Below are 56949 nucleotides of genomic sequence, written 5' to 3' on the forward strand. Positions count from 1 at the left end.
TTCTACGCCGACAACACGCGCATGCTGTACGGGGACGGCGCTGAGGCGGCAGCGTCGCTGGTCAGCGAGCTGAAGGCGCTCGACGGCGGGCATTGAGCCGTAGCGGCAGGGGGGGGGCGGGGCCCCCCCGCCCCCCCCCCCCCGGCGGCATCGAAGTGACGACCCCATCTTCAGGCGGATAAGCGATAATCGCGCCATGAACGTTCATGTCTCCCCCGATTCGCTGGTGATCGCCGGCAAGACCTACGGCTCGCGGCTGCTCACCGGCACCGGCAAGTTCAAGGATCTGGAAGAAACCCGCCTGGCCACCGAGGCCGCTGGCGCCCAGATCGTCACCGTGGCCATCCGCCGCACCAACATCGGGCAGAACCCCGGCGAGCCGAACCTGCTGGACGTGCTGCCGCCGGAGCGCTTCACCATCCTGCCCAACACCGCCGGCTGCTACACCGCCGAAGACGCGGTGCGCACGTGCCGCCTGGCCCGTGAACTGCTGGACGGCCACAACCTGACCAAGCTGGAAGTGCTGGGCGACCAGAAGACCCTGTACCCGGACGTGATGCAGACCCTCAAGGCCGCCGAACAGCTGGTCAAGGATGGCTTCGAGGTCATGGTCTACACCTCCGACGACCCGATCCTGGCCAAGCGCCTGGAAGAGATCGGCTGCGCTGCGGTGATGCCGCTGGCCGCGCCGATCGGTTCGGGCCTGGGCATCCAGAACAAGTACAACCTGCTGCAGATCATCGAAGACGCCCGGGTGCCGATCATCGTCGATGCCGGCGTCGGTACGGCATCGGATGCGGCGATCGCGATGGAGCTGGGCTGCGATGGCGTGCTCATGAACACGGCCATTGCCGGCGCGCGCAGCCCGGTGCTGATGGCCAGCGCGATGCGCAAGGCGGTCGAAGCCGGCCGTGAGGCGTTCCTGGCCGGGCGCATCCCGCGCAAGCGCTACGCCAGCGCGTCGTCGCCGGTGGATGGGTTGATCGGCTGATGACCAATCCTTTCGACAGCGCTGGGTCCAAGGCCCCGCCCAAGCCGTTCACCGTCAGCGAGGGGCGCCGCGAGGTGCGCAGTTTCGTGCTGCGCCAGGGCCGCTTCACGCCTGCCCAGCAGCGCGCGTTCGACGAACGCTGGCCGCGCTTCGGCCTGGATTACAGCGGCCAGCCGCGCGACCTGGACGCCACCTTCGGTCGCCCGGCGCACAAGGTGCTGGAGATCGGCTTCGGCAACGGCGCTGCACTGCGCTTTGCTGCCCAGCATGACCCGTCGCGCGACTACATCGGCATCGAAGTGCACGCGCCCGGTGTCGGCCGCCTGCTGAACGCCCTGGCCGACGACAACGCCGACCACGTGCGCCTGTACCACCATGACGCGGTGGAAGTACTGCAGAACGAGATCGCCGATGGCGCGCTCGATGAAGTGCGCATCTACTTCCCGGACCCGTGGCACAAGAAGCGCCACAACAAGCGCCGCCTGCTGCAGCCGGCCTTCGCAGAGCTGCTGGTGCGCAAGCTGCGTGCGGGCGGCCGCCTGCACTGCGCCACCGACTGGGAAGACTACGCCGAACAGATGTGGGACGTGCTCGATGCGACCGCCGGCCTGGTCAACCGGGCCGGTCCGCGGGGCAGCGTGCCGCGCCCGGAATGGCGGCCGCAGACCCACTTCGAGACCCGCGGCCAGAAGCTCGGCCATGGCGTCTGGGACCTGTTGTACGACCGCACCTGACGATCGCCCGAGGACGCCGCGCCCCACATGGATACCGCGCTGACGCTGACCAACGACATGAAGCTCGTACTCGGGCTGGTCGGCTTCACGATGGCGATGTTCCTGTTCGAGCGGATCCGCGCCGACGTCGTCGCGCTGGTGGTGCTGGTGGTACTGGGTGTGACCGGCCTGATCGCCCCGGAGGAAATCTTCGGCGGCTTCTCCGGCAACGCGGTGATGAGCATCATCGCCACCACCATCCTCGGTGCGGGCCTTGACCGCACCGGCGCACTGAACCGGCTCGCGGCCTGGCTGCTGCGACGCGGACATGGCATCGAGCAGCGCCTGCTGATGATGACCACGGCCATCGCCGGCCTGAACTCGTCCTTCATGCAGAACCCGTCGGTGATGGCGCTGTACCTGCCGGTCGCCTCGCGGTTGGCGGCACGCACCGGGCTGACCATGCAGCGGCTGCTGCTGCCGATCTCGGCGGCGATCGTGATGGGCGGTGCGCTGACCATGGTCGGCAACTCGCCGCTGATCCTGCTGAACGACCTGCTGGCCTCGGCCAACAACAACCTGCCCTCCGGCCTGGCCAGCATCGAGCCGCTGCGCATGTTCGCGCCGCTGCCGATCGGCGTGGCGCTGCTGATCGCCTCGCTGCTGTACTTCCGCTATTACGGCGACCGCAAGCTGATCGAGGAAGAGACCCTGGTCAACGATGGGGTCACCCCGGCCCGTACCGAGAGCTACTTCGCCAAGACCTACGGCATCGAAGGCGATGTGTTCGAACTGGTGGTCACCGCCGAAAGCCCGCTGGTCGGCATGACCCTGGGCGAGGCCGAGAGCCTGCATGACGCGCCGCTGCTGCTGGCGCTGAAGACCGGCAACGATACGCGGCTGGCGCCACCGGCGGAAATGCGCATCTGGGTGGGCAGTGTGCTGGGCGCGATGGGTCCGCGCGAGCAGATCGGCGATTTCGCCCAGAACCAGTTCCTGCGCATGTCCTCGCGGCTGAAGCACCTGGGCGACCTGTTCAATCCCAGCCGCGCGGGCATTTCCGAGGCGGTGGTGCCGCCGACCTCGAACGTGATCGGCAAGAGTGCGGCCGACCTGCGCCTGCGCAAGGAGCGCGGCATCAGCCTGCTGGCGATCAACCGCGACAAACAGGTGATCCGCGAGGACGTGCGCGACGTGCAGCTGCGCGCTGGCGACATGCTGGTCTTCCACAGCATCTGGACCGACCTGGCGCAGGCCGCCAAGAGCCGTGACTTCGTGGTGGTCACCGACTACCCGACCGGCGAACAGCGCCCGCACAAGTTCAAGATCGCCATGGCGATCTTCGCGCTGACGATCCTGATCGCGCTGACCAGCAAGCTTCCGGTAGCGCTGACCCTGATGACCGGCGTGGCCGGCATGCTGCTGACGGGCGTGCTGCGGATGGACGAGGCCTATGCCTCGATCAACTGGAAAACCGTGTTCATGATGGCCGGACTGATCCCGCTCGGCTGGGCGATGGACTCCAGCGGCGCGGCGGCCTGGGTCGCCGGCCATACCATCGACAAGCTCCCCACCGGCATACCGGTGTGGGTGCTGGAGCTGGCCCTGGCGCTGCTGACAACGGTGTTCTCGCTGGTGATCAGCCATGTCGGCGCAACCATCGTGATGGTGCCCATCGCGGTGAATCTGGCGCTGGCGGCGGGTGGCAACCCCACCGCGTTCGCACTGATCGTGGCGCTGTCGGCCTCCAACAATCTGATGACGGCCTCCAATCCGGTCATCTCGATGATCACCGGCCCGGCCAACTACACCCCGCGCGAGATGTGGCGGGTCGGCGGACCGTTGTCGCTGATCTACACCTGTGTGGTGGTGCTGATGATCAACCTGATGTTCTGAGGGTCGGGTTCATCGGCAGGGCTGCGCCCTGCACCCCAGTAGTGCCGGCCGCTGGCCGGCAACCTCAACGGCAAAAGCGTGCATTTCGTGGGATGGCGGGGTGGGTCCGACAGATTTCTGCGATCTGCCAGAACGGCGTCGTGCACCGCTTTGGTAGGTGTCGACCTTGGTCGACACGGTAGATCCACGCCATGCGTGGATGCCTTTGCAGAGTCGAGCCATGCTCGACTGCTCCTGGCTTGGTGGGTCAGAGCCGTTCTCCTACGGAAAACGGAGCCGCCCCCCAGCCGGCCTCAGGCCAGGTAGACCTGCCCATCACGCACGTCCACCGGCACCGCGCGCAGGCGGTCGCCCTTGCAGGGGCCGGCGATGCAGTCACCGCTGTCCAACGCGAACGAGGCGCCGTGGGCGGCGCAGACCAGATGCCCCTCACGGCTCTTCAGGAACTGCCCCGGCGCCCAGTCCAGGCGACGGCCGGCATGCGGGCAGATGTTCAGGAAGGCGCGCACCTGTGCGCCGTCGCGATACAGCAGCAACGACTCGGCATCGCCCTCGACCACTGCTTCGACCTCGGCAAACGCACCATCGGCAATGGCATCAAGGGCGATCAGGGCAACAGCGGCAGTCATGGCGAAGGCTCGGACAGTAAAGAAGCATTGTCGCACGCCTGCTCAGGTGACTGGCTGCAGGATGAACACAAGTCATTGATTCGTAATAAGCACAGGCTATATTTAACGAGTTTTTCACTCAATGACAGTGCGGGCTCCCGATACTCTGGTTTCGCTGATTTCCCAGCCTATCGAGCCGCCATGTTCAATCGCGATTCCGCCTTCAACCAGTTCCGCACCCTGTTCGCGCCGCGCAAGCCGCGTCACCCGCTGGTGCGCGTTGCCGTGGGCCTGCTCGGCCTGGCGATCCTGGCCGCGATGGTGTTCATCGGCGTGTTCGTCGGTGCGGCGATGATCCTGGTCGGCCTGGCGTGGAAGCTGCTGGCCTCGCGCAAGGCGGGTGCAGCCCGACCGGTCGACCCGACCGTGGTCGAGGGCGAGTACCGGGTGGTGCGCAAGCCGGTGCTGCCGGCCTCGCGCTGAGCCCTGCCGGCCGGCGTGCCCGCTGACGGCGGGCGCCATGCGTTCTAGACTGCGGGCATTCCCTTCCTGGATGCCCGCATGTCCGACGTTTCCGATGTGATCCCTGCACCTGCCACGCCGCGTGTTCCGGTGGTGGGCGGTGGCAGCTTCCCCGTGCACCGCGTCTACTGCGTGGGTCGCAACTTTGCCGACCATGCGCGCGAAATGGGAGCCGCGGTGCCGGCGGCCGACGACCGCGGCCGGCCGATGTTCTTCAGCAAGCCTGCCGATGCGCTGGTGGTCGGCCATGACGATGCCATCCCCTATCCGCCCGCGACGGCCAACCTGCATCACGAAGTGGAGCTGGTGGTGGCGATCGGCCGTGATGCCCCGGCCGGCGAGCTTCCCGTGGCCGATGCCGAAGCGCTGGTGTACGGCTATGCCGTCGGCCTGGACCTGACCCGCCGCGATCTGCAGGCGGCCGCCAAGGAGAAGGGCCATCCCTGGGATGCCGCCAAGGGCTTTGATGCCTCTGCACCGATCAGCGAAATCGTGCATGCCGGCGAAGTGGGCGATCTGGCGGCGCTGAACCTGTCGCTGGAAGTCAACGGCGAAGTGCGCCAGCAGGCCCTGCTGGACCAGATGATCTGGAACGTGCCGGAAATCCTGCACGAGTTGTCCAAGCTGTGGCAGCTGCGCGCCGGTGACCTGGTGTTCATGGGCACGCCGTCCGGAGTGGCCGCACTGAAGCCGGGCGACCGTTTCAGCGCGCGCCTGGAAAACGTGGCCGAGCGCCACGGCGTGATCGCCGGCTGACACCACCTGCGCTACTCTGCGCGCTGTCCACATCCCCCACAGGAGAAAACACATGGGAGTGCTCACCGAATTCAAGGAATTCGCGATGCGCGGCAACGTCATCGACCTCGCCGTCGGCGTGGTGATCGGCGCCGCCTTCGGCAAGATCGTCACTGCACTGGTCGAGAAGATCATCATGCCGCCGCTGGGCCTGCTGATCGGCAAGGTGGACTTCTCGCAGCTGGCGTGGACGCTGTCGCCGGCACGCATCGGGCCGGACGGCAAGGAGATTCCAGCGGTGGTGATCGGCTACGGTGATTTCATCAACACCCTGATCCAGTTCGTGATCGTTGCGTTCGCCATTTTCCTGGTGATCAAGGTCATCAACCGTCTGTCGCGCAAGAAGGAAGCCGCTCCCGCCGCCCCGGCCGAGGAAGTGGTGCTGCTGCGCGAGATCCGCGACAGCCTGAAGAAATAAGGCGTAGCGCCGGGCCGTACCCGGCGAGCCCGCCGCATGTGAAAGCCCCGCTCCGGCGGGGCTTTCGCTTTGCCGGATGTGGCGGAAAACAGCGTTCGCTCCGGACATGACCTCCCGCCCATGCGCGCGTCTGAACGACTGTTAAGCTCCAAGGCTTGGTCCCTTCCCGGAGTTGTCCATGCGTCGCCGCGTCCTTGCCATCGCATCCTCCCTTGCCCTGCTGGCCGCCCCGGCCTTCGCGGCACCGCGCGCCACTACCCTGCCCCCGGCGTCGCTGGCCACGGCCGCGCAGCTGCGCGATCAGGCCCTGGCCGATGACACCGGCTGGAAGGTGGTCGAGTCGCTGACCACCGAAATCGGTCCACGCATCGCCGGCAGCGAAGCCGACGCGCGTGCGGTCGCCTGGGCCGAAGCCAAGTTCAAGGCCCTGGGTTTCGACAAGGTCTGGAAAGAACCGGTGACCTTCCCGAAGTGGGAGCGCCGCAGCGAACACGCCGCCGTGACCGGCAGGAACCCGCAGCCGCTGCAGATCACCGCACTGGGTGGCAGCCCGGGCGGTACCGTTGAAGCAGAGGTCGTGCGCTTCGCCGACCTGGCCGCGCTGCAGGCTGCGCCCGCCGGTTCATTGAAGGGCAAGATCGCCTTCGTCGATTACCAGATGCTGCCGTTCCGCGATGGCCGCGACTACGGCCGTGGTGGCGCGATCCGCAGCAAGGGACCTTCCGAGGCGATCCGCAAGGGCGCCGTCGGTTTCCTGATGCGCTCGGCCGGCACCGATTCGCACCGCGTGCCGCACACCGGCATCACCCGATTCGATGACGGCCTGACCCCGGTACCGTCCGCGGCCCTGTCGGTGCCCGATGCCGACCAGCTGGCACGTCTGCTGGCACGTGGCAGCACTACGGTGAAAGTCGCGCTGGACTGCGGCTGGGACGGTACGGCGACCTCCTACAACGTGATCGGCGAGATCACTGGCCGCACCCTGCCCAAGGAAGTCGTGGTGATCGGTGGCCATCTGGATTCGTGGGATCTGGGCACCGGTGCCGTCGATGACGGCGCAGGTGTCGGCATCACCATGGCCGCGGGGCATCTGATCGGCCAGCTCAAGCAGGCCCCCAAGCGCACGATCCGGGTGATCGCGTTCGCCAACGAAGAGCAGGGGCTGTACGGCGGCAAGGCTTACGCCGAAGCACATGCAAAGGACGTGGCGCTGCACCAGCTGGCTGCCGAGAGCGATTTCGGTGCCGGCCGCATCTATGCGTTCAATACCGGCTCGCCAAACCCGGAAGGCTCGCGCGAAGCGACCCGGCAGATCGCCGAGGTGATGAAGCCGCTGGGCATCGAGTACGCAGCCGACAAGGGCGGCCCGGGGCCGGATATCGGCCCGCTGGCGGCCAAGGGGGGCGCCTGGGCGTGGCTGGCACAGGATGGTTCGGACTACTTCCACCTGCACCACACCGCCGACGACACGCTGGACAAGATCGACCCCAAGGCGCTGGCGCAGAATGTGGCGGCATACACCGTATTTGCCTATCTGGCCGCAGAGGCCGACGGCAACTTCGGCAGTGAAGCCAAAGCGACGACACCGCCGAACGAGTGATGCGGCAGCGCCGGGCCATGCCCGGCGAGCGCAGCGGGAAAGGAGGTGCGGACCAAGGTCCGCACCCACCAGCAAGGATCGCATCCACCAGAGGGGATCGCGCCCACCAGGCTGGGTCACCCCATCTGCCTGGACAATTACCGTTCCCACGCGCAGGTGTTGCGAACACCAAGCCGGTGCGGATCGAACAGGGGATCCGTCCCCAAGCGACGGTGGTGTTCGTAATCGCGCAGCGCGGCCAGCGCCGGCTTCTGCAGCAGCAGGATGGCGAAGATGTTCAACCAGCTCATCAGGCCCACGCCGATATCCCCCAGCGACCAGGCGACCGTGGCACTGTTCAGCGCCGAGTAGCCGGTGGCCAGCAGGAACAGCAGCTGGAACCCGCCTATCACCCACGGCATCGGGCGGTCCCGGCACAGGTAACTGATGTTGGTCTCGGCCATGTAGTACAGCGCCAGGATGGTGGTGAACGCAAAGGGCAGGATGGCCAACGCCACGAATGAACGGCCGAAGCCCGGCAATGCCGATTCCACCGCGTGCTGCACGAAACGCGGTCCGGCCTCGACGCCCGGCAGATTGCCCAACAGCAGACGCGCATCATCCGGAATGCCGTTCACCGCCGGGTCGTAGACGTTGTACAGGCCGGTCGAAAGAATGAGGAAGGCGGTCGCACTGCACACCACCATCGTGTCGATATAGACCGAGAACGACTGCACCAGGCCCTGCTTGACCGGATGGGAGACCTCCGCTGCGGCCGCCGGGTGCGCACCACTGCCCATGCCGGCTTCGTTGGACAGCACGCCGCGGCGCACGCCCCACTGGATCGCCGTGCCGATCATGGCGCCGAACGCTGCGTCCATGCCGAAGGCACTGCGCAGCACCAGCGCTGCGACCTCCGGCACTTTGTCCGCGTTGAGCACCATTACCATCGCGGCCACCAGCAGATAGGCGATCGCCATCAGCGGTACCAGCCACTGGGCGACACCGGCGATGCGGCGTACACCGCCGACAAGGATGGCACCCAGTGCAACCAGCAGTGCGCCGGTGGTGAACACGACCGGTACGTCCCAGGCTTCATTCACCGCGCTGGTGATCGCATTGGACTGCGTACCCGCCAGCATCGCGCCGGCCAGCACGGCGACCAGTGCAAACAGCACCGCATACCAGCGCTGGCCCAGTCCCTTCTCGATGTAGTAGGCCGGGCCACCCCGATACTGGCCACCGGCATCGCGATCCTTGTAGATCTGCGCCAGCGTCGATTCGATGAAGGCGCTGGACGCACCCAGGAAAGCGACAACCCACATCCACAGGATCGCACCGGGACCACCGAAGGCGATGGCCATCGCCACACCGGCGATATTGCCAACCCCCACCCGGCTGGACAGCGACAGGGACAACGCCTGGAACGGGGAGACCCCTGCATCGGACCGCTCATGGCGGAACACCAGGCGCAGCATGTCAGGCAGCGCGCGCAGCTGGATGAAGCGGGTGCGCACGCTGAAGTACAGGCCGGCGAGCAGGCACAGCACCACCAGGTAAGGGCTCCACACCACGCCGAGAAGGGCATTGACGATCGATTCGACGTTCATCGCGCCCCCTCAGAAGGACATGCCCAGGGCGACCTGGGGGCTGATGAGGCGGGCGGCATTGCGGCCGGCCACCGTGACCTCCACGCCGGCGATCAGGCCAAGCGAGGGACTGAAGTGGTACTGCAACGCAGGGGCGAAAGTCAGCGCACGGCTGGCCGGGCGCCATTCGTCGACGCGCGCGATGGCGCCGTCCGCGCCGGGAGCGAAGCCGCTGAGGCGTCGCCGGGTCTCGCGGCTGGCCGCCACTTCCATCACCGCTACCCAGCGGGGGTTGACGCTGTATTCGGCGCCGATCGACAGGCCCAGTACCGAACCGCGCGCGATGTGGCCCTGGAAGCCCGCGGCGGTACCGTACACGCTGGCACCGGTGAGGGCCGTGCGGGAAGGCGCCGGACCCGCACTGAGCTGGGCACGCCAGCGCAGTGGCCGCTCGTTGCCCAGCCACACCACCTGCTGCACGCCCAGCGCGGCAACGGTACGCTGCACGCCGTCACCCTGCGCGTCGAGCGGATTGCCGGTGATGCGGTCATGGCTGCCCGTGCTGAAGCGCTGCACGAGCGCTACTGAAACCGCGGGCCGGGTGCCATCCGCATTGGCCGCCTGCAGCAGATACTGCAGGCGCGCAGTGGTGTCACCCGCGCGGAAACCCCGGCTGTGGGCGGCACCGGATTCGGCGCGCGACGCGCTCAGGTTGACCTGGCCGGTGATCCGCTCACCCAATCCATAGGCGATGGGCACCACCACCGTCCAGCCGCCACTACGTTCACCGCTGCGCTGGCGCTGGCCACGGTCATCGAAGTGATCACGGCTGTCGACACGTACCAGATAGGGTTCGATGTAGCCGTGCCCCTTCGGCATGCCGGCCGGATTCGGGGTGATCAGCGGACCCGTGAAATTGACGCCTTCCAGACTGCGTGCGCTGGCATGCGCATCGACGGGCGCAAGCAGGCTTGACAGCGAGAGGAGCGCGCCGAGGGCGCAACGATGACGACCATGCATGTGGAACACCTTGCCTGACAGGAATGGAACTCCAACCTGCGTCGAGCAAGAGGGCGCAACAATGAGGCAAGTTTCAAAAGCATGCTTGATCGGAAAAATCAGGCTGTACGCAACGCAAGACGACGCAATCCGCCTTAAGCCGCCTTGACGCTGCGCGACGTCCCCGGTGGTCCCGCCGGCACATCGCGCAAAAGAAACCCGGCCACGGGGGCCGGGTCCTGGCAGCCGATGGCGGCGACCGGTCCGTCAGCCGTCGCGACGGCTCGCCCACTGCGCCAGCAGCACTGCGGTGGCCGAGGCCACATTTAGGCTCTCCACCGCGCCACTGCCGGGAATGGAGACCTGCAGGTCACATTCACCGGCCAGGTCGCGGTCCATCCCCTCGCCTTCGGCGCCCATGACGTAGACCAGACGCGCCGGCAGCGACGTGCGGAATACATCGTCACCCCCATCGACGAGTGTGGCCGCCAGACCGAAGCCAGCATCGCGCAGCTGGGCCATCGCCTGCGGGGTCGCAGGCAGCTGCACCAGCGGCACTGCTTCGGCACCGCCTTCGGCCACGCGGGCAGCCGCACCGGACAGCGCCAGCGTGCTGCCGGCCGGCAACAGCAGCGCCTTCGCGCCGAAGTGCGCCGCCGAACGTAGGATCGCGCCGAGGTTGTGCGGATTGCCTACGCCATCCAGCCACAGCGCCAGTGACGGGCCTTCGCCGATCTGCTGCAGCCACTGCGCCAGCGGCACGGTCGGCGCACGCAGCACGTCGGCCACCACGCCTTCGTGGTGGGTGGTTCCGGCCAGCTTGTTCAGATCGCCCTCCTCGACCACGCGGTAACCCACGCGGTTGGCCACGCACCACTTCAACAGCGGCTGCAGTCGCGGAATCCGGGCCTCCAGCAGATACAGCTTGCGCAGTGCCTGCGGCCGCGCTGCGAACGCGGCCAGCACGGCATTCAGGCCGTACAGGCGCAGCTCATCGCTGCCTCCGCGTCCACCGCCGCCCGTTGCCGGCAGGTCCGTGCGCGGCAACGGTGTGGCGCGCGGCGGACGAGCGGACGGGCGGCGGTTGTTCCAGGGGTTGTTCACTTACACGTTCTCCTGCTTGCGCTGGCGCCAGAAATCGGCGTTCCGGATGCCCAGTGCATCGGGATCGAACGTCGGATCCAGGCCCAGCTTCTTCTGTCGTTCGTAATCGCGCAGCGCCAGCATCGCGGGCTTCTGGATGATGAAGATGGCGATGATGTTCAGCCAGGCCATCAGGCCCACGCCGATGTCACCCAGGCCCCAGGCCAGGGTCGCGTTGTGGAACGCACCGAACACCACCATGGCGATGATGCCCAGGCGCAGACACAACACGGTCAGCGGACGGTGCTTGTTGTGGTTCACATAGCTGAGATTGGTCTCGGCCATGTAGTAGTACGCCATGATGGTGGTGAAGGCGAAGAAGAAGATCGCCAGCGAGACGAACGACGCGCCCCAGCCCGGCAGCACGGCTTCAACGCCGGCCTGCGCATAGCCCGCCCCTTCCGGAATGCCGGCCAGGCCCTGGAACACCGGAGCCGCGCCTTCCACCGGCGAGTACACGTTGTAGGTGCCGCTGGCCAGGATCAGGAACGCGGTGGCGGTACACACCATCATGGTGTCGAAGTAGATCGCGAACGCCTGCACGTAGCCCTGCTTGGCCGGATGCGAGACTTCCGAGGCCGCCGCCGCGTGCGGGCCCGAGCCCTGTCCGGCTTCGTTGGCGTAGATGCCGCGCTTGACGCCCCATTCGATCGCCAGGCCCATCATCGCGCCGAACGCCGCATGGGTGCCGAACGCGCTGTTGAAGATGATGCCGAACATCTCCGGCACCTGGTCGGCATTGAGGATCATGATGACGATGGCCATCAGGATGAAGGCCGCCGCCATGAACGGCACCACGATCTCGGCGAAGGTGGCGATGCGCTTGACGCCGCCGAAGATCACCACGCCCAGCAGCAGCGCGACCACGATGCCGATGCCGAGCTTGAGCGCGGCAACCGATTCCATGCCGAAGGCCTGGCCATCCAGCGGCCCGCACAGCGCACCGCCACGGCAGGCATTGATGATGCTGTCGGCGATGGCATTGGCCTGCACGCCCGGCATCAGAAAGCCGGCGGCGATGATCGTGGCGATGGCGAAGGCCATGGCATACCACTTCAGGCCCATCGCCTTTTCAATGTAGTACGCCGGGCCGCCACGGTAGCGGCCTTCGGCATCCTTGGTCTTGTAGATCTGCGCCAGGGTGCATTCCACATACGAGGTGGATGCACCGAGGAAGCCCATCACCCACATCCAGAAGATCGCACCGGGGCCACCGAAGGCGATGGCCGTGGCCACGCCGGCGATGTTGCCGATACCCATGCGCCCGGCCATGGACATGGCCAGCGCCTGGAACGAAGAAACACCGGCGTCGGACTTTTCGCCCTTGACGGTGAGGCGGCACATTTCCACGAAGCCGCGGATCTGCATGAAGCGGGTGCGGACGCTGAAATAAAGGCCGGCCGCCAGGCACACGAAGATCAGTGCCTTGCTCCAGATGATGCTGTTGACGAAATGTACGGTAGCTTCCACGCGCGCTCTCTCCAGTCGGCGGGGTGAATGGACGTCCCGTCGGCTGGAAGGGACCGGTCGATTCTCCCTGATCGAAGGTCGCTGCGATAGCGCCGGAAGGCATCCGCCGGGGGGGGGCCGCGGGGGCCCCGGGGGGCGCGGGGGGCGGGCCCGGGCGCGCCCCCGGCGGGCGGGGGGGACGGGGGGGGGCCCCCCCCCCCCCCCCCCCGGCGGCGGGGCGTCAACCCGCGTTGGCCCCGCGGTGGCGGGCACCTTCCAGGATCGACAACCCGGCCAGCAGGCCGACGATGGTGACGTAGAAGCTGGCCGTCATCTGGTGCGCGAACATCGACTGGGTCAGCCCGCACAGCACGTACGTGGTCACGATCATGATCCCGGCCGCGGCAGGCCCGCGGAACGTACTGCGCCCGCTGCGCCGATGCAGGCGCACGAACACCCACAGCGGAACGCCATACACCGCCAGCAGCAGCAGCAGGCCGGGCATGCCCTGGGTGGCGGCCCATTCGGCCACGTCGTTATGGGCATGGCCAAGGTGGCACCGCTGTTCGTCCGGGTTCTCGCGGCAGACCGGCACACGCTGCATCGCGTCATCGAAGTGGCCGATTCCGACACCGACCAGCGGGTGGTCCAGGAAGGTATCCCAGGCAACCTGCAGACGCTCCACGCGGGCACCGGCGGAAGAGTCGCTGTCGCCCTGCTCCATGCGCTGCATGTCGCTGTGCAGCTCGCTCAGCCGCACCTGGTGACGCAGCTCGGGCACCGACAGCAGCAGGGTGGCGCCAATCGCCAGCATGCCTGCCAGCACCGACAGGCGGGCGGTGCCGGTCCGCCAGCGCAGGCTCAGCGCCAGCACCACCAGCAGAGCCAGCAACGCCGCGAACACGCCACGGCTGCCGGTCAACACGATGGTTCCACAGCCGGCCGCCATGCCGACGATCACCAGCGACCAGCGTCGCGAAGGTCGGCAGAACACCAGCAGCACCATCAGCACCATCACGATGTCGGCCAGCACGATGGCATTGGTGAACAGCTCCGCACGCGGAGCCCCCTGCAGTACCTGCCACAGCGACATCGCGAAGGTGACCAGCAGCCCGGCCAGCGCGCCACGCCAGAGCCAGCGCAGGTCCGGGCGCAACGCGCAGACCCACAGGGCGATCCAGGGGATCACCACGAAGCGCGAGCGGTTGTCGACATCGCGCAGCCCCTGCTCGAACAGCAGCACCGACAGCAGGCCCAGTGCCAGCACCGCGAGCATCAGCCAGGTCAGCACCTTCACCGGCTGCCCGCCCATGTGCCGGGCGCGCCACAGCAGTTCCGGCGCCAGCAGCGTGCTGGCCAGCAGCAACAGGCCATACGGAAGCAGGTTGATCGGCACGGTAAGCACCAGCGCCGGAAGGCAGAACAGACCGATCTGCGCCAGCCAGTGCGCCGTGCGCTGCCGACCGCCGACGGGGGCACCCGGCAGGTCGCCGGCCGCGGGGTTCAGGTTGTCCGGTGGAGCTGGCACGTCGGAAGTTTCGCTGCGGGTGTGCGGGAAGAACGGGGGCGGCCACAACGGCCACTCCCAGTGTGCTGTTTTACTGCCTTTGTCGCCTGTTGGGCAGTCTGGACAAGCGTGGACACAGGTCTTTATCCCCGTTCCTGCAAACGCCGTTCACGTTCGCGCTCGCGATCGCTGGCCTGGCAGGGCGCGACCACCGCCTCCGCCGGCACCAGCCACCAGCGGCGACGATTGGCCACGCCCGCCGGTTCGGCCCGGTCGCGGTCCACGCACGGCAACAGGGCGTCCTCCTGCACCAGCAGCCAGCGCCGCGCCGGCACCAGTCGCTGCCAGCGCGTCGCCGCCTGCAGTTGTTCATCCCAGGGGGTGTTGAAGCCGAACGTGGCCGCCGGTCGATCGGCCATCAGCAGGTTCTGTTCCTTCCAGGCCACCAGGCCCAACTCGGCCTGCGGGCCGATGCGCTCCCCCACATGGCGCATCAGGCCCCGCGCCGAACCCGAATCGTTCAACAGCGGGTAGCCCACCAGGCTGTACAGCACCCACACCGTGGCCAGGGTCGACACCATGGCCAGATGACGCCGGCCACGGCCAGACAGCAACAGGCTGGCCACACCGCAGGCGCCCATCGCCAGCGCCGCCCAGGCCAACGCATCCATCACGCCCGGTGCCAGACCACGTTCGTGCTCCAGCCTCGACTCAAATCCCGGCTCGCCCAGCAATGCCAGTGCGCCTGCCAGCAGCGTGCCGAGCGCCAGGGCCAGCGTGAAGAGCCCCAGCAGTGCCTGCACGTCGCGACGGCGCAGAAGGCCGGGCAGCAGCGGCGCCAGGGCCAGGCAGAACATCGGCAGCGCAGGGAGAATGTACACATCGCGCTTGCCCTCGGGAATCGAGAAGAACAGCACGATCAGCAACCACCACCCCAGCAGAAGCAGGTAGCGCGCGTCGCGTCGCTGCAGCCGGCGGCGCCAGGCCGGAATCGCCCACGGCAGTGCCAGGAACGCGGGAATCCACATCGACGGCATGATTGCCAGGAAGTACCACCACGGCTGGTGATGGTCCCAGGACTGGGCATAACGCCCTGCGGTCTGCTGGAACAGGATGTCGTCCATGTAGGCGCGGTACTCGTCCAGCCCGGTCGCCAGCGCCGCCAGCACCATCGGCAGCAGCCACAGCGCCACGGCCAGCAGGAACGCCAGCGGCGCCAGCCAGAAGCGCAGGTCGCGCGCATGCAGGCGCACACCGTTCCACCGCAGCGCCGAGCCGATCACGGCCGGAACGAGCATCAGCAGGGCGATCACACCCACGCCCTTGGTGATGACGCCGATCCCGGCGAAGAACCAGCCCAGCCACCACCAGCGCCATGCCGGGCCCAGCAGCAGGTGGCGCAGCAGCCCGTAGTTGGCCAGGGTGATGAACAGCACCACCAGCGGATCGATCTGTGCCTTCTTCGCCTGGAAGGTGAACTGCAGTGCGAACAGCAGTGCCCAGCCTGCGTACAGGCCGACGCGTCGCGTCCACAGCCGATCGCCGAGATCGACCACGCACCACAACGTGCCCAGCGCGGCGATCAGCGAGGGCAGCAGGAACGCCAGCCGCCAATCGCCGATCAGGTGATAGAGCGTGGCCTGCCACCACATCAGCATCGGCGGCTTGTCCGAGTACAGCTCCAGGCCGCGATGCGGGAACAACCAGTGACCGCTGTCCACCATCTGCTTGGCGACGAGCGCGAAGCGCGGCTCATCCGACGGCCAGGGATCGCGCAGGCCGAGTCCAGCCCCCAGCACCAGCAGGGCCATCACCACGAACAACCACGTCTCTCGCGACGCGCGGGTTTTCAGCATGAGGACTTGAACGGCAGCGGATTCACACCGCTTTTAGCAGACGCGCGTAGAAGAATCCGTCAGCATCGCTGTCACCGGGCAGTCGTTGGCGTGCAATGCCTTCGCAATCCAGCCCGAACGCCTCGTCCAACGGCTGCGCCACCGCATCCGGGTGCCACTTCAGGAACGCGCGGATCTGCTCGATGTTCTCCGCACGCAGGATCGAGCACGTGGCATACAGCAGGACGCCACCGGGGCGCAGCATCGACCAGCATGCCTCCAGCAGCCGGGCCTGAACGCCGACCAGCGCATCGATGTCCTCGGCGCGGCGGTGGAACATCACATCCGGCTGGCGGCGGATCACGCCCGTGGCCGAACAGGGCGCATCGAGCAGGATCGCATCGAACGGCGTGCCATCCCACCACGCGCCAGGATCGCTGGCGTCTGCCGCCAGGGTCTGTGCGCCCTCACCGACACCCGTGCGCGCGTACGTGTCACGGGCACGCGCCAGGCGACGGGCGTCGATGTCCAGCGCCAGCAGGCGCAGGCTGGGATCACGCTCCAGCAGGTGCGCCGACTTGCCGCCCGGTGCGGCGCAGGCATCCAGTACCCGCGCCCCGGCGGCCGGCGCCAGCGCATCGGCCGCGCACTGCGCGGACAGATCCTGCACCGAGAGCGCGCCCTCGGCGAAGCCGGGCAGCTGGTTGACAGCGACCGGCGTCGCCAGCCGCAACGCGTCCGCACTGAGCGGACTCGGCTCGGCGACGATACCGGCCTCGGCCAGCACGGCCAGGACTTTCTCGCGGCCACCGTGCTGGCGGTTGGCGCGCAGCCACAGCGGCGCAGGCTGCAGGCTGGCGCTGAAGATCGCCTCGGCCTGCGCCGGCCAGTCGCGCTCGATGGCCTCGGCCAGCCAGGACGGAAATGCATCGCGGGCCGGCTGTTCCGGGAATCCCTCACGCTGGGCGCGGCGCAGGATGGCATTGACCAGGCCCGCCTGGCGCTCACGGCCCAGCGCACGCGCTGCGTCGACGGTGGCCGACAGGGCCGCGTGCGCCGGCAGTTCCAGTACGTCCAGCTGGGCGAAGCCGACCATCAGCAGCGTGCGCAGGTCTGCATCGCGCGCCGAGAGCGGCTTCTGCATCCACGCCTGCAATGCCGCGTCATAGGTACTGCGACGGCGCAGCACGGCAAAACACAGCGCTTCCAGCAACGCCCGATCACGGCTGTCGGCCAGCTTCGGCAGGGCCCACGCCAGTTCCGCCTTCAGCGAACGGCCACGGGTGAACACCTGGGCCAGCACGCGCGCGGCCAGCATGCGGGTGGCTGCACCCGGCGCCGCCTTGGCGATGGAGAAGTCATTCTGTTTCGTCACCGCTTACGCTCCCACGCGCAGGTCGCGACGGGCGTTGAGGTAATCGGCGGCAGTGATCGCCTTGCCACCTTCGCGCTGCAGCACGCGCAGGCGCAGCGCGCCCTGGCCGCAGGCAATGTCGATGCCTTCGCGGCCGGCAGCAAGTACCGTTCCCGGTGCCTGGCCGTGCTCCATCGCCTGCGCCACGGCGCCATGGATGCGCACGCGCTCGCCGGCCAGCGTTGCTTCGGCGACAGGCCACGGGTTGAACGCACGCACGGTCCGCGCCAGCACCGCTGCATCCTGCGCCCAGTCCAGCTTCGCCTCGGCCTTGTCCAGCTTGTGCGCATAGGTCACGCCCTGCTCCGGCTGCGGCCGCGCGATCGGCTTGATGCCGGCGCGCAGCAGTCCCAGGCCATCGGACAACACCTGCGCACCCAGCTCGGCCAGCTTGTCGTGCAGCTGGCCACCGGTATCGGTGGCCGCGATCGGCAGCGCCTGGTGCAGCAGCACCGGGCCGGTATCCAGTCCGGCTTCCATCTGCATCAGGCACACGCCCGTGGTCTCGTCACCTGCCTGGATCGCGCGCTGGATCGGCGCCGCACCGCGCCAGCGCGGCAGCAGCGAAGCGTGCACGTTCCAGCACCCGTAGGTCGGGATGGCCAGCACGGCCTTGGGCAGGATCAGGCCGTAAGCCACCACCACCATCAGGTCCGGCTTCAGGTCACGCAGCTGCTGCTGGGCCGCTTCGTCCTTCAGCGATTCGGGCTGGTACACCGGAATGCTGCGGGCCACCGCCTCAAGCTTCACCGGCGAGGGGGCCAGGCCGCGACCACGGCCTGACGGACGGTCAGGCTGGGTGTAGACGGCCACGACCTCGTGGTGGCGCGCCGCTGCGCGCAGCGATGACACCGCGAATTCCGGCGTACCGGCAAAGACAATCCTCATGGCTACCCCACTTGCAGGATGGATTCGTGCAGGAAAGAAAACGGCGCCGTCGGCCGGCGCCGTACAGCCCGCGCGCTGCGCGCGGGCACGGGCCACCCCTGCGGGCGGCCCGGAGCGGCGATCACGCCACGTGCTTGCGCTGCTTGGCCAGCTTCTTGCGGACCATCTCGCGCTTGAGCGGCGACAGGTAATCGATGAACAGCTTGCCGTCCAGGTGATCCATCTCGTGCTGGATGCAGGTGGCCAGCACTTCACCGGCCTCCATCTGCTGTTCCTGGCCATTGCGGTCAAGGAACTTCACGGTGATGGTGTCGGCACGGGTCACGTCGGCGAAGATGCCCGGCACCGACAGGCACCCTTCCTGGTACACCCGGCCCCCGTCCTTGGCGACGATCTCCGGGTTGATGAACACCAGCGGCTGGTTCTTCTCTTCGCTGACATCGATGACCATGAAGCGCTTGTGCACGTCCACCTGGGTAGCGGCCAGGCCGATGCCCGGCGCGTCGTACATGGTCTGGAACATGTTGTCGACCAGTTCCTGGAAGGCCGGCGTGGTCACTTCGGCGGCGTCGATCAACGCGGCCTTGGTACGCAGGCGCGGATCGGGGAACTCAAGAATCGGGAGGAGGGCCATGGCAGTTTCCGGATAGGGGGCCGGCACGCCGGCATACGTCGCAGATTCTAGCTGCAACGCTTGCCTTGCGCCCCGGTTTCTGGACTATAGTGCGCGGACCTGTTGGGGAATCAGGGCTTCACACCTATGTTGCTTCGTTTTCGTACGGTCGTCGCCGCGGCGATGCTGACCGTGGCTGCCTATGCTACCGCCGTGGAAGTGAATGGCGGGCACCCGGATACCTATGTGGTCCGAAAAGGGGACACGCTGTGGGATATCGCCGCGCGTTTCCTGCAGAAGCCCTGGCTGTGGCCGGAGATCTGGCAGGCCAACCCGCAGATCGCCAATCCGCACCTGATCTATCCGGGTGACGTGCTGAGCCTGGCCTACCTGGACCGTGTGACGGCCCAGCCCGGGCCCCGCCAGGAGGCCCCGATCGATGCCATTCCGCTGGCCCAGGTCGAGCCGTTCCTGAAGCAGCTGAGCGTGGTCGACCGCATCGACCACCTGCCCTACGTGGCGGGCCTGGAAGAAGACCGCCTGCGCGCCAGCAGTGGCGAAGCCGTGTACGTGCGCCTGGCCGATGCCCAGGTCGGGCAGCGCTGGGCCGTGGTCCGCCCGACCGTGCGCTATGGCGTGCCCAAGCCCACCGAGGACCTGACCGCCAATGGCGAGGTCACCCCCGGCAGCGGCAACCTGTGGCGGGCCTACAACGCGCCGACGCGACGTGCGCACCAGATGCTGGGCTACGAGCTGATGCAGGTCGGCACGGGCACCATCACCCAGGTTGCCGGCGGCAAGGTCGAGGCGTCCACCCTGGTGCTGGACAAGAACAGCGGCGGGCGTGAAGTCCGCGCCGGCGACCGGCTGGTGCCGGTCGAGGCAAGGCCCTACGACCTGCAGTTCGTGCCGCATGTGCCGGCGGCGGGCGTCGAGGGCGTGGACGTGCGTGTGCTCGCGGTGACCGACATGTTCAGCGTTGGCGGGCCGCGCGATGTGATCGCCATTTCGGCGGGCCGCGCGCAGGGCGTGGACAACGGCACCGTGTTCTCGCTGTGGCGGCCGGGCCGCCACGTCGCGCACCGGATGAAGTACCCGGGGTCCTCGCGCATGGATGATTCGCTCAGTACCGGCGCCGGCCGGGTCTCGCTGCCCGACGAGTACGCCGCGCATGCGATGGTGTTCCGCACCTTCGACAACGTCAGCTATGCGCTGGTGATGCAGGGCGTGAAGCCTGTACGGGTGGGCTACAGCGCGCTGCATCCGGACACGAAGTAGGGTTGCCGGGAACATCCCTGACAGCCGCACGCGAAGGCGCCCTAGGGCGCCTTTGTTGTCTGCGGTCGATAGTGGGGGGATGACCAAGCAGGCAGATGAGGCGCTGGTGCGCCTGGTGATGGCGGGAGGCGCGCTGGCGCCGCGGCGGGCACTGCTGCAGGGCGCGGGCAGCGCCGAAGCGGCCCTTGCGCTGGGCGTGGCCGGCTGGCGCGCCCATGGCTGCACCCCGGAGCAGTGCGCGGCACTGGAACGCCCCGATGCGCAGCGGTCGAAAGCCGCCCTGCACTGGCTGCAGGACGACAATCATCACCTGCTGGCCGTTACCGACCCGGCCTTCCCGCCCCTGCTGCCGGAGGTCCCCAACCCGCCGCTGGCGCTGTTCGTGGCCGGCGACCCCAGCCAGGCCTGGCGCCCGGCGGTGGCGGTGGTCGGCAGCCGCTCACCCACACCGGCCGGTCGTGCGCTGGCGGCGCGTTTTGCCGGCAGCTTCGCCGAAGCCGGACTGGCGGTCGCCAGCGGCCTGGCAGCCGGCATCGATGCGGCCGCCCACCTTGCAGTGCTGGATGCCGGCGGCAGTACCGTTGCCGTCATCGGAACGGGCCCCGACCGTGCCTATCCGGACCACCATGCGCCACTGCAGGCCCGGATCGGCGCCGAGGGCGCCGTGCTCAGCGAGTACCTGCCCGGCACGGCTGCCCGTCCCGGCCACTTCCCGGCGCGCAACCGGCTGGTGGCCGGGCTGGCCCTGGCCACCGTGGTGATCGAGGCGGCGCACCGGTCCGGCGCCCTGATCACCGCGCGCCTGGCCGCCGAGGCCGGTCGCGAGGTATGCGCCGTGCCCGGCTCGGTGCTCAATCCGCGGGCAGCCGGCTGCCACCGCCTGATCCGCGAGGGAGCCGCCCTGGTGGAACGGCCCGAGGACGTGCTGGAGCTGCTGGCCCCGGCCCTGCGCCAGCAGCTGCCGGCCTTGCAATCGCGGCTGGCCACCCCCACTGAACAGGCAGTGCCAGCCGACCTGCCGGCACGCTGGGTCGGCGACCCTGACTACCAGCGGTTGTGGCAGGCCCTGGACCTTGACCCAATCAGTATGGATTCACTGATCACGCGCTGTGGATTGACGGCGCCGCAGGTGTCCTCCATGCTGCTGGCCATGGAACTTGCGGGAATCGTGGTCTGCGTACACGGCCGCTACTGTCGAACTCCCTAGTTTCTTCACCTCCACAGCGTCGCGCGACGCAGGCCGAGGGGCAATGAAAGAGAGCATCCTGGATGTACTGCTGTACCTGTTTGAACACTATTTCAGCGAAGATGCGGACCTGATCCGTGACCGCGATTCGCTCCAGAACGGCCTGATCCAGGCCGGATTCAGCCCTACCGAGATCAACAAGGCATTCGACTGGCTCGATGCCCTGGCGGCACAGCGTCCGAGTGTGGCCCAGGCGCGGGTCGATGGCCCAGTGCGCATCTATCACGGGCCCGAGCTGGACAAGCTGGACGTGGAATGCCGCGGTTTCCTGCTGTACCTGGAGCAGCACGGCATCCTCGATGCCGACCAGCGCGAGCTGGTGCTGGACCGGGCGATGGCGTTGGACCAGGACGAACTGGACCTGGACGATCTGAAATGGGTCGTGCTGATGGTGCTGTTCAACCAGCCCGGCGCCGAGGCGGCTTACGCCTGGATGGAAACGCAGATGTTCATGGACGAGCCAGAACCCCTGCACTGACCGTACACTTGGGGCATAGCGCATTCAGGAGCGTGCCCCGTGAGCGAGTGGTTCCATGCAGAAGGCAATCGGCAGCAAGGCCCGCTGCCGGCAGAACAGCTTGTCGAGCTGTTCCGCAACAATCAGATCAGCCTGGACACCCTGGTGTGGCGCGATGGCCTGCCGCAATGGCAGCCATTGCGCAGCGTGGTGGATGAGCTCGGCCTGATCGTGCCGGCCGTCGATGCCGCCCGCGACGACCCCGGGCTGCAGCCCCCTGCCCCGCAGCCTCCGGTACTGCCGGCGGCAACCCCCTATGCCCACAGTGCGCCCGCGGCCGCGTTGCCGCCACCAAAGAAGGGCCTGTCCGGCTGCGCCCTGACCGCCATCATCGGCGGGGCACTGCTGCTGGTGGTGGTGCCCATCGTGGCGATCCTGGCGGCCATCGCGCTGCCTGCCTACAACGACTACACCCTGCGCTCCAAGGTCGCCGCGTCGCTGACCGCACTGCAGCCGCTGAAGGACCAGGTGCAGCATTTCGCCGATGAGGAAGGCCGGTGCCCGGGTGCCAACGATGCCGGTTTCCCGGCGCCGGGGGACTTCTCCGCCGCAGGCCTGTCAGCGGTCCACATCGGCCGCTTCAACAACGGTCATTGCGGTATCGAAGCCACGCTGGCCGCGCCCGGCAAGACCATCGATGGCGATCTGCTGTGGCTGGAATACGACCGCGACAGCGGCCGCTGGGAATGCAGCGGCGAAAGCAACGACAAGTATCTGCCGCAGCAGTGCCGCGGCTGAGCCATCGGCACTGCACCCCAAGCAAGGACGACCCAGGAGGGACACACAATGACTGAGTGGTATTTCGCCGAAGGACAGCAACGCCAGGGACCGCTGCCGGTCGAGGACATCCGCCAGCGCTTCCAGCGCGGCCAGCTGACACTGGATACGCTGGTCTGGCGCGAGGGCATGGCGCAATGGGCCGCGCTGCGGCAGGTGGTCGACGAGCTCGGCCTGCAGACCCTGGCCAGCGCCACCACGGCCGCTGACAGTGGCGGCTTCGACCTGCGCAGCGACTACCAGGCCATCGACAACGGCACGGCGCCGCTGCCCGGCACCGGCGCGCTCAGCAGTTCGCCCTACAGCGCGCCGGGCACCGCAGCCATGGCCGGCCACGCACAGCCGGTGATGGGCGGCGAAGTGGTGTACGCAGGCTTCTGGAAGCGCGTGGCTGCCTATGTGATCGACTACTTCGTGCTGCTCATCCCCGGCACGATCATCGGCGTCATTTCCGCCCTGGCACTGGGTGCGGGCATGGGGGCCGCCGGCAGCGGCGAGTCGGCCATCGAGATCATGGGCCAGCTGGTCAGCGGCCTGCTCAACCTGGTGATCTCCATGGTGTACTACACCTGGTTCCACGCCTCGCGCGGCGGTGCCACCCTGGGCAAGATGGCCGTCGGCATCAAGGTCGTGCGCAGCAACGGTGACCGGCTGACCGTGGGACGTGCCTTCGGACGCTACTGGGCCGCCGTGCTGAGCGGCCTGATCCTGTGCATCGGCTACCTGATGGCCGCGTTCACCGAGCGCAAGCAGGGCCTGCACGACATGATGTGCGACACCCTGGTGGTGGACCGCTGGGCCTTCACCGACCAGCCGCAGCTGCAACGCCGCGAGCTGGGCGTGGTCACCATCGCCGTCCTGGTCATCACCGCCCTGCTGGCCCTGGCCGGCCTGGTCCTGATGGTGGCGGCCATCGGATTCATCGCCAAGATGGCCTCCTGACCGGCCATCCTCACGCCTGGGCGCTTGACATGGAGCGTCCGGGCGTGATTCCTCTAATAAGGAAACCTGAACGCCCGGCACCCAACCGGGCGTTCAGTTTATGGATTTGCCCGTGGCCGCTTCACTAATGCGGCCGTTTGCTCCACCCTAGCGGCCCCTCCCCTGCGGCTCGCCCCACAGACACTGCTGCCATGCCCAAGCACCTGCTCATCGTCGAATCGCCGGCCAAGGCCAAGACGATCAACAAATACCTCGGCAAGGACTACACCGTCCTGGCCTCGTATGGGCACGTGCGCGATCTGATCCCGAAGGAAGGCGCGGTCGATCCGGACAACGGGTTCGCCATGCACTACGACGTGATCGACAAGAACGAAAAGCACGTCGATGCGATCGCCAAGGCGGCCAAGGGCGCCGATGACATCCTGCTGGCGACCGACCCGGACCGCGAAGGCGAGGCGATCAGCTGGCACATCGCCGAGATCCTGAAGGAGCGCGGGCTGGTCAAGGACAAGCCGATGCAGCGCGTGGTCTTCACCGAGATCACCCCACGCGCCATCAAGGAAGCGATCAACCAGCCGCGGGCCATCGCCAGCGATCTGGTGGACGCCCAGCAGGCACGCCGTGCGCTGGATTACCTGGTCGGTTTCAACCTGTCGCCGGTGCTGTGGCGCAAGGTACAGCGCGGCCTGTCCGCCGGCCGCGTGCAGAGCCCGGCACTGCGCATGATCGTCGAGCGCGAGGAAGAGATCGAAGCCTTCATCGCGCGCGAATACTGGTCCATCGCCGCCGAATGCGCGCACCCGTCGCAACACTTCAATGCCAAGCTGGTGAAGCTGGACGGACAGAAGTTCGAACAGTTCACCATCACCGACGGCGATACCGCCGAGGCTGCGCGCCTGCGCATCCAGCAGGCGGCGCAGGGCTCGCTGCACGTCACCGACGTGGCCAGCAAGGAGCGCAAGCGCCGCCCGGCGCCGCCGTTCACCACCTCCACCCTGCAGCAGGAATCCTCGCGCAAGCTCGGCTTCACCACCCGCAAGACCATGCAGGTGGCGCAGAAGCTGTACGAAGGCGTGGCAATCGGCGATGAGGGCACGGTCGGCCTGATCTCCTACATGCGTACCGACTCGGTCAACCTGTCTCAGGATGCGCTGGCGGAAATCCGCGACGTGATCGCCCGCGATTACGGCATCGGTTCGCTGCCGGACCAGCCCAACACCTACCAGACCAAGTCCAAGAACGCCCAGGAAGCGCACGAAGCGGTGCGACCGACCTCGGCGCTGCGCACGCCGGCGCAGGTGTCGCGGTTCCTGACCGACGACGAGCGCAGGCTGTACGAACTGATCTGGAAGCGCGCGGTAGCGTGCCAGATGATTCCGGCCACGCTCAACACCGTCAGCGTCGACCTGTCGGCCGGCAGCGAACACGTCTTCCGTGCCAGTGGCACCACCGTGGTCGTGCCCGGCTTCCTGGCCGTGTACGAGGAAGGCAAGGACAGCAAGAGCGCCGAAGACGAGGACGAAGGCCGCAAGCTGCCGGCGATGAAGCCTGGCGACCGCGTGCCGCTGGAACGCATCCTGGCCGAGCAGCACTTCACCCAGCCGCCGCCCCGCTTCACCGAGGCGGCACTGGTCAAAGCGCTGGAAGAGTACGGGATCGGTCGTCCCTCGACCTACGCCTCGATCATCCAGACCCTGCTGTTCCGCAAGTACGTGGAGATGGAAGGTCGCAGCTTCCGTCCGTCCGACGTCGGTCGTGCAGTGTCCAAGTTCCTGTCCAGCCACTTCACCCAGTACGTGGACTACGACTTCACCGCCAGGCTTGAAGACGAGCTGGACGCCGTCTCGCGCGGCGAGGAAGAGTGGATCCCGCTGATGTCACGCTTCTGGGAGCCGTTCAAGGAGCTGGTCGAGGACAAGAAGGAATCGGTTGATCGTGCCGAAGCCAGTGGTGCGCGCGAGCTTGGCACCGACCCGAAGACCGGCAAGCCGGTCAGCGTGCGCCTGGGTCGCTTCGGGCCGTACGCCGCCATCGGCAGCACCGCCGAAGATGCCGAGGAGAAGCCGAAGTTCGCTTCGCTGCGCCCGGGCCAGTCGATGCACACCATCACCCTGGAAGACGCGCTGGAGCTGTTCCTGATGCCGCGCGCGCTGGGTGAGGACAAGGGCGAACCGGTCAGCGTCGGCATTGGTCGCTTCGGCCCGTTCGCCAAGCGTGGCAGCACCTATGCCTCGCTGAAGAAGGAAGACGACCCGTACACCATCGACCTGGCCCGCGCCGTCTTCCTGATCGAAGAGAAGGAAGAGATCGCGCGCAACCGGATCATCAAGGAATTCGAAGGCAGTGACATCCAGGTGCTGAATGGCCGCTTCGGCCCGTACATCAGCGACGGCAGGATGAACGGCAAGATTCCCAAGGACCGCGAGCCCGCCTCGCTGACGCTGGCCGAAGTGCAGCAGCTGATGGAAGAAACCGGCAAGCCGGTGCGCAAGGGCTTCGGCGCGAAAAAGGCCGCTGCCAAGAAGGCACCGGCGAAGAAGGCGGCGGTGAAGAAGGAAGCCGCGCCGAAGAAGGCAGTGGCCAAGAAGGCGGCCGCGAAAAAGGCGCCGGCAAAGAAGGCCGCCGCCAAGAAGGCACCGGCGAAGAAAGCGGCAAAGAAGGTCGTCAAGAAGGCCTGATGTGGGACAGCGCCCGGCCACCGGTCGGGCGCGGGCAGTGCAGTGCCCGGTCCGCCGCCGCCTCGATGGCGCCGGTCCACCCCATCTGCACGCGGTGGGAGGATAATGAAGGCCCATGCCGGGCCGGTCGCCACCATGAAAGAACTCACCCTGGATTCTGCCGTCACCCTGCTGCGCTCCGGCGGCGTGATCGCCTATCCCACCGAAGCGGTCTGGGGCCTGGGATGCGACCCGTCGCACGAAGCGGCGGTGCACACGGTGCTGCGGCTGAAGCAGCGGCCGATCGAGAAAGGCATGATCCTGGTGGCCGCCGAGCTGGCGCAGCTGGAAGGCTGGGTACGCCTGCAGGCGTTGCCCGACGAGCGTCAGCGTGCAGTGCTGGCCAGCTGGCCCGGCGCCAACACCTGGATTCTTCCGGCCGGATCACGCGCGCCAGGCTGGATCACCGGCGAACACAGCGGCATCGCGGTGCGCATCAGCGCCCACCCGCTGGTGGCGGCACTGTGCCACGCGTGGGGCGGGCCGCTGGTCTCCACCAGCGCCAACCTGGCCGGCGAGCCGCCCGCACGCAGCCGCGAGGAACTGGATCCGCGCCTGCTGCGCCTGCTGGACGGTATCCTGGACGGCCCGACCGGCGGCCTGGCCCAGCCGACGCCGATCCGCGATGCGCTCAGCGGCAACGTCCTGCGATCCTGAGCCGCCCTGTGGACGCGCGGATTGCGCCGCTCCGCCGGATCCCGCACGCTGCCTCCATGAGCCCGCTGCGCGCCGCCCTCTGCCTGAGCCTGCTGCTGCCATTGACCGCCACCGCCGGCGACGATGTGCGTGTCTACCGCTGTGTCGGCAGCAATGGCGCCGTGGCACTGCAGGACACGCCGTGCAGCAGCGGCCGCCAGGAAGTGCGCGACCTGCAGCGGCCGCGTGACCCGGCGCCGCAGGTGGTGCGCAGCGACGCCGCGCCCGCAACCAGCACGCCGCCGGCCGTGATCGAGCGCGAGGTCCGGCACGTCTACATCCAGCCTCCGCAACCGATGTACGAATGCGTTACCGCTGACGGCGAGCGTTACACCAGCGACAGCAACGAAGGCAATCCACGCTGGGTCCCGCTGTGGACCACGGTCTGGTCGCCGCGCGGCCATTTCGGGCCAGGCCATCCCGGGCCCCGCCCGGCTACGGGCGCATCGGCCGGAGGTCCGCCGATCTACCGGCCACCTGCGGTCGGCGTCGGCGTGCAGGTGCCGGCAGGCAACATCCTGGTCCGCGACACCTGCCATGCGCTGCCGCCGCAGGAAGTCTGTTCGCGCCTGCGCGATCGCCGCTGGGAGCTGGACCGCCGCTACAACAGCGCGCTGCAGAGCGAGCGCACCGCGATCAGCAACGAACAGCGCGGTATCGATGCGCGCCTGTCGCGCGACTGCGAGCGTTGAGCCCCTGCCCGTGTAGGCTGCACGCATGAGAAAAGCACTCTGGCTGGTTCTGGCGCTGCTGCCCGCAAACGCGTTCGCCGAGGACATGGTGATCTACCGCTGCACATTCAGCAGCAGCGACGTTCCTACCCTGCAGCGCACGCCCTGCCCCGAAGGCAGCACGCAGCAGATCCAGCGGGTACCGGCGCCAGCAGCGACGCCGGCACCGCGCGTGGAGCCGCCCGCCGGCCAGGAAATGGAGCTCGCCCCGTCGTCAGCGCCGCCGCCGGCAGCGGCGGACACGCCGCGCCGGCTCGACCAGGCGCGCACCATCATGGAAGCGGGCATGGTTGAACCCGCTGGCGGCGGCGACGCCATTCTGGACAGCGCAGCGCTGCCGCTGCGGACGGACCCGGCAAGCCGCAGCGACACCGCGCCACGGGCACCGCTGCCGCCGATCTTCCAGTGCAGCAGCGAGGAAGGAAGCCGCTACCTGCACGAGTACGAGGCGGCGCCACCGCACTGCGTGCTGCTCGACGTACAGGGTCTTGGCGGTGTCACCCCGGCCAATGCCGCCAGCTGCGAAGTGGTACGCGACCGCTGCGAGGAGGTTCCCGAGATCCAGCGCTGCGGCAGCTGGCAGCAGCGCCTGCGCGACGCCCGGGGGCGTGAGCGCTTCGCCGCGCCGGAGAACCTCGACGCCGCGCGCAGCGAGCGCGAGCGTCTGCAGGCCGTGCTCGAGGCCAGCGACTGCCCGGTACCGGGGTGAGGACCTGCCGGCGTGGCGCGGGCCCAACGCGGTGACGGTCAGAACCCGTAGCGCAGGAAGCCGCCGTCCACGGCGATGCATTCGCCGGTGACATAACTCGCCGCCGGCAGGCACAGGAAGCCCACGGCCGCGGCGACTTCCTCCGGCTCACCGATGCGGCGCATCGGCGTGCGATCGATGACTTCCTCGTAGTAGTCAGGGTCAGACAACGGCCCGGAGGTGCGGCGCGTGCGGATGTACCACGGCGCCACCGCGTTCACGCGGATGCCGTCCTCGGCCCATTCCACGGCCAGGTTGCGGGTCATCTGATGCATCGCCGCCTTGCTCATGCCGTACACCACGCCACTGCGCACATGGGTCAGGCCGGAGACGCTGCCGACGTTGACGATGGCCGACGACGCGTGACGTGCCAGCAGCGGATGCGCATAGCGCGACAGTTCAAACGCCGAGAACAGATTGGTCTCGAAGATGCCGCGCCACTCGTCCTCGGTATAGTCGATGGCGGCGCGGGTGATGTTGCCACCCGCATTGTTGACCAGCACGTGCAGGCCATCGGCATGGTCCTCGACCCAGTCCAGGATCTGCCGGCGATCCTCGTCGTCGGAGACGTCGGCGGCAAGCGCGCGCACCTGCTGGTCGGGATAGGCGTCGGCCAGCTCGTCGCGCGCGGTTTCCAGCGCGTCGATGTCGCGCCCGACAATCATCAGGTCGGCACCGAAGCCGGCCAGTTCACGCGCGATGGCCAGGCCGATGCCGGCGCTGGCGCCGGTGATCAGTGCGGTCTGCCCGTCCAGTCGCCACCGTTGCTGGGTCATGTGTCCTCCCGGGCTGCGCCCGCTGTGTTCCGATGCAGAAAGGATACGCGCTCACGGCACGCCCCTGCCGGCGGTGCCACACTGGCCGCACGCCCGTCGTGGAGAGCCGCCATGCGCATCCTGATCCTGTCCGTACTGCTGTCGACGACTGTATTGCTGGCCGGCTGCCAACGCCCACCGGCACCGGACCCGGAACGGCCGCCGGAACCCCAAGCCTTGGCCCGTGCAGCGCAGCAACCGATCGATCGCGCGCGCGCCGTGCAGAAGACCGTCGATGATGGCGCCGAGCGCGAGCGCAGCGCGGAAGCCGACGCAGCGCGCTGATCGCCGCGATGGCGCCGTCAGCGGAGCGCCGCCAAACGAAAACGCCCGGCCAAGGGCCGGGCGTTTTCCGTCGATCCACGCTACGCGTGGCTGGCTGTGCTCAGAACCCGCAGAAGCAGTACGCCAGGGTCTTTACCGGAGCGCCGTTACCCTTTTCGCGCGCGGCGTTTTCGACGAAGCGCAGCTGGGTATCCACTTCCGGCATCGTGCGCGCCAGCATCATCCGCGCCACGCCCGAATCGGACAGCATCCAGGCACCAGTACGGCTGCCGGCAAACCCACTGACGAACTGCGCGAACGGGGTCGCGGCCTTTTCGATGTAACGCACGCGGAACTTGTCTTCGCCGCCCAGCTTGGCGCGGCTGGCGGCGTCGGCCACGGCGTCTTTCAGGCCACCGAAGGCATCGACCAGACCACGTTCCTTTGCCTGCGCGCCACTCCAGACACGGCCACGGGCCACCTCATCAATGGCCTCGACCGGCTTCTTGCGTGCTTCGGCGACACGTCCGGTGAAGTCGGCGTAGCCCTTGTTGATGACCGTCTGGATGACCTGGCCCACCGCCGGATCCATCGGACGGGTGACGTCGAACGCACCGGCGAAGCGCGTGGTGCCGACACCATCGGTATGCACGCCGATCTTGTCCAGCGCGCGGCTGAAGTTCGGGATCATGCCGAAGATGCCGATCGAACCGGTGATGGTCGAGGGATCGGCGTAGATGCGATCGGCATTCATGCTGATCCAGTAACCACCGGACGCGGCCAGGTCACCCATTGACACCACCACCGGCTTGCCGGCGGCCTGCAGGGCCACCACTTCACGGCGGATCTGCTCGGAGGCGAACACTTCGCCACCCGGCGAATTCACGCGCAGCACCACGGCCTTGACCTGCTCGTCGTCGCGCGCAGCGCGCAGCAGCGCCGACGTGGACTCACCACCGATGCGGCCGGCCGGCAGGTCACCGCCACTGATCTCGCCGGCGGCAACCACCACGGCCACCTGCGGGCGTGCATCCACCGGACTGCGGCGGGCGTCGAGCAGGGCCATGTAGCGACCGAAATCGACATTGCGGAAGCCGCCCTCAGCGTCTTCATCGGCCACGCCGCGTTCGATCATCAGGTCTTCGAACTCCTCGCGGGTCTTCAGCGCGGTCACCAGCTTCTGCTGCAGGGCGAACTTGGCCAGATCGCCACCGGCAGCCGCCACGCCTTCGGGCAGCGTATCGATGCCGGCGGCCAGTTGCGCCGGATCCAGCCGGCGCGCCTTGGCGATGTCGCCCAGATAGCGCTGCCACACGTCGTTCATCCAGTACAGGTCGGCTTCCTTGGCCGCCGGCGAAGCAGCATCAAGCACATAGGGCTCGGCCGCGGACTTGTACTCGCCCACCTTGAACAGGTGCACGTCCACGCCCAGCTTGTCCTGCAGGCCGGAGCGGAAGTACTGGCGGTAGCGGCCCAGACCCTCGAGCACCACCGATCCCATCGGATCCAGGTAGACCTCGTCGGCCTGCGCAGCCAGCAGGTACTGCGACTGGCCCATGCTTTCGCTGTAGGCCACCAGCTGCTTGCCGGACGCGCGCAGGCTCTGCAGCGCGGCGGCGACTTCACGCAGCGAGGCGAAGCCGGAGGGCTGCAGCTTGTCCAGTTCCAGCACCACGCGTTCGATCTTCTTGTCCTCGCGCGCCGACTCGATCACCCGGACCAGGTCACGCAGCTGGACCTCTTCGGCGCTGTTGTCGCCCACGGCCTTGGCCAGCGCGCGGCTGACCGGATCGGCGCTGAACTGCTCGACCAGGCGTCCTTCCGGTGCGATCACCAGGGTCGTGCGGTCCTGCAGCGATTTGCTGGCACCGGCGCCCATGCCGGCGGCGATGACGAACACCACCAGCAGCAGGAACAGCAGGCCGAAGAACACCAGGTTGAGGATCAACCGGCGGGTGAAATTCATGACGTCCCACAGCCCGATGAAGAAACTGGCGACGGGATTGCGACGCGCCTGGGGCAGCGGGGGCACGGGTTGATTCATGGAGCGCTCCGGATGGCTTCTTGCCGTGGTAACAGCATAGCCGGTGCCGTGTGAGGCGGCATCGGACACAAGTCAGGGGATCGCCCGTCACGGGGTGACGGGCGGAGGGTCAGGACAGCGCGGACTGGCCGATGCGCTGGCTGCTGCGACGCAGGCGCCAGCCCATCAGGATGGCGGCGGCAGTGAGGCCGACGATCAGGCCGATCCACATGCCCTGCGGGCCCATGCCCAGCCCCAGGCCGAGCCCGGCGCCGAGCGGCATGCCCAGGCCCCAGTAGGCGAACATGGCGATGAACATCGGCACGCGGGTGTCCTTCAGGCCACGCAGAGCTCCGGCCGACAGCACCTGGATGCCGTCCGGGAACTGGAAGGTGGCCGCGTACAGCAGCAGCGTGGAGGCCAGGCCGGCCACCGCCAGATCGTTGGTGTACACCCCGACGATGGCATCGTGGCCGAACAGCAGCACCAGCGCGGACAACGTCTGTGTACCCATGATGATCGCGTAGCCGGCCCAGGCTGCACGACGCACACCGAAGCCATCACCCCGCCCCACTGCATGACCCACGCGCACCGTGGTGGCCTCGGCCACGCCCATCGGGATCATGAAGCACAGCTGCGCCACGTTGATCGCGATCTGGTGGGCTGCCGCCTCGTTGGCGCCGAGGCGGCCGATCAGCAGCGCGGTGACGATGAACAACCCACCTTCCATCAGCACGGTGATGCCGATCGGCAGACCGGTGCGCAGCAGGTCCCAGATCGCCTTCCAGCGCGGCCACTCGAAGTGCGAGAACAGCTGCAGATGGGCGAATCGCCGGGTACGCCACAGATAGAGGGCAAATGCGCTTGCCTGCAACCACATCATCACCGCCGAGGCGATGCCCAGGCCCTCGGCACCCAGCTCCGGGAAGCCCAGCTTGCCGTTGGCCAGCACGTAGCCCATCGGCGCCAGCACCACCAGGCCGCCGAAGCCGATCAACATGGTCGGCAGCGTCCAGTGCATGCCCTCGCTGAGATAGCGCATGCAGAAGTACAGCGTCAGCGCCGGCCCGCCCCAGCGCACCGCATGCAGGAACGCTGTTGCGCCGGGCACGATGTCCGGCGCGATGCCGAAGGCGGGCAGCAGCGGCGGCACCACCGTGAGGAAGGTGAACATGATCAGGCCCAGGCCCAGCGCCAGCCACAACGCCTGCCGGAACAGCGGACCGATCTCGCGCTCGCGGCCGGCGCCGTGCAGCTGTGATACCGAGGCGGTCAGCGAGATCAGCGTGCCGATCGGAATCAGCATCGGCAGCCAGAGCAGGGCCGTGCCGATGGTCACGGCCGCCAGGGTTGAGGTGGCGTGATGACCGGCAATCACGTTGTCGACGAAGGAGATCAGGCCGGTGGAGACATGCCCGAGCACGAGCGGCAGGGCGAGCAGACCGGTGGCGCCGACTTCCTTGCTGAAGCGCGGCGTGGAGGTTGCGTTGGACATGGGATGCGGAACGCGAACTGCGGTTGCGCGCGAAGGGCACAGGCACCGGGTTGCGGGCCGTCATCTTACGCGCGCGGTGCGTTCATTCCCATGACATGGCGTGAACGCTGGGTTTGACCGCGCGCTTACTGGCCGGCCTGGCGCTTGAGCCAGGCGTCTCGTTCCGCAGCAGGTACGGCGAGGAACGCGCTGCGCACCGCATCGCGTTCCTGCGGCGGCGTGCGCTGGGCCACCAGCGCCAACTGCGCCAGCTGTGCCGGGCTGAGCTGGTGCAGCACGGCCAGTGCACTGTCGCGCTGCTGCGGTGGCAGGAAGCCGAACAGCCCATGCAGCTTGGGAAACTCCACGCCCAGTTGCGGCCCCAACCGCCAGCCATCGCGGAACGCCTGGTCCTGTGCCTGGAATTGCGAGCGCAGGCGCTCCTGCTGTGCGGCCGGCAGTGCGGCGAACCGCGTGGCCGCCTGACGGATGCGTTCGCGCTCGCTTTCCGGCAGCGCGCGCCAAGCGGCGTAGTCGGCGCGGCGCTGCCGCTGCTGCTGCGCGTCGAGCTGGACGAACGCGGTGGGTGCCGCCGATGGCGGGACCGCGGGCGTGGCCGCCGGCGCGGGTGGCAGTGGAACATTCAGGGTCTGGGGCGTTGCGGACAGCGACAACGGGATGGCCAGCAGCAGGCTGGTGATCACGGACTTATTCATCGGCGGCGGCGGTTTCCAGCACTGCGCTGGCCGGCTCTGGCCGGCTCGGCTTGGTCTGCGATTCGTCCACCGGCAGCGGACCACCGGCGGCCGTCCAGGCATACAGATCGGCCTCGGCCAGCAACGGATAATCGCGGTCGGCCAGCATTGCTGCGTCATCGTTGGCCGGGGCGCTGTCCGCCTGCGGCGTGGCAGCGACCGTGCTCGGCGGCAGCGCCTCGACCGTGACCGGGCCGGCCTCGGCAACCACCCCCTCCGGCAGCGGCGCATCGCTCACCAGCGACCGACCGCTCCAATGGCGCCAGCCCAGAGCGGCTGCCAGCAGTACTGCCACCGTCAGCAGCAGGATCGCCGGCCCGCGCCAGCGCGGTCGGGCATCGGGGCGCCGGCGCCGGGGGCTGGCAGCGCTCCGTTCATCGCGCTGCGGTGCCCTCCAGCTGGACGTCGGCGCCTGCGGATTGCTGCTGGTGGCAGCTGCCGGCTGCTGCAGCTGCTGCAGGCGCTGCGCCGGCAGGTCGCGGATGCGCTGCTGCACCTGTTCGGCCAGGCCGCGCCAGGCAACGGCATCCGGCTGACCCTGGGCATCACGCGGGCAGGCATCGGCCAGCAGCTGCTGGTAGCCGGCCTCATCACGATCGAGTACCCGCGTGGCGATGTTCTCATCCAGGCTGCCGCCCACCCGCAGCAGCAGGGCCAGCCGTGGCAGCGGTGCCATGCCGCCCAGTGCGGCGAGTGCCGGCGGCCACTGGCCCGGGGCCGGCTCGCGCAGTGCCTGCCGCTGCCCCAGCAGGGTCCAGAAGCGGGTCGGCCACTGTGCCATCGGCAGATCGCTGGCAACGGCCGAGAAGGCGCGCATCACCGCCACCAGGGTCTGCTCGGCCCGGGCCGGGTCGCCGCATTGCAGCTCCGCCACTACCAGGGCACGGCGCTCTACGCCACGCAGAAACGCCGACAGCGCACCGGCCGCGGTCGAGGAAACAGGGGCGGGCACAGCGGTCATCGGTCACTCCAGAGGTCTGCCGGCATGATAGCGGCAGGCCATCGGCGCCCGGCAGGACTTGCGTCCGTGGGCACTTCATGCTGCAGGTTGTGCACAGCACCACGCTGGCGCCCGGCAAAACCGCGACATCTCGCTGAATTCACTCGGTTTCAGCAATGTTTCACACATAACATATTGATTTTAATACATTTTAAAGTATGGCGATTTTTTGACCAACCCAAGGGCGAGGCCGTCGCCATCGGCGTCCTGCGCAGCCGTTGACCGGTAACGCACAGTGTTATCCACAGAACGTGTGGATAAGACTGAATCTCCAATGGACACCGATATTTAGGTGACATTTATGATTCGGCGACGTCCCCCGTGTGGGCCTTCCGGGCGGCATGCGGGTGCACACGGCCCGTTACACTGCCCCGATGCTCGACCCGATTTCGACCCTGCAGGTCGCCCTGCCCGTCCCCCTGCCCCGCCTGTTCGACTATCTGTCGCCGCAGGGCGATGCCCCGGACGTGGCGGTCGGCTGCCGGGTTAAGGTGCCGTTCGGCAACCGCGAACTCATCGGCGTGGTGGCCGGCCACGGCCAGGCCGACGACGGCCAGGGCCTGCGTCAGGCGCTCGCGTGGTGCGACCCCGCGCCCCTGCTGCAGGGCGAACTGTGGCAGAGCCTGCAATGGCTGGCCCGATACACCCACGCGCCGCTGGGCGAAGTGCTGAGCACGGCCCTGCCGGGGCCGCTGCGGCACGGCGAAGCCCTGCCCGACACCCATCATTGGGGCTGGCAGCTGACCGCCGCAGGCCACGCGCAGCGCGGCACGCTGCGCGCAGGCAGCCGCCCGCGGCAGTTGGCGGAACTGCTGGCCGACGCCGTCGTGGACGAGGACGTGCTGGGGGCGCGCATGGAGGACTGGCGCAGCGCGGCGCGCAGTCTCGGCAAGCGCGCACTGGCCGAGCGCGTTGCACTGAGCGTGGCGCCACAGCACGCGCAACCGCTGCCCGGCCCGACCCTCAATCCGGACCAGGCCGAAGCCGTTGCCGCGATCAACGCCGCGGAGGGGTTCCAGCCCTTCCTGCTCGATGGGGTGACCGGCAGCGGCAAGACCGAGGTCTACCTGCAGGCGATCATCCACTGCCTGGCCCAAGGCCGGCAGGCGCTGGTGCTGGTGCCCGAAATCGGACTGACGCCGCAGACCCTGGCGCGTTTCCGCGGCCGCCTGGGCATCGCCGTGCATGCGCTGCATTCGGGATTGAACGACAACGAGCGCGCGCGCGTCTGGGCAGCCGCCTCGCGCGGCGAAGCGCGGGTGATCGTCGGCACCCGCTCGGCGGTGTTCACGCCGCTGCCGCAGGCCGGCCTGCTGATCGTGGACGAGGAACATGACGGCAGCTACAAGCAGCAGGACGGCATCCGCTACCACGCGCGCGATTTCGCCCTGGTGCGTGCCAAGGCGCTGGGGGTTCCGGTGCTGCTGGGCAGCGCGACACCGTCGCTGGAAACCCTGCACAACGCCTATGCCGGTCGTTACCTGCACCTGCGCCTGAAGCAGCGCGCCGGCGACGCTCGGCCGCCACGCGTGCGCATCCTGGATGTGCGCAAGCGTCCCCTGCAGGACGGTCTCTCGGCCGAAGTGCTGGCCGGCATCGGCGAGCACCTGCAGCGCGGCCAGCAGGTGCTGGTGTTCAAGAACCGGCGTGGTTACGCACCGGTACTGCTGTGCCATGACTGCGGCTGGACGGCGCCGTGCCAGCGCTGTGATGCGCCGATGACCGTGCATGGCGGCGGCCGTCGCCTGCAGTGCCATCACTGCGGTGCGCGGCAACCGGCGCCACTGGCCTGCCCCGCCTGCGGCAGCCTGGCCCTGCAGCCACAGGGAATCGGCACCGAGCGGCTGGAGGAGCACCTCACCGCCGCCTTCGCCGAGTACCCGGTGGTGCGCATCGACCGTGGCACCACCGCCCGCCGCGATGCGCTGGAACAGCAGCTGGCCAAGCTGGGGGACCAGGCCGGCATCCTGGTCGGCACGCAGATCCTGGCCAAGGGCCACGATCTGCCCAGACTCACGCTGGTGGTGGTGGTCGGCATCGACGAGGGCCTGTTCTCGGCCGATTTCCGCGCCAGCGAGAAACTCGCGCAGCAGTTGATCCAGGTCGCCGGCCGCGCCGGGCGCGCCCGCGATCCGGGCGAGGTGTGGCTGCAGACCCACCATCCGGGTCATCCCCTGCTGGAGACGCTGGTCAACGGCGGCTACCACCCGTTCGCGCAGGCCGAACTGAACCAGCGGCAGGCCGCCGGCTTCCCGCCATTCGCGCATCTGGCACTGATGCGTGCCGAAGCGCAGCAGGTGGAGCACGCCAACGCGTTCCTGCTGGCTGCACGGCGACTGCTGGGCGAACAGGCGCTGGTGGAGGCGTACGGACCGATGCCGGCACCGATGCCGCGCCGGGCCGGCTACCAGCGCACGCAGCTGCTGCTCTCATCGGCACAGCGCCCGCCTCTGCACGGCGTGCTGGCGCAGCTGGTACCGCAGCTGTATGCCTTGCCGGAAGCCCGCAAGGTGCGCTGGTCGCTGGATGTGGATCCGACGGATCTGTATTGAATGCAAGCGGAATCCGCCGGGCATGGCCCGGCGCTACCGTTACCGCGCGCGATTCCCGCTTACGTCAGCGGTGACATCACGCCGCGCTGGTAAGCGGGTCGCTCACGCAGCCGGGCGTACCACTCGGCCAGGTGGGGCAGGTCCGGACGCTGGATCGGCAGTTCATACCAGGCGTACACCAGTGAACCCAACGGGATGTCGCCCATCGCGAATGTCGCGCCCGACAGCCACGGCTGCGTGGCCAGCGTCGCATCGGCCATCGCCAGGTAATCGGCGGCGCGCACGATGGCGGCATTGATGCGCGATTCGTCGCGGTCTGCCGGCGCGGTGCGCATGATGCCCCAGATCAGATCGCTGTACAGCGGCGCCATCCGCGAGGTGCTCCAGTCCATCCATTTCTCGGCCTGTGCGCGTTCCATCGGATCCTCGGCGTACAGTGTCCCCAGCGCGTAGCGCGCGCTCAGGTAGCGCACGATGGCGTTGGACTCCCACAGCGGCAGGCCGTGGTCCTCGATCACCGGCACCAGGCTGTTGGGGTTCATCGCCAGGTATTCCGGCGTCTGTGTGCCACCGTGGCTGCCGCCCACTTCGATGGACTCGTAGGGCAGGCCGATCTCTTCGGCACACCACAGCACCTTGCGGACGTTGCTGGAATTGCGACGGCCCCAGATCTTCAACATGCGGGTATTCCTTGCGGGCAATGCGAGCGGCAACGATACGCCTGATCGGTGTACATGTGGGCGTGCGGAATGATGCGCGGGGGCGTCGGCCGGGCATGGCCCGGCGCTACCGGTTCTTCTTCGGCAGCGCGCGCACGTAGGACGACTTGCCATCCTTCTTCAGTTCGAACAGACCGATCGCCGCCAGCAGATCACTCAGCTTTCCATAGCCATAGTTGCGCGAATCGAACGAGGCCTGGTTGGCGATCTGGCTGCCCACCGGCCCCAGGTGCGACCAGCCGTCCTCGCCTTCCGCGGCGGACACGGCGCGGCGCAGCATCTTCACCAGACGTGTATCGCTGCGCATTTCCGCGCCGCTCTTGCGCGGGCGCACTTCGTCGCCGCTGCCCGTTTCACCGGTGGCCGGCTCGATGGCACCCGGCTCTGCCGTGCCCTGTTCCACTTCCGGCACGCTGGCATGGGCCTGGCCCAGTGCTTCCAGATAGGTGAATTTGGAACAGGCATTGACGAAGGGTTCCGGCGTCTTCTTTTCGCCGAAGCCATACACCTTCACCCCGTCGGTCAACAGGCGCATCACCATTGGAGTGAAATCAGCATCGCTGGAGACGATGGCGAAGCCGTCGAGGTTGCGCGCGTACAGCAGGTCCATCGCATCGATCACCATGGCCATGTCCGAGGCGTTCTTGCCCTTGCTGTAGGCGAACTGCTGGATGGGCCGGATCGCGTACTCGTGCAGCACCGCCTCCCAGCCTTTCAGCCGTGGGCTCTTCCAGTTGCCGTAGGCACGGCGGACATTGGCCACGCCGTAGCGGGCCACCTCCGCCAGCACTTCGTCGATCTTCGATGCGGGCGCGTTGTCGGCGTCGATCAACAGGGCGATGCGCTTTTCCGGTTCGCTCATGGGCCTCTCGCTGGCGGTTGCCTGAATCCGAGTATCGCCGATCCGCGCGCACGCTGACGTGACAGGCCGCCGCCGTGCGAAGATGCCGGACGGTTCCCCATGCCCCCTGGAGTGAGTCGATGAGTCGTGAGCGCGTTCCCCACCTGGTCGTTGTCGGCGGCGGTTTTGCCGGCCTCTGGGCCACCCGTGCGCTGGCACGCGAACGCATCCGCATCACCCTGGTCGACCGCCGCAACCATCACCTGTTCCAGCCGCTGCTGTACCAGGTGGCGACCGCAGGCCTGTCAGCGCCGGACATTGCCGCACCGCTGCGCCACATCCTCGGCCACCAGCGCAACGTGGAAGTGCGGCTCGGTGAGGTCGTGGCCATCGACAGGCAGCTCCGCCAGGTGCGGCTGGCCGACGGCAGCACGCTGGACTACGACAGCCTGCTGCTGGCTACCGGCGCCACTCACGCCTACTTCGGCAACGACCAGTGGGCCGATGATGCGCCCGGCCTGAAGACCCTCGACGATGCCATTGCCCTGCGCCGCAAGCTGCTGCTGGCGTTCGAGCGCGCCGAAGCCGAACCGGACCCGGCCAGGAAGGCGGCGTGGCTCAGCTTTGCCGTCGTCGGCGGCGGCCCGACCGGCGTCGAACTGGCGGGCACCCTGGCCGAGATTGCACGCCATACGCTGCGCAATGAATTCCGCCACATCGATCCGGCCAGCGCCAAGGTGCGCCTGGTGGAAGCCGGTCCACGCGTGCTGTCCTCGTTCCCGGAAGTGCTCTCGCTGAAGGCGCGCCGGCAGCTGGAAAAGCTGGGTGTGGAAGTGCTGACCGGAACGCCGGTGAGCAACATCGACAGCCAGGGCTTCACGCTGGGTGACCAGTTCGTGCCGGCGCGCACCGTGGTGTGGGCGGCCGGCGTGGCCGCCTCGCCGCTGGCGCGCACGCTGGACGTGCCACTGGACCGTGCCGGGCGCGTGCAGGTGCAGCCGGACCTGACCCTGCCCGGGCATCCGGAACTGTTCGTGGCCGGCGATCTGGCCGCGGTGAACCAGGCCAACGGCAAGCCCGTGCCCGGCGTAGCGCCCGCCGCCAAGCAGATGGGCAAGTACGTGGCCGAGGTCATCCGTGCACGCCTGCACGGCAGGCCGGAGCCCGGGCCCTTCAAGTACGCGGACTACGGCAACCTGGCCACCATCGGCCGCATGGCCGCCATCGTGCACCTGGGGCGCCTGCAGCTGTCGGGCGTGCTGGCCTGGTGGTTCTGGCTGGCCGCGCACGTGTTCTTCCTGATCGGCTTCCGCAACCGCATCGTGGTGCTGCTGAACTGGGCGGTGGCGTATTGGAGCTACCAGCGCAGCGCACGCATCATCTTCGGCGATGACCAGGATGACCGGCGGCCGAAACGGTAGCGCAGGTCTGCAACGGGGTCGGATCCCTTTCCTGCGGAAAGGGATCTGACCCTACGTCGCGTCGCGACTGCCTGCGATGCGCCGTGCCTGGGCACGGCGCTACAAAGATGAGGAATCCAATGCCTGCAACCACGCCAGCTTGCGCTCGCGCGGCAGCTGTTTGAGCTGCCACTCGGCGCGCGAAGCGGCGGAGCGGTCCGGGTACTCGCGCACGGCCAGGATGCGCAGCGGCGGGCGGGCCCGGGTGTAGCGCGCCCCCGTACCGGCGCGATGGGCGGCGAAACGCGCGTCCACGTCGGTGCTGATGCCAGCGTAGTAGCTGCCATCGCGGCATTCGAGCAGGTACAGGAACCACGGGCGGTGGGACGGGGCCATGCCGGGATTATGCCGTGCTGCACCGCAGCGGATATACTGCCCGCGAATGCAGGAGAGAGGCGCCGCGCTGGCGCCCGCCGAAGGCGCAGGCTCCCATGATCGCTCAGGCCGGTGGGCTGGAATCCCACCAACCATGCATTCGACTCGCCGAGCTGGAGAGAGGTCACCGGGCATGCCCGGCACGATCCGCCGAAGGGGCACGCGGCCTACGCCGCTGAACTCTCAGGCAAAAGGACAGCGGGAGCGGCACCGGTCATCGTCATCCCGTCATTGCGCAGGCAATGGCGGCGTCCGCGCATGGCCGGCCCCACCGCGTCCGGAGCCTGTTCCATGTTGCTGTCCATCATCTACCTGATTGCCATTTCCGCCGAAGCCATGACCGGCGCACTGTCCGCGGGACGCCGCCGCATGGATCTGTTCGGCGTGGTCATGATCGCCTGCGTTACCGCGCTCGGCGGTGGTTCACTGCGCGACATCCTGCTTGGCCACTATCCGCTGGGCTGGGTCAAACATCCCGAGTACCTCGGCTTCACCGTGTGCGCGGCGCTGATCGCCACCTGGGTCGCACGCTGGATGCACCACTTCCGCCGCACCTTCCTGGTGCTCGACGGCCTGGGCCTGATCGCCTTCACCCTGATCGGTTGCTCGATCGCACGCGAGGCCGGTCATGCCACGCCGATCGTGCTGATCGCCGGCATGCTGACCGGCGCGTTCGGCGGCGTGCTGCGCGACATTCTGTGCAACGAAGTGCCGCTGATTTTCCAGAAGGAGCTGTACGCGATCATCGCGCTGCTGACCGGCGCCGCCTATCTGCTGCTGCTGCACTGGAACGTGTCCGATGCCACGGCCATCCTGTGCTGCCTGGCGGGCGGCTTCGCCCTGCGCCTGCTGGCGATCCATTACCGCTGGGAAATGCCGAAGTTCGTGTATCACGACGAAGTGCATTGAACGATGGCGTGTTCGCCGGGCGTGGCCCGGCGCTCCCCTTCGTGCCCTGCACCACCCCGGCGATGGACCTGGCGCTGTCGCTCATGCGCAGCGCCAGGCGCATCGCCGGTGCGGACGGGCCGGTCTCCAACTCCGACCGGCCCTGATCGCGGCCGCACCCCCGCAGGCGCAGGCCGCCATCCACACACATGCCGCGCTCAGGCGGCTTCTGACACCGTCACTTCGCGACGGGCGCGCACGGCCGCAGCCAGTCGCTCCAGCACCGTCACGGTGGTGTCCCAGTCGATGCAGCCATCGGTGATGCTCTGCCCGTAGACCAGCGGCTGGCCTTCCACCAGTTCCTGCCGGCCTCCCACCAGATGGCTCTCGATCATCACGCCCACGATGCGCTGTTCGCCGTCCTCCAGCTGAACGGCGATGTCTTCGATCACCTTCGGCTGGTTTTCCGGGTTTTTCAGGCTGTTGGCATGGCTGGCATCGATCATCAGCCGCGTCGGCAGCCTGGCCTTGGCCAGTGCCTGGCAGGCGTCGGCCACGTTGGCCGCGTCGTAGTTCGGCTGCTTGCCGCCGCGCAGGATCACATGACAATCCGGGTTGCCGGTGGTCGAAACGATGGCGGTGCCGCCCTGCTTGGTCACCGACAGGAAGTGATGCGGGTTGGAGGCCGCGCCGACCGCATCGGCCGCGATCTTGACGTTGCCATCGGTGCCGTTCTTGAAGCCCACCGGGCACGACAGGCCGGAGGCCAGTTCGCGGTGCACCTGGCTTTCGGTGGTGCGTGCGCCGATCGCGCCCCATGCCACCAGGTCGGCGATGTACTGCGGCGAGATCACGTCGAGGAATTCAACGCCGGCCGGCAGGCCCAGCTTGTTGATGTCGCGCAGCAGGCCGCGGGCAATGCGCAGGCCCTTGTCGATCCGGAAGCTGCCGTCCAGGTCCGGGTCATTGATCAGGCCCTTCCAGCCCACCGTGGTGCGCGGCTTCTCGAAGTACACGCGCATGACGATCTCGAGCTCGCCGGCCAGCGCGTCGCGCAGCGGCTTCAAGCGCTGTGCGTACTCGATGGCCGCATTCGGATCGTGGATCGAACACGGGCCGACCACGACCGCCAGGCGATCGTCGCGGCCATGCAGGATCTGGTGCAGGGCCGCGCGCGATGCACTGACGGTGTCGGAGGCTTCATCGTCACACGGCAGCATCGCCAGCAGCTGGGCAGGCGGTGTGAGCGGTTCGATGGTGCGGATGCGCAGGTCGTCGGTATGGGGGGGCATGGGGGAGGTCTCCGGTACGTAGGGGGTCCCCAGCGAGGCGGCATGAAAAAAGCCGCCAGGTTCGCTGGCGGCTTTCGGGAATGCGTCTGAAGCTTTCTTCAGGGTGAGCGCAGTCCTTCCTCCGCCAGTGGCTTCGGAAAGTAATACCAGTAAAAGCGGGTAGCGGCTGCGTTCATGGGATGTATTGATAGCACAGCTTCTGCGCAGCACAAAATGTTTCATCCGCAACTGGGGAAGCGGTTCAGCAGCACGGCGATCTAGCGGCTGCCATGCACTTCCACGTCCAGCAGCAGGCCCTCGTGGATATCGGCCCAGCGCTCCAGCACCTGGTCCAGCTCCCGCCTCGCCTCCTCCAGCTGCTCGGGGTTGAGCAGGGACCGCGCCGTGTAGAGATCGGAGACCAGCCGCCGCAGTGTCGATTCCGGTATCGCCACCGAGGGCCCGTCCACATCCGGCAACTGCAACGCCGGGGTGTCGCCGGGAGGGCCGAACAGCGTGACCTGGAGCGTGCTCTGCATGATCGACTTCCCTGCGGGTGGACGTGGGCAATGCACTGTTTACCGCGTCCGGATGACCGGCGCATGTGCCGATGTGCGGATCGATGGTGTCGCGACTGGACCGATGGTGCCACCGCGTTGAGATCTTCCTTCCAGGCTTCCCACCCTTCGGCCCGGAAGGGGCGTGCAGGCGATCGATGCGCGGTTATACGGGCAATGGCATATGCGATACATGTGCTCAAGATGGTTTGCCACCGGAAAAGGGTGGCCGGGTCGGCAAAGCCCGAGGAGATGTTGTTTACGCTTGTCAGCCGGCGTCGCCTTGGGCGGCGCCGGCTGGCAATCCGTCCGCGTTCCATGGCGGGCGGTGCGGGGGGGCGCTTGCGCCCGCCGGATCAGTGACCCGGTCTTTGCCGCCACGTACCGTCCGCCACCTCTTCCGGTGGCGGTGTCGTCTGTCCTGTACGGAGCACACGCCATGAACACACCACACGTTCCCTTCCCCGGTGCCCACCCCGATCCGGCCAATGCCGATCAGGCGCCGTTCGATCCCAACGGTCTGGTCGCCCACCTGCAACGCATCGGCAGCGGTGCGGCCGCCGATGGCCAACCCTGGCCCGAGCGCCATCCAGCGAACGGCCGACGCATGATGCTGGCCGATGCCGATGGCGCACTGGCCGGCCTGCGCATCGTGCAGGAGGTGCTGCTGGCCGCCGAACGCTGCCGCCAGAATGCCGCGCCCGAACATCACGTGAGCGACCGGGTGATGGAAGGGTTGATGCTGGCATCCCTGGGGCTGGCCACGCATGCGGCCGAACGCCTGCAGCCCCACTAGCCGCGTCCGCGCAATGTGACCGGGCCCGATGGCCCGGTCATGGGCCGGCACCCGCCGGATCACAGTGAACGCAGTGCGCGCCTGCGGATGTAGGCGTTGGCAGGGCTGTCGCGCTCGCGTTGCCAGCGTGTGCACAGGTCACGCAGCCACTGCGGCTGGGTCTTCCCGGCATCGTTGAGCCAGTTGCCGACGGAATCCTGCACATAGCGTTCGGGATCATCAGCCAGTGCCTCCAGCAGCGAATGCGCGTGTTCGGGATGCTGCTTGAAAAGAGCGATGTGCGCCGCCCAGACGCCACGGGGACGCAGTGCTTCACAGGCAAACCGGCGCAGATGCGCGGACGGTTCCTGCGTCCACGGCTGCAGGCATTCAAGCGCCAGCAGTGGCCCGGCAACGATGTCGGTGCGCAGCGCCAGCCACGCCCATTCGCGCACGCCGAAATGCGGATCATCGGCCAACGGGCGCATCTTCTCCAGCTTCACCGGCAGGGAGGCGGTGGCATCGCCACCGATCAGGTAGCAGGCCCAGCCGCGCACGGTGTCGGATGCATGCGACTGCCACTGTGCAGGATCACCCTGCCTGGCCTCACGCAACAGCGTTGCCGCCAGAATCATGCGCTGGGTAATGCCTTTGCTGGCGGCATCGCGCATGCATTGAATGGCAGTCTCCGGCAGCACCGCAACGGTCTGCAGCAACACCGCGAAGTCCACGGCCAGACATTCCGCCAGATGCGTGCTGGCGGCTGCCCCGGTATCCAGCTGATGCTTTCGCGCCGGGCTGATCGCTGCGCTCACTGCAGGTCCTTCCGTCCGCTGCCGGTGTGCTGCCACACCTTGGCCAGCAGCTGTGAGAGCTGCACCTGCTCGGCAGTGTCCAGGCCGTTGAACAGGCCCGCGATCCACTGCGTGTGCTGATTGAAGAGGTCTTCGGCCAGGCGCTTGCCCTGCGCGGTCAGCACGATCTGCAGGCGACGACCATCGTCCGCATCGCTGCGCCGCTGCAGCAGACCTTCGCGCTGCAGGCCATCGAGCAGGCCGCTGATGGTGGCGCGGGTGACGCCGGCGCGCTCGGCCAGCGCATGCGGCGACAGTGTGCCGCCGGCACCGTGCAGCAGGAACAGCACGATGAAGCGGCCTTCACTGAGCCCGTGCGGTGCCAGCCGGCTGGCGCAGTCGCGATCGATCGCCGAGGACAGCGGCAGCAGCTGGAAGCACAGATGCAGCAGGGCGACATTGGCGTGGCCACGTCGCCGGGCCTCATCCAGAAGAGCGCCATGTTTAGCCTCAAGCACAGCGATTTCCAATATGTTTAGGTGCCTAATCATATTCATGACGGGATGGAACGCAACACCTACAGGGCCTGCCGCCGGGCCCGGCCGGGCGCACTCCTCGCACAGGGGGCTGCAAGCAGCCGAAGCTGCGGTAGCATCGCGCCACGTCCCGCCAGGAGTTCCACGCATGCGCCGTGCCGTCCTGCTGTTGCTGACGCTGTTCCCCGCCGCCGTAATGGCCGCTCCCCCTCCCGTTCCCTCCCCGGCCCGGATCGATGCCGAGGCCAAGCGCCTGATGCAGGTGGCTCACGCCCGCGGGATGGCAGTGGCCGTCGTCGACGGTGGCAAGGTCGTGCACGTTGCCGCCTATGGCGAGCGCAACGCTGCCGGCGAACCGCTGCAGACCGACACGGTGATGTATGCGGCATCGCTGACCAAGATGGCCTTCGGCCACCTGATCGCGCAGCTTGCACAGGACAAGGTGATCGATCTGGATGCCAGCATCGCCAGCGCACTGGACAGACCGCTGCCGGACTATCCGGCCGAGCCGAAGAAGTACGCCGATTACACCGTGCTGGCCGGCGACGAACGTTGGCGCCGGCTGACCCCGCGCCTGCTGCTCAACCATGCCAGCGGCTTTGCCAACTTTGCATTCCTGGAACCGGACGGAAAACTGAAATTCCACTTCGATCCGGGCAGCCGCTATGGCTATTCTGGCGAAGGCCTGATCCTGCTGCAGTTCGTGCTGGAGCGCGGGCTGGGCCAGGACGTGGGTACGCTCATGCAGCAGCGCGTATTCGACCGCTTCGGCATGCCCCGCACCAGCATGATGTGGCGCGAGGATTTCGCCACGAATCTGGCCGACGGCTGGACCGCCGAAGGCACGGCGGAGCCGCACGATGAACGCAGCCGCGTGCGTGCCGCCGGTTCGATGGACACGACCATCGCCGACATGGGCAATTTCGCGGCCGGCTATGTCAGTGGCCAGGGGCTGTCGGCATCGATGCGCCGGGAGCTGGTGCGGCCGCAGCTGCCGATCACCACCGCCAGCCAGTTCCCGACGCTGCAGCCGGAACTGCCGGTGGCGCAGCAGCGCAGAAACCTGGCTGCGGGACTGGGCGTGGTGACATTCACCGGTCCACAGGGCGCAGGCTTCTACAAGGGCGGACATGACGATGCGGTGGGCAACACGCTGGTGTGCGTCGAACAAGGCCAACGCTGCGTAGTGATCCTGGGCAACGATGTGCGCGCCGAAGCGACCTTTCCGGCACTGGTGCGCTTCGTGCTGGGCGAGACGGGGGTGCCGTGGGAATGGGAATACGGCGCCACGAAGGCATTCGTGCGCTGACAGGTCGACCACGGTCCACGTCCAGCAGAGGGGGCGGAACGCCCACAAAAAAAACCCCGCCTTGCGGCGGGGTTTTTCACTTCATCGGGAACAGCGGACCTTAGAAGTCCATGCCGCCCATGCCACCCATGCCGCCCATGCCACCGGCGCCGCCCAGGGCCGGCTCGTCCTTCTTCGGCGCTTCGGCAACCATGGCTTCGGTGGTGATCATCAGGCCAGCGATCGAGGCCGCGTTCTGCAGCGCCGAACGGGTCACCTTGGTCGGGTCCAGGATGCCGAACTGCAGCATGTCGCCGAACTCACCGGTGGCGGCGTTGTAGCCGAAGCTGCCGCTGCCTTCCTTGACCTTGTTGACGATGACGGACGGCTCTTCGCCGGCGTTGGCGACGATCTCGCGCAGCGGGGCTTCCATCGCGCGCAGGGCGATCTGGATGCCGTGGTTCTGGTCTTCGTTGGCGCCCTTCAGGCCGGCCAGCGCGGTGACCGCACGGACCAGTGCAACGCCGCCGCCCGGAACCACGCCTTCTTCAACGGCTGCACGGGTAGCGTGCAGGGCGTCGTCGACGCGATCCTTCTTTTCCTTCATTTCGATTTCGGTGGACGCACCCACCTTGATCACGGCAACGCCGCCGGCCAGCTTGGCCACGCGTTCCTGCAGCTTCTCGCGGTCGTAATCCGAGGAGGTGTCCTGGATCTGGGTCTTGATCTGCGCAACGCGCGATTCGACCGCAGCCTTGTCGCCCACGCCGTCGATGATGGTGGTGTTCTCCTTGGAGACCTGCACCTTCTTGGCGCGGCCCAGGTCCTTGATGGTGGCCTTCTCCAGCGACAGGCCCACTTCTTCGGAGATCACGGTGCCGCCGGTCAGCACGGCCATGTCTTCCAGCATCGCCTTGCGACGATCGCCGAAGCCCGGGGCCTTCACGGCCACAACCTTGACGATGCCACGGATGGTGTTGACCACCAGGGTCGCCAGCGCTTCGCCTTCGACTTCCTCGGCCACGATCAGCAGCGGCTTGCCGGCCTTGGCGACGCCTTCCAGCACCGGCAGCAGGTCACGGACGTTGGAGATCTTCTTGTCGTGCAGCAGGATGAACGGGTCATCCAGGTCAGCGGTCTGCGACTGCTGGTTGTTGATGAAGTACGGGGACAGGTAGCCGCGGTCGAACTGCATGCCCTTGACCACGTCCAGCTCGTTGTCCAGGCCCGAGCCTTCTTCAACGGTGATCACGCCTTCCTTGCCGACTTCCTTCATCGCGTCAGCGATGATCTGGCCGATCGACTCGTCCGAGTTGGCCGAGATGGTGCCGACCTGGGCGATCGCCTTGTCGTCAGCGGTCGGCTTGGAGATGTTCTTCAGCTCGGTGACGGCAGCCACGACGGCCTTGTCGATACCGCGCTTGAGGTCCATCGGGTTCATGCCGGCAGCAACGGCCTTGGCGCCTTCGCGGATCAGGGCCTGGGCCAGCACGGTGGCGGTGGTGGTGCCGTCGCCGGCGTCGTCGTTGGTGCGCGAAGCAACTTCCTTCACCATCTGCGCGCCCATGTTCTCGAACTTGTCAGCCAGTTCGATTTCCTTGGCGACGGAGACGCCGTCCTTGGTGATGGTCGGGGCGCCGAAGCTCTTCTCGAGCACGACATTGCGGCCCTTCGGGCCGAGGGTGGCCTTGACGGCATTGGCGAGAACGTTGACGCCGCGCACCATGCGCGAACGGGCGTCTTCACCGAAACGGATATCCTTGGCAGCCATTGCAATTACCTCATTGGTCGCGCCGGGCCGTGCCCGGCGGCTGGGATGTGGGGATCAGGTTGAAACAGGTCGCGGCGGGGCTCAGCCGATGACGGCGAGCACGTCGTCTTCGCGCAGGACCTTGTACTCGACGCCTTCGCTCTTGTACGAGCTGCCGGCGTACTGGCCGTAGATGACCTTGTCACCGACCTTCAGCGACGGCGCGCGCACGCTGCCGTTGTCCAGCGGCTTGCCGGGGCCGACGGCCACGACTTCACCCTTGGTGGACTTTTCCTTGGCCGAGTCGGGGATGACGATGCCACCGGCGGAGATTTCGTCGGCTTCGATCGGCTTGACCACAACGCGGTCGTGCAGCGGCTTGATGCTCATAGGAGACCTCTTAAGTGATTGATTGGTCTAAAAAAGTCCGGCGATGTTAGCACTCGCACCAGGCGAGTGCCAGAACCGCACGTGAAGAAACCCGACAAGGTCGGGAGCACGGCAGAGATGGAGCCCCCCGGGAGGCTTTCAAGGGGCGTCGCGAAAAAAGTTTCCGCGCCGGACGCTGCGGCAGTGCGGTGGGGTGGCCCCGAATTAGGTGACCAACGTCGCACTGTCAGATATCTGACGTTCATTTACGACAAAGTGTCACTGGATCGGCCTTAGGCTCGGCCGCGCATTCCCAATCACAAGGAGTCGTCGATGCGATTGCTGTCCCCGCTCGCCACCGCCTGCGTGCTGGCCCTGGCCACCGCGCCGGCCCAGGCCGAGGTCTTCATCAACGAACTGCATTACGACGACAGCACCGCAGCCGGTGACGTCGGCGAGGCGATCGAGGTCGTGGCCACCGCCGGCGAGGATCTGTCCGGCTATCGGCTGTATCTCTACAACGGCAGCACGCCGTCGGCCGCTTCGGTGTACGCCAACACGGCCGTCCCTGCCGGCAGCGCCGCCGGGTGCGGCAGCGCCACCCTGGCCGTGGTCAGCTATCCGACCAACGGCATCCAGAACGGTCCCAACGACGGCATCGCGCTGGTCGACGCCAGCGGCAAGGTGGTCCAGTTCCTCAGCTATGAGGGCACGATCACTGCCTCCGGCGGTCCTGCCGCAGGCATGACCAGCCAGAACATTCCGGTGGCCGAGACCAACAGCACGGCCCCTGGCACCTCACTGCAGCTGACGGGCAGCGGCAGCCAGTACGCCCACTTCACCTGGGCCGAATCGGCGACGCAGACCTTCGGCAGCTGCAACAACGGCCAGACCTTCAGCGGTGGGGGTACGCCCGGTCCCAATACGCCGCCATCGGTGTCCACCACCACCCCCGCCCAGGGCAGCAGCACGTTCCCGGCCGCGGCCGATCTGGAAGTGGTGTTCAGCGAGACGGTGAACCTGGCCAGCGGCGCCTTCGCGCTGAGCTGCGGCGCCTCCGGCAGCGTACCGCTGACCCACCCGGCCAGCGGCAGGAGCGTGAAGCTGTCCACCAACACCGCGCTGGTGGCCGGTGAGGCCTGCCGCTTCGACATCCGCGCCGCGCGCATCACCGACCTGCAGGGCGCGCATCCGGCTGCCGACAGCCGCATCGCCTTCACCGTGGCCAGCGCCACGGGCAACCCCGATCCGGGCAATCCCGGCGTACCGGCGGGCTACTACTCCAGGGTCAACACCTCCAGCCCGAGCCAGCTGCGCTGCTCGCTGCACGCGACCATCAAGGGCCACACCGCCTATCCGTACAGCGGGTCGGGCACCAGCACCTGGACCATCCTGGAGATCGCCGACGAGGATCCGAACAATCCCAACCGCATCCTCGATGCCTATCGCAACCGCAGCTACGCCAAGGTCAGCGATCGCGCTGGCACGGGCAGCGGCCTGACCTACAACCGCGAGCACACCTGGCCGAACTCGCTGGGCTTTGCCAGCACCACCGGCGACAAGGGCCTGCCCTACGCGCCCTACACCGACACCCACATGCTGTACCTGACCGATGCGCAGTGGAATGCCGACCGCGGCAACAAGCCGTTCGGCAAGTGCGATGCCAACTGCGGCGAGCGCGCCACCGAGGCCAACAACGGCCATGGCGGCGGCAGCGGCGGCTACCCGGGCAATTCCAACTGGGTGCGCACGCCGGACGGCAACACCGGCACCTTCGAGGTGTGGGGCCATCGCAAGGGCGACATGGCGCGCGCGGTGATGTACATGGCGATCCGCTACGAGGGCGGCAAGGATGCAGCCACCGGCCAGTCCGAGCCGGACCTGGAGCTGACCGACGACCGCAGCCGGATCGTCAGGACCAGCAGTTCGCCGGCCTACATGGGCCTGCTCTCGACCCTGATCGACTGGCATCTGTCCGATCCGCCGGACGACGCCGAGCGCGCGCGCAACGACGTGATCTACAGCTTCCAGGGCAACCGCAACCCGTTCATCGACCACCCCGAGTGGGCGACGCCGGCGTTGTTCACCTCGGCCAAGCCGGCGACCTGCCAGCTGGCCAACTGACCGCGCAACGCAGCGGTCCATCGCCGCCGCCGGACCTTGATCCGGCGGCGGCCCTATACTCGACGGTCATGCCGACCGTCGATCCCGTCCTGCTGCTGTTGACCACCTGCCCGGACCGGGCCAGTGCCGAGCGCATCGCGCATGCGCTGGTCGGCGAGCGCCTGGCCGCCTGCGTGACGCGCCTGGAAGGGGCGCAGTCGACCTACCGCTGGCAGGGCGAGGTCACTACCGATGCCGAGCTGCAGCTGCTGGTGAAGACTACGGCCAGCCGCGTGGAGGCAGCGATGGCACGGATCGTCGAACTGCATCCGTATGAACTCCCCGAGTGCATCGCGGTCGAAGCCCGGGCCGGACTGCCGGCCTATCTGGATTGGATCCGGGCGCAGACCCGGGAGGACACCGCTTGATGAATCTGTTTGCCCGTGCCGCCGCGCTGTGCGCCCTGCTCTCGCTGGCCCTGCCTGCATTCGCCCTGGACGAGAAAGATCTGCTGCCGGTGGACCAGGCGTTCGCGCTGACCGCCAGTGCTCCGGAGCGGAACCAGATCCAGCTGCAGTTCAAGATCGCGCCGGGGTACTACCTCTATCGCCACCGCACCAGCGTCAAGGCCGACCCGGCCTTCAATGCCGGTGCGCTGCAGATGCCCAGCGGCACCAAGCACCACGACGATTTCTTCGGCGAGGTCGAGACCTACCGCGAACGCCTGCAGGTTTCGCTGCCGGGCGCCCCGACGGATGCGGCCGGCACCCTCAGCCTGGAAGTGCGCTACCAGGGCTGCGCCGATGCCGGTGTCTGCTACCCGCCGCAGAAGCGCGTGGTCCAGGTGACACTGCCCGGTGGTGGCGGTAGCGCCGCAGCCGCCCTGCCAACCGCGCGGGTCACCGGCGTGAACGCGTTCAACACTCCGCTTGCCGGGGCCGGCAGCGGTGGTGGCCTGCGCCTGCCCGGCAGCAGCAACAGCCAGGCGCTTCCGCTGCCCTCCGAACAAGCCTTCGGCTTCGACGCGATCGCCAGCGATGGCAACACCCTGCTGCTGCGCTTCAGTCCCGCGCCGGGCTACTACCTGTATCGCGATCGCACTTCACTGAAGCTGGAAGGCAGTGCCGGTGTGCTGGCTGATACGCCGCGCTGGCCCGCCGCGCAGTCGCATCGCGACGAGCACTTCGGCGATGTGTCGGTGTACTTCAACCAGGTCGAAGTGCCGCTGCCGCTGCGCCGCACGGTGACCGACGCGGTGGACAGCACACTGGTGGTGACCTTCCAGGGTTGCCAGACCGATGGCATCTGCTACCCGCCGATGACCCGCCGGGTGAAGCTGTCGATCCCCGCGGGAAAGATCAGCGCCCACGCCGGCCAGCCTGCGCCACGCAGCGAAATGATCCGACCGCTGCCGGCGGGCAGCGCCGCACCGCGCGAGGCTGCCAACGGCACCCCGTTGCGCCTGCTGCCGACCGTGCCGAACAGCGAACCGGCGCGTACCGATGTGGACGGCGCGCAGGCAGGGTTCGCCGCCGATGCGCGGGGCGACAACGCGCTGCGTACCCGCCCGCCGGCCACCACCCCGGATCCGGACCGTTCGTTCCTGTGGGTGCTGCTGCTGGCACTGGCCGGTGGCCTCGTACTGAACCTGATGCCCTGCGTGCTGCCGATCCTGTCGCTGAAAGTGCTGGGCCTGGCACAGAGCGGTGAGAGCGCCGAGCGCGCCCGCAGCCACGCCATGTGGTACACGCTGGGCGTACTGGTCGCCTTCGCGGTGATCGGCGCGCTGATGGTCGGCCTGCGCATGCTTGGCAATGCGGTGGGCATCGGTTTCCAGCTGCAGCACCCAGGCGTGGTCGCGGCACTGGCCTACATCATGTTTGCGGTTGGCCTGAGCCTGTCCGGCGTGTTCACCCTCGGCGGTGGCCTGGGCAACCTCGGCCAGTCACTCGCCCGTCGCAGCGGTCCGGCCGGCGATTTCTTCACCGGTGCGCTGGCCTGCGTGGTCGGCAGCGCGTGCGTCGGTCCGTTCATGGGAGGCGCGGTCGCCTATGCCTTCGTTGCCACGCCCGTACAGGCGATGGCCGTGTTCCTGTTCCTGGGCCTGGGCCTGGCCCTGCCGTTCCTGCTGATCGGCTTCGTGCCGGCGCTCGCGCGGCGCCTGCCCAAGCCCGGCCCGTGGATGGAAACGCTCAAGCACGTACTGGCGTTCCCGATGTATGCCACCGCACTGTGGCTGCTGTGGGTGCTGGGCAAGCAGCGTGGCGTGGACGGCATGGCGCTGGCGCTGGGCGGACTGCTGCTGCTGGCCCTGGGCCTGTGGTTGTTCGAGCGCAGCCGCTGGCGCAGCCAGCGCGCCGCCGGCCTGCTGGGCGTGCTGCTGGCAATCGCCGCGCTGGTACCGGTGTGGGGCGTGACCCAGCTGAAGCCACCGGCACGTGCGGCACAGGCCACCAGCGAGAACGTCGTGGAGTATTCGCCGCAGCTGCTCGACCGCCTGCGTGCCGACAACCGCGTGGTGTTCGTCAACATGACCGCCGACTGGTGCGTGAGCTGCAAGGCGAACGAGCGCGCCGTGCTGTCGCGACCGGAGTTCAGGGAGCTGCTCAGGCGCACCAACGCGGTGTACATGCGCGGCGACTACACCAACGTGGACCCGCAGATCACCGCTTTCCTCGATGAGCACAAGGCCGTGGGCGTTCCGCTTTACGTGGTGTATGGGCCGGGCGCACCGCCGACGGTGCTGCCGACCCTGCTTACCCAGGCCGTGGTCGAAGAAGCGCTGCTGCGCACCGCACGATGAGGTGGCAACGGCCAGCGCTGCTGTGGACCGCGGTGCTGGCTGCCGGCCTGGGCCTGTGGGCCGGCCATCGGCTGACGCCGGTGCCGGCGGCGGACGCTGGCGATCCAGACGCGCAGCCACCTGCAGCACCGCTGCCCGTGCTGCAGGCAGGCGATGCCCTGCCCGCACTGGTGCTGCCGGACCTGCAGGGACAGCCGCTCGATCTGCGCCAGCGTTTTGCCGGCCGGCCGCTGCTCATCAATGTCTGGGCCAGCTGGTGCGGGCCCTGCGTCGAGGAAATGCCGGAACTGTCGCGCTTCGCGCAGGCGCAGCAACCTGACGGCGTGCAGGTGCTGGGGCTGGCGCTGGATACACCCGAAGATGTGCAGCGCTTCCTGCAGCGGGTGCCGGTGGACTACCCGATCGTGCTGGAGACGCCCGGTCCGCGCGATGCCAGCGTGCAGCTGGGCAATGCCCAGGGGCTGCTACCTTACAGCGTGCTGGTGGATGCACAGGGCCGCATCGTGAAGCAGAAGCTGGGGCCGTTTGCCGCCGGCGAAGTGCAGACGTGGGCCCGGCTGTAAGCTGGCCGCGGCCGGCATCCACGCGTCCTGATCCCGGTCAGACCAGTGAGCGCGCCCAGAGCTGGGACACCTGTGGCTGGCCGAACAGCTGCTCGTGCTGCTCGGTCATCAGTTCGAAGCCGGCCCGTTCGTACAGACCGCGGGCGTCGATGAGCGCGGCATTGGTCCACAGCACCATGCGCTTGTAGCCCACCGCGCGCGCGAAGCTCATCGCCTCGTCCACCAGTCGCTGCCCGATGCCCCGCCTGCGCGCGCTGGCATCGACGTGCAGCAGCCGCAGCTTGGCATTGTGCGCGTCGTGCCGGACCACGAACACCGACCCCACCGGGGTGCCGTCCAGTTCAGCGATCCAGCAGCGCTCGGTCTGCGGGTCGTGTTCGCGCAGGTAGCGGGTGACGATGTCGGCCACCAGCGCTTCAAACTCCGCGTTCCATCCGAATTCGCGTGCATACAGCGCGCCGTGCTTCTGGATCACCCAGCCCATGTCGCCGGGGCGGGGATCGCGCAGCACGCAATCCGACGATGCACCTCCCAGCAGTGCCTGGATGTGCGCCATCGCCTCAAGAAGGCGCTGGCATCCTGCTTCGCTGATATCTCCCAGCATGGCAGCGACGCTTTCGCTGGACGCTGCATCCAGCTGTGCGAAGGCGGCGCGGCCCGCCTCGGTCAACACCAGCCGGTTCGCGCGCGCATCCATCACCGACGGTTCGCGTTGAACCAGACCGCGCGCCTGCAGCCCGCTCAGCAGCCGGCTGAGGTAGCCCGCGTTGAGGTCTAGCCGATGGCCCAGCTGCGCAGCCGTGATGCCCTGGCCCGCCGCCAGTTCGAACAGCACCCGCGCCTCGGTGAGGGTGAAGTCGCTGTGCAGCAAACGCTCCTCGAGCACCGCGATCCTGCGGGTGTAGAAGCGGTTGAAGGCGCGGACCTGTGCGACGGGATCGGAAGTGAGCGCAGACACGGGGACGTTCCTGATGGTTGCCTTGGGCACATAGTACATGCCTTGAGCAACTATATAAGGCTGTTTCGCGATCCATTCCGCGTCTTGGCGCCTTAAAACGAAAGATTCGTTGCAGTACGGTTTACGTTCTGTTAATTCTGCGTTTAGCGACCAGGGCCCTGGCTGCAAGGAGAACCAACAGGATGAACGACTGACCGACAAACCACTCAAATCGACTGCAGGGTGCATGCATGAAACACGGAATTCGCAGAAGTGTTCAGGCTCCAGACGCAATCACGCCATTGGCATCCGCAGTAATGGTGGCCCTCGCCACCGCGCTGCTGTCCACCAGCCCCGTTGCACGGGCGCAGGACAGCGGCACATCGACGACGCCCGACGCGGCCACCACCCTGGATACCGTTTCGGTACTGGGCAGCCGCACCAAACCGCGCACGGTGTCCTCGTCGGCGGTGCCGATCGACATCATCAGCGGTGAAGAGTTCCGCAACCAGGGCGCGACCGACGCCCTCGACCAGCTCAAAGTGCTCGTGCCTTCCTTCAACGTCAGCACGATTCCCATCGACGATGCGGCCAGCCTGGTGCGTCCGGCCAACCTGCGTGGCCTGCCGCCGGACAACACCCTGCTGCTGGTCAACGGCAAGCGTTTCCACCGCTCGGCGGTGATCACGTTCCTCGGCCACGGACTGTCCGACGGCGCACAGGGACCGGACCTGTCCGTGTTCCCCTCGCTGGCGCTGGAACAGGTGGACGTGCTGCGCGACGGCGCAGCGGCACAATACGGCTCGGACGCCATTGCCGGCGTGCTCAACTTCAGCCTGAAGAAGCTGCGCGAAGGCGGCACCGCCGAGGTGTTCGCCGGCCAGTACTACGAGGGCGACGGGCTCACCACCCAGTACTCGGCGCAGATCGGCCTGCCGCTCACCGAGCACGGCTTCGCCACCCTTACGGCCGAATGGCGCAACGCCGACGACACCTCGCGCAGTGTGCAGCGCGACGATGCCGCCGCGGTCGCAGCGGCAGGCTACCCCGGGGTGAAAGATCCTGCGCAGATCTGGGGATCGCCGAAGGTGGACGACGACCTCAAGCTGGTCGCCAACCTCGGTTACGACACCGAGAACGTGGAGTTCTACCTGTTCGGCAATTACGCCAAGCGTGAAGTGGATGGCGGGTTCTACTACCGCGACCCCACCGCACGTTCGGGCGTCTACTCCAACGATGGCGGCCAGACATTGCTGGTGGGCAACCTGACCGGCGTGGGCGCATGCCCCACCATCGCCCTGCGCGATGGCGCCGGCAACCTCCTGCCGTACGGCACCGTGAGCGGCGCGGTGGCTGCCCTGCCCGCCAACTGCTTTACCTTCCTGTCCAGCCTGCCCGGCGGCTTCACCCCACGTTTCGGCGGCAA

At 67.7% G+C, this 56949-nt stretch carries 52 protein-coding genes and 2 riboswitches (1 of these 54 only partly in view); of the genes, 27 read left to right on the forward strand and 25 right to left on the reverse strand.

Annotated elements, in window-relative coordinates; translation table 11 throughout:
* The first annotated feature begins 196 nt into the window (after positions 1-196).
* From ACVOMM_RS07155 to ACVOMM_RS07165, 3 genes are read left to right on the forward strand one after another with little or no spacing between them, the layout of a single operon-like run.
* Entirely contained in the window at positions 197-991 is a 795-nt protein-coding gene (locus ACVOMM_RS07155; protein WP_053517058.1) for a thiazole synthase, read from the forward strand.
* Positions 991-1725, forward strand: a complete 735-nt coding sequence (trmB, locus tag ACVOMM_RS07160; RefSeq protein ID WP_053517060.1) for a tRNA (guanosine(46)-N7)-methyltransferase TrmB — start codon at positions 991-993, stop codon at positions 1723-1725. The genes ACVOMM_RS07155 and trmB overlap by 1 nt, the downstream gene beginning before the upstream one ends.
* A gap of 27 nt (positions 1726-1752) precedes the next feature.
* A complete protein-coding gene (locus ACVOMM_RS07165) occupies positions 1753-3600 on the forward strand; it encodes an SLC13 family permease (protein WP_053517063.1) in 1848 nt (615 codons plus the stop codon).
* 293 nt (positions 3601-3893) lie between these two features.
* Here the strand turns inward: ACVOMM_RS07165 and ACVOMM_RS07170 are convergent, their stop codons facing one another.
* Positions 3894-4229: a Rieske (2Fe-2S) protein gene (locus tag ACVOMM_RS07170; protein ID WP_053517065.1), complete on the reverse strand. Its 336-nt coding sequence runs from the start codon at positions 4227-4229 to the stop codon at positions 3894-3896.
* Positions 4230-4409: 180 nt separating this feature from the next.
* Here ACVOMM_RS07170 and ACVOMM_RS07175 point away from each other — a divergent pair, with 180 nt between their 5' ends.
* From ACVOMM_RS07175 to ACVOMM_RS07190, 4 genes are all read left to right on the forward strand, one after another.
* Positions 4410-4691 carry a hypothetical protein gene (locus tag ACVOMM_RS07175; protein ID WP_065181654.1) on the forward strand — a complete coding sequence of 94 codons (282 nt, stop codon included), beginning with the start codon at positions 4410-4412 and terminating at the stop codon, positions 4689-4691.
* Positions 4692-4769: 78 nt separating this feature from the next.
* Entirely contained in the window at positions 4770-5486 is a 717-nt protein-coding gene (locus tag ACVOMM_RS07180) for a fumarylacetoacetate hydrolase family protein (protein ID WP_065181655.1), read from the forward strand.
* A gap of 52 nt (positions 5487-5538) precedes the next feature.
* Complete coding sequence (mscL, locus tag ACVOMM_RS07185; protein WP_053517072.1) at positions 5539-5943, forward strand: large-conductance mechanosensitive channel protein MscL; 405 nt, start codon at positions 5539-5541, stop codon at positions 5941-5943.
* Between the two features lie 178 nt (positions 5944-6121).
* On the forward strand, positions 6122-7543 hold the full coding sequence (locus tag ACVOMM_RS07190) for a M28 family peptidase (RefSeq protein ID WP_053517073.1): 1422 nt from the start codon (positions 6122-6124) through the stop codon (positions 7541-7543).
* A gap of 137 nt (positions 7544-7680) precedes the next feature.
* Here the strand turns inward: ACVOMM_RS07190 and ACVOMM_RS07195 are convergent, their stop codons facing one another.
* The 9 genes from ACVOMM_RS07195 to def form a co-directional block, all read right to left on the reverse strand.
* Positions 7681-9132, reverse strand: a complete 1452-nt coding sequence (locus ACVOMM_RS07195) for an alanine/glycine:cation symporter family protein (RefSeq protein ID WP_253120043.1) — start codon at positions 9130-9132, stop codon at positions 7681-7683.
* Positions 9133-9141: 9 nt separating this feature from the next.
* Positions 9142-10131 (reverse strand): hypothetical protein, encoded by a 990-nt coding sequence (locus ACVOMM_RS07200; protein ID WP_481526064.1) that lies wholly within the window; start codon positions 10129-10131, stop codon positions 9142-9144.
* Between the two features lie 246 nt (positions 10132-10377).
* A complete protein-coding gene (locus tag ACVOMM_RS07205; protein WP_065175762.1) occupies positions 10378-11214 on the reverse strand; it encodes a TrmH family RNA methyltransferase in 837 nt (278 codons plus the stop codon).
* Positions 11215-12723 carry an alanine/glycine:cation symporter family protein gene (locus tag ACVOMM_RS07210; RefSeq protein WP_065175761.1) on the reverse strand — a complete coding sequence of 503 codons (1509 nt, stop codon included), beginning with the start codon at positions 12721-12723 and terminating at the stop codon, positions 11215-11217.
* A gap of 220 nt (positions 12724-12943) precedes the next feature.
* Entirely contained in the window at positions 12944-14209 is a 1266-nt protein-coding gene (locus tag ACVOMM_RS07215; protein ID WP_053517197.1) for an O-antigen ligase family protein, read from the reverse strand.
* A gap of 143 nt (positions 14210-14352) precedes the next feature.
* On the reverse strand, positions 14353-16065 hold the full coding sequence (locus ACVOMM_RS07220) for a glycosyltransferase family 39 protein (RefSeq protein WP_346480472.1): 1713 nt from the start codon (positions 16063-16065) through the stop codon (positions 14353-14355).
* A 22-nt stretch (positions 16066-16087) separates the two neighbouring features.
* Positions 16088-17419: a 16S rRNA (cytosine(967)-C(5))-methyltransferase RsmB gene (gene rsmB, locus ACVOMM_RS07225; protein WP_481526065.1), complete on the reverse strand. Its 1332-nt coding sequence runs from the start codon at positions 17417-17419 to the stop codon at positions 16088-16090.
* A gap of 3 nt (positions 17420-17422) precedes the next feature.
* Complete coding sequence (gene fmt, locus ACVOMM_RS07230) at positions 17423-18346, reverse strand: methionyl-tRNA formyltransferase (protein WP_481526066.1); 924 nt, start codon at positions 18344-18346, stop codon at positions 17423-17425.
* A 121-nt stretch (positions 18347-18467) separates the two neighbouring features.
* A complete protein-coding gene (def, locus tag ACVOMM_RS07235) occupies positions 18468-18980 on the reverse strand; it encodes a peptide deformylase (protein WP_053517114.1) in 513 nt (170 codons plus the stop codon).
* Positions 18981-19106: 126 nt separating this feature from the next.
* On the opposite strand from def, the gene ACVOMM_RS07240 reads away from it, so the two are divergent.
* From ACVOMM_RS07240 to ACVOMM_RS07280, 9 genes are all read left to right on the forward strand, one after another.
* Complete coding sequence (locus ACVOMM_RS07240; RefSeq protein WP_053517112.1) at positions 19107-20237, forward strand: LysM peptidoglycan-binding domain-containing protein; 1131 nt, start codon at positions 19107-19109, stop codon at positions 20235-20237.
* 79 nt (positions 20238-20316) lie between these two features.
* Positions 20317-21444 (forward strand): DNA-processing protein DprA, encoded by a 1128-nt coding sequence (gene dprA, locus ACVOMM_RS07245; protein WP_481526067.1) that lies wholly within the window; start codon positions 20317-20319, stop codon positions 21442-21444.
* A gap of 43 nt (positions 21445-21487) precedes the next feature.
* Positions 21488-21961 (forward strand): DUF494 family protein, encoded by a 474-nt coding sequence (locus ACVOMM_RS07250; protein ID WP_053517108.1) that lies wholly within the window; start codon positions 21488-21490, stop codon positions 21959-21961.
* A 39-nt stretch (positions 21962-22000) separates the two neighbouring features.
* Complete coding sequence (locus ACVOMM_RS07255; protein ID WP_481526068.1) at positions 22001-22738, forward strand: pilin; 738 nt, start codon at positions 22001-22003, stop codon at positions 22736-22738.
* 48 nt (positions 22739-22786) lie between these two features.
* Positions 22787-23719 carry an RDD family protein gene (locus ACVOMM_RS07260; RefSeq protein WP_053517104.1) on the forward strand — a complete coding sequence of 311 codons (933 nt, stop codon included), beginning with the start codon at positions 22787-22789 and terminating at the stop codon, positions 23717-23719.
* A gap of 191 nt (positions 23720-23910) precedes the next feature.
* Positions 23911-26397: a DNA topoisomerase I gene (locus ACVOMM_RS07265; RefSeq protein WP_481526069.1), complete on the forward strand. Its 2487-nt coding sequence runs from the start codon at positions 23911-23913 to the stop codon at positions 26395-26397.
* Between the two features lie 105 nt (positions 26398-26502).
* Positions 26503-27093: an L-threonylcarbamoyladenylate synthase type 1 TsaC gene (gene tsaC, locus ACVOMM_RS07270; RefSeq protein WP_080375246.1), complete on the forward strand. Its 591-nt coding sequence runs from the start codon at positions 26503-26505 to the stop codon at positions 27091-27093.
* Positions 27094-27149: 56 nt separating this feature from the next.
* The gene (locus ACVOMM_RS07275) at positions 27150-27824 is read left to right on the forward strand and encodes a DUF4124 domain-containing protein (RefSeq protein WP_481526070.1); all 675 of its coding nucleotides are present in this window, start codon (positions 27150-27152) and stop codon (positions 27822-27824) included.
* 25 nt (positions 27825-27849) lie between these two features.
* Positions 27850-28572: a hypothetical protein gene (locus tag ACVOMM_RS07280; RefSeq protein ID WP_481526071.1), complete on the forward strand. Its 723-nt coding sequence runs from the start codon at positions 27850-27852 to the stop codon at positions 28570-28572.
* Between the two features lie 38 nt (positions 28573-28610).
* Here ACVOMM_RS07280 and ACVOMM_RS07285 read toward each other — a convergent pair whose 3' ends face one another.
* Positions 28611-29387, reverse strand: coding sequence for an SDR family oxidoreductase (locus tag ACVOMM_RS07285; RefSeq protein ID WP_065181584.1), 777 nt, complete (start codon positions 29385-29387; stop codon positions 28611-28613).
* Positions 29388-29498: 111 nt separating this feature from the next.
* On the opposite strand from ACVOMM_RS07285, the gene ACVOMM_RS07290 reads away from it, so the two are divergent.
* A complete protein-coding gene (locus tag ACVOMM_RS07290) occupies positions 29499-29711 on the forward strand; it encodes a hypothetical protein (RefSeq protein ID WP_180876527.1) in 213 nt (70 codons plus the stop codon).
* A gap of 100 nt (positions 29712-29811) precedes the next feature.
* Here the strand turns inward: ACVOMM_RS07290 and sppA are convergent, their stop codons facing one another.
* From sppA to ACVOMM_RS07310, 4 genes are all read right to left on the reverse strand, one after another.
* Positions 29812-31734, reverse strand: coding sequence for a signal peptide peptidase SppA (gene sppA, locus ACVOMM_RS07295; protein ID WP_053515746.1), 1923 nt, complete (start codon positions 31732-31734; stop codon positions 29812-29814).
* Positions 31735-31843: 109 nt separating this feature from the next.
* Positions 31844-33208, reverse strand: a complete 1365-nt coding sequence (locus ACVOMM_RS07300) for an MATE family efflux transporter (protein ID WP_053515745.1) — start codon at positions 33206-33208, stop codon at positions 31844-31846.
* A gap of 125 nt (positions 33209-33333) precedes the next feature.
* Complete coding sequence (locus ACVOMM_RS07305) at positions 33334-33903, reverse strand: DUF3106 domain-containing protein (RefSeq protein WP_053515743.1); 570 nt, start codon at positions 33901-33903, stop codon at positions 33334-33336.
* Positions 33896-34903, reverse strand: coding sequence for a hypothetical protein (locus ACVOMM_RS07310; protein ID WP_065174442.1), 1008 nt, complete (start codon positions 34901-34903; stop codon positions 33896-33898). Before ACVOMM_RS07310 ends, ACVOMM_RS07305 begins: the two co-directional genes overlap by 8 nt.
* 413 nt (positions 34904-35316) lie before the next feature.
* Here ACVOMM_RS07310 and ACVOMM_RS07315 point away from each other — a divergent pair, with 413 nt between their 5' ends.
* Positions 35317-37494, forward strand: a complete 2178-nt coding sequence (locus ACVOMM_RS07315) for a primosomal protein N' (RefSeq protein WP_481526072.1) — start codon at positions 35317-35319, stop codon at positions 37492-37494.
* Between the two features lie 59 nt (positions 37495-37553).
* Here ACVOMM_RS07315 and ACVOMM_RS07320 read toward each other — a convergent pair whose 3' ends face one another.
* A complete protein-coding gene (locus ACVOMM_RS07320) occupies positions 37554-38174 on the reverse strand; it encodes a glutathione S-transferase family protein (protein ID WP_053515737.1) in 621 nt (206 codons plus the stop codon).
* A 106-nt stretch (positions 38175-38280) separates the two neighbouring features.
* Positions 38281-39075: an NYN domain-containing protein gene (locus ACVOMM_RS07325; RefSeq protein WP_065174439.1), complete on the reverse strand. Its 795-nt coding sequence runs from the start codon at positions 39073-39075 to the stop codon at positions 38281-38283.
* 119 nt (positions 39076-39194) lie between these two features.
* Here ACVOMM_RS07325 and ACVOMM_RS07330 point away from each other — a divergent pair, with 119 nt between their 5' ends.
* Entirely contained in the window at positions 39195-40475 is a 1281-nt protein-coding gene (locus ACVOMM_RS07330) for an NAD(P)/FAD-dependent oxidoreductase (protein ID WP_065174438.1), read from the forward strand.
* 99 nt (positions 40476-40574) lie between these two features.
* On the opposite strand, the gene ACVOMM_RS07335 is transcribed toward ACVOMM_RS07330, so the two are convergent.
* Positions 40575-40850: a GIY-YIG nuclease family protein gene (locus ACVOMM_RS07335; protein WP_180876522.1), complete on the reverse strand. Its 276-nt coding sequence runs from the start codon at positions 40848-40850 to the stop codon at positions 40575-40577.
* 39 nt (positions 40851-40889) lie between these two features.
* Positions 40890-40979, forward strand: a riboswitch (glycine riboswitch).
* A 13-nt stretch (positions 40980-40992) separates the two neighbouring features.
* A riboswitch (glycine riboswitch) is annotated at positions 40993-41098 on the forward strand.
* Between the two features lie 82 nt (positions 41099-41180).
* On the opposite strand from ACVOMM_RS07335, the gene ACVOMM_RS07340 reads away from it, so the two are divergent.
* Positions 41181-41798, forward strand: coding sequence for a trimeric intracellular cation channel family protein (locus ACVOMM_RS07340; protein ID WP_053515730.1), 618 nt, complete (start codon positions 41181-41183; stop codon positions 41796-41798).
* A 197-nt stretch (positions 41799-41995) separates the two neighbouring features.
* On the opposite strand, the gene ACVOMM_RS07345 is transcribed toward ACVOMM_RS07340, so the two are convergent.
* Positions 41996-43069, reverse strand: a complete 1074-nt coding sequence (locus ACVOMM_RS07345; RefSeq protein WP_180876521.1) for a 3-deoxy-7-phosphoheptulonate synthase — start codon at positions 43067-43069, stop codon at positions 41996-41998.
* A 257-nt stretch (positions 43070-43326) separates the two neighbouring features.
* Positions 43327-43587, reverse strand: a complete 261-nt coding sequence (locus ACVOMM_RS07350) for a hypothetical protein (RefSeq protein WP_053515725.1) — start codon at positions 43585-43587, stop codon at positions 43327-43329.
* Positions 43588-44044: 457 nt separating this feature from the next.
* Here ACVOMM_RS07350 and ACVOMM_RS07355 point away from each other — a divergent pair, with 457 nt between their 5' ends.
* Entirely contained in the window at positions 44045-44401 is a 357-nt protein-coding gene (locus ACVOMM_RS07355; RefSeq protein WP_065174435.1) for a hypothetical protein, read from the forward strand.
* 59 nt (positions 44402-44460) lie between these two features.
* On the opposite strand, the gene ACVOMM_RS07360 is transcribed toward ACVOMM_RS07355, so the two are convergent.
* Both ACVOMM_RS07360 and ACVOMM_RS07365 read right to left on the reverse strand, forming a co-directional pair.
* Positions 44461-45195 (reverse strand): DNA alkylation repair protein, encoded by a 735-nt coding sequence (locus tag ACVOMM_RS07360; RefSeq protein WP_128987724.1) that lies wholly within the window; start codon positions 45193-45195, stop codon positions 44461-44463.
* Positions 45192-45692, reverse strand: coding sequence for a MarR family winged helix-turn-helix transcriptional regulator (locus ACVOMM_RS07365; RefSeq protein ID WP_481526073.1), 501 nt, complete (start codon positions 45690-45692; stop codon positions 45192-45194). Before ACVOMM_RS07365 ends, ACVOMM_RS07360 begins: the two co-directional genes overlap by 4 nt.
* 166 nt (positions 45693-45858) lie before the next feature.
* Between ACVOMM_RS07365 and ACVOMM_RS07370 the strand changes: the two genes are divergently transcribed.
* Positions 45859-47019, forward strand: a complete 1161-nt coding sequence (locus ACVOMM_RS07370) for a serine hydrolase domain-containing protein (RefSeq protein ID WP_180876518.1) — start codon at positions 45859-45861, stop codon at positions 47017-47019.
* A 100-nt stretch (positions 47020-47119) separates the two neighbouring features.
* Here ACVOMM_RS07370 and groL read toward each other — a convergent pair whose 3' ends face one another.
* Together groL and ACVOMM_RS07380 are read right to left on the reverse strand one after the other, a co-directional pair.
* Entirely contained in the window at positions 47120-48769 is a 1650-nt protein-coding gene (gene groL, locus ACVOMM_RS07375) for a chaperonin GroEL (protein WP_053515717.1), read from the reverse strand.
* An 81-nt stretch (positions 48770-48850) separates the two neighbouring features.
* A complete protein-coding gene (locus ACVOMM_RS07380; RefSeq protein ID WP_006396661.1) occupies positions 48851-49138 on the reverse strand; it encodes a co-chaperone GroES in 288 nt (95 codons plus the stop codon).
* Between the two features lie 312 nt (positions 49139-49450).
* Here ACVOMM_RS07380 and ACVOMM_RS07385 point away from each other — a divergent pair, with 312 nt between their 5' ends.
* The 4 genes from ACVOMM_RS07385 (at position 49451) to ACVOMM_RS07400 (ending at position 54586) form a co-directional block, all read left to right on the forward strand.
* Positions 49451-51241: an endonuclease gene (locus ACVOMM_RS07385; protein ID WP_065174432.1), complete on the forward strand. Its 1791-nt coding sequence runs from the start codon at positions 49451-49453 to the stop codon at positions 51239-51241.
* A 68-nt stretch (positions 51242-51309) separates the two neighbouring features.
* Positions 51310-51648 (forward strand): divalent-cation tolerance protein CutA, encoded by a 339-nt coding sequence (cutA, locus tag ACVOMM_RS07390; protein WP_053515713.1) that lies wholly within the window; start codon positions 51310-51312, stop codon positions 51646-51648.
* Entirely contained in the window at positions 51645-54023 is a 2379-nt protein-coding gene (locus ACVOMM_RS07395) for a protein-disulfide reductase DsbD family protein (protein ID WP_481526074.1), read from the forward strand. Before cutA ends, ACVOMM_RS07395 begins: the two co-directional genes overlap by 4 nt.
* The gene (locus tag ACVOMM_RS07400) at positions 54020-54586 is read left to right on the forward strand and encodes a TlpA disulfide reductase family protein (protein ID WP_164151365.1); all 567 of its coding nucleotides are present in this window, start codon (positions 54020-54022) and stop codon (positions 54584-54586) included. The genes ACVOMM_RS07395 and ACVOMM_RS07400 overlap by 4 nt, the downstream gene beginning before the upstream one ends.
* 37 nt (positions 54587-54623) lie before the next feature.
* Here ACVOMM_RS07400 and ACVOMM_RS07405 read toward each other — a convergent pair whose 3' ends face one another.
* Positions 54624-55544: a bifunctional helix-turn-helix transcriptional regulator/GNAT family N-acetyltransferase gene (locus tag ACVOMM_RS07405; RefSeq protein ID WP_065181626.1), complete on the reverse strand. Its 921-nt coding sequence runs from the start codon at positions 55542-55544 to the stop codon at positions 54624-54626.
* 296 nt (positions 55545-55840) lie between these two features.
* Here ACVOMM_RS07405 and ACVOMM_RS07410 point away from each other — a divergent pair, with 296 nt between their 5' ends.
* Positions 55841-56949, forward strand: partial view of a TonB-dependent receptor plug domain-containing protein gene (locus ACVOMM_RS07410; RefSeq protein WP_164151368.1) — the 5' portion only. The gene runs 1435 nt beyond the window's last position; the window shows 1109 of its 2544 coding nt (coding positions 1-1109); the start codon lies at positions 55841-55843; its stop codon lies off the right edge, out of view.

This window comes from Stenotrophomonas sp. STEN009 (assembly GCF_056760395.1).

Bases quoted from the DNA above. Each gene is read 5' to 3' on its own strand.
- ACVOMM_RS07170 (WP_053517065.1), bottom strand. From the start codon at position 4,229: ATGACTGCCGCTGTTGCCCTGATCGCCCTTGATGCCATTGCCGATGGT.
- ACVOMM_RS07220 (WP_346480472.1), bottom strand. From the start codon at position 16,065: ATGCTGAAAACCCGCGCGTCGCGAGAGACGTGGTTGTTCGTGGTGATG.
- ACVOMM_RS07355 (WP_065174435.1), top strand. From the start codon at position 44,045: ATGAACACACCACACGTTCCCTTCCCCGGTGCCCACCCCGATCCGGCC.
- ACVOMM_RS07310 (WP_065174442.1), bottom strand. From the start codon at position 34,903: ATGACCGCTGTGCCCGCCCCTGTTTCCTCGACCGCGGCCGGTGCGCTG.
- ACVOMM_RS07345 (WP_180876521.1), bottom strand. From the start codon at position 43,069: ATGCCCCCCCATACCGACGACCTGCGCATCCGCACCATCGAACCGCTC.
- mscL (WP_053517072.1), top strand. From the start codon at position 5,539: ATGGGAGTGCTCACCGAATTCAAGGAATTCGCGATGCGCGGCAACGTC.
- ACVOMM_RS07380 (WP_006396661.1), bottom strand. From the start codon at position 49,138: ATGAGCATCAAGCCGCTGCACGACCGCGTTGTGGTCAAGCCGATCGAA.
- ACVOMM_RS07190 (WP_053517073.1), top strand. From the start codon at position 6,122: ATGCGTCGCCGCGTCCTTGCCATCGCATCCTCCCTTGCCCTGCTGGCC.
- ACVOMM_RS07180 (WP_065181655.1), top strand. From the start codon at position 4,770: ATGTCCGACGTTTCCGATGTGATCCCTGCACCTGCCACGCCGCGTGTT.
- ACVOMM_RS07280 (WP_481526071.1), top strand. From the start codon at position 27,850: ATGAGAAAAGCACTCTGGCTGGTTCTGGCGCTGCTGCCCGCAAACGCG.
- ACVOMM_RS07400 (WP_164151365.1), top strand. From the start codon at position 54,020: ATGAGGTGGCAACGGCCAGCGCTGCTGTGGACCGCGGTGCTGGCTGCC.
- ACVOMM_RS07155 (WP_053517058.1), top strand. From the start codon at position 197: ATGAACGTTCATGTCTCCCCCGATTCGCTGGTGATCGCCGGCAAGACC.
- ACVOMM_RS07260 (WP_053517104.1), top strand. From the start codon at position 22,787: ATGACTGAGTGGTATTTCGCCGAAGGACAGCAACGCCAGGGACCGCTG.
- ACVOMM_RS07285 (WP_065181584.1), bottom strand. From the start codon at position 29,387: ATGACCCAGCAACGGTGGCGACTGGACGGGCAGACCGCACTGATCACC.
- ACVOMM_RS07340 (WP_053515730.1), top strand. From the start codon at position 41,181: ATGTTGCTGTCCATCATCTACCTGATTGCCATTTCCGCCGAAGCCATG.
- groL (WP_053515717.1), bottom strand. From the start codon at position 48,769: ATGGCTGCCAAGGATATCCGTTTCGGTGAAGACGCCCGTTCGCGCATG.
- ACVOMM_RS07335 (WP_180876522.1), bottom strand. From the start codon at position 40,850: ATGGCCCCGTCCCACCGCCCGTGGTTCCTGTACCTGCTCGAATGCCGC.
- fmt (WP_481526066.1), bottom strand. From the start codon at position 18,346: ATGAGGATTGTCTTTGCCGGTACGCCGGAATTCGCGGTGTCATCGCTG.
- ACVOMM_RS07305 (WP_053515743.1), bottom strand. From the start codon at position 33,903: ATGAATAAGTCCGTGATCACCAGCCTGCTGCTGGCCATCCCGTTGTCG.
- ACVOMM_RS07325 (WP_065174439.1), bottom strand. From the start codon at position 39,075: ATGAGCGAACCGGAAAAGCGCATCGCCCTGTTGATCGACGCCGACAAC.
- dprA (WP_481526067.1), top strand. From the start codon at position 20,317: ATGACCAAGCAGGCAGATGAGGCGCTGGTGCGCCTGGTGATGGCGGGA.
- ACVOMM_RS07195 (WP_253120043.1), bottom strand. From the start codon at position 9,132: ATGAACGTCGAATCGATCGTCAATGCCCTTCTCGGCGTGGTGTGGAGC.
- ACVOMM_RS07275 (WP_481526070.1), top strand. From the start codon at position 27,150: ATGAGCCCGCTGCGCGCCGCCCTCTGCCTGAGCCTGCTGCTGCCATTG.
- ACVOMM_RS07290 (WP_180876527.1), top strand. From the start codon at position 29,499: ATGCGCATCCTGATCCTGTCCGTACTGCTGTCGACGACTGTATTGCTG.
- ACVOMM_RS07315 (WP_481526072.1), top strand. From the start codon at position 35,317: ATGCTCGACCCGATTTCGACCCTGCAGGTCGCCCTGCCCGTCCCCCTG.
- def (WP_053517114.1), bottom strand. From the start codon at position 18,980: ATGGCCCTCCTCCCGATTCTTGAGTTCCCCGATCCGCGCCTGCGTACC.
- ACVOMM_RS07350 (WP_053515725.1), bottom strand. From the start codon at position 43,587: ATGCAGAGCACGCTCCAGGTCACGCTGTTCGGCCCTCCCGGCGACACC.
- tsaC (WP_080375246.1), top strand. From the start codon at position 26,503: ATGAAGGCCCATGCCGGGCCGGTCGCCACCATGAAAGAACTCACCCTG.
- sppA (WP_053515746.1), bottom strand. From the start codon at position 31,734: ATGAATCAACCCGTGCCCCCGCTGCCCCAGGCGCGTCGCAATCCCGTC.
- ACVOMM_RS07265 (WP_481526069.1), top strand. From the start codon at position 23,911: ATGCCCAAGCACCTGCTCATCGTCGAATCGCCGGCCAAGGCCAAGACG.
- ACVOMM_RS07250 (WP_053517108.1), top strand. From the start codon at position 21,488: ATGAAAGAGAGCATCCTGGATGTACTGCTGTACCTGTTTGAACACTAT.
- ACVOMM_RS07165 (WP_053517063.1), top strand. From the start codon at position 1,753: ATGGATACCGCGCTGACGCTGACCAACGACATGAAGCTCGTACTCGGG.
- cutA (WP_053515713.1), top strand. From the start codon at position 51,310: ATGCCGACCGTCGATCCCGTCCTGCTGCTGTTGACCACCTGCCCGGAC.
- ACVOMM_RS07320 (WP_053515737.1), bottom strand. From the start codon at position 38,174: ATGTTGAAGATCTGGGGCCGTCGCAATTCCAGCAACGTCCGCAAGGTG.
- ACVOMM_RS07240 (WP_053517112.1), top strand. From the start codon at position 19,107: ATGTTGCTTCGTTTTCGTACGGTCGTCGCCGCGGCGATGCTGACCGTG.
- ACVOMM_RS07300 (WP_053515745.1), bottom strand. From the start codon at position 33,208: ATGTCCAACGCAACCTCCACGCCGCGCTTCAGCAAGGAAGTCGGCGCC.
- ACVOMM_RS07200 (WP_481526064.1), bottom strand. From the start codon at position 10,131: ATGCATGGTCGTCATCGTTGCGCCCTCGGCGCGCTCCTCTCGCTGTCA.
- ACVOMM_RS07370 (WP_180876518.1), top strand. From the start codon at position 45,859: ATGCGCCGTGCCGTCCTGCTGTTGCTGACGCTGTTCCCCGCCGCCGTA.
- trmB (WP_053517060.1), top strand. From the start codon at position 991: ATGACCAATCCTTTCGACAGCGCTGGGTCCAAGGCCCCGCCCAAGCCG.
- ACVOMM_RS07175 (WP_065181654.1), top strand. From the start codon at position 4,410: ATGTTCAATCGCGATTCCGCCTTCAACCAGTTCCGCACCCTGTTCGCG.
- ACVOMM_RS07330 (WP_065174438.1), top strand. From the start codon at position 39,195: ATGAGTCGTGAGCGCGTTCCCCACCTGGTCGTTGTCGGCGGCGGTTTT.
- ACVOMM_RS07385 (WP_065174432.1), top strand. From the start codon at position 49,451: ATGCGATTGCTGTCCCCGCTCGCCACCGCCTGCGTGCTGGCCCTGGCC.